Below are 57,671 nucleotides of genomic sequence, written 5' to 3'. Positions count from 1 at the left end.
GAAGACAGCATTAAAGCTGTTGCATCAGTTCGGTACCGTAGAGGATGTACTGAATGGCACAGCCGAGTTGAAAGGTAAAATGAAAGAAAAGATCGAAGCTCACGCTGAAGATGCTCGGATGAGTAAGCAGCTAGCTACGATCCATCGCGAGGTTCCATTGGAGCAGACGTGGGAAGATATGCAGTTTGCCGGCTTGCAGGAAGAAACAGCAGGGCCAGCACTGGCGAAGCTAGAATTCAAGTCATTGCTTGAACGTCTGAACTTCAGTGGCAAGATAGACGCAGTAGAAGCTGTGCCAGCGGCTGAGGTCAATTCTACGATCGCTACAGAGGAAACGATTGAAGACCTATTTGCCTCGCTCGAGACCATTGATGTTATACATGTGGAAACGCACGGTGACAATCCGCATCAGGCGGAATTGGTTGGGATCGCGTTAGGTTCAAGCGAAGAGTACATCTTCTTGTCTCCCGAACTGCTTCAATGGAAGGCAGCTTCTTCTGTAAGAGCATGGCTAGCGAATTCAGACGAGCCTAAGCGAGGATATGATCTACACCGCGTAGATCTTGCACTTCATGCCCACGGCATTGAATTTGCGGGAGCGGCTTTTGACGTGCAGTTGGCTGCATATCTGCTCGACCCTACAGAGTCCAACCAGACGATTAGTGGCTTAACTGCGAAGTACGGGTTACCGTCTTTGGTAGAGGATGATACGGTGATGGGCAAAGGTGCCAAGTATAAAGTGCCTGAGGTGGAAGTGTTGGGTGATTTCCTATGTCGTAAAGCGGCGGCAGTAGCAGCCATTATCCCACTGCAGGAGAAGGCGCTTGAGAGTGATGAGATGAATTCACTGTTCCATGAGCTGGAGATGCCGTTATCACGTATTTTGGCTGATATGGAGAAGCAGGGAATCAAGGCAAATACGGCTGATTTGCAGGCTCTGGGTCATGAATTCGAAGAACAAATTGGTCGATTGATGTCCGAAATTTATCGCCTCTCGGGTACGGAATTTAACCTTAATTCACCGAAACAGTTGGGTGAAATTTTGTTTGATAGACTAGGTCTGCCTGTGGTGAAGAAAACCAAAACGGGTTATTCCACCGATGCGGAAGTGTTGGAGAAACTTGCTCCGTATCATGAGGTAGTCCAGCATATTTTGCAATACCGTCAGTTGGCGAAGCTGCAATCCACTTATGTGGAAGGTTTACTGAAGGAGATTTCACCGCGAGATGGCAAGGTTCATACGTATTATCGTCAGACGATCGCGGCTACTGGGCGCCTGAGCAGTCAATTCCCGAACCTACAGAACATTCCGATCCGGATGGAGGAAGGTCGTAAGATCCGGAAGGTATTCGTACCTTCGGAGCCTGGTTGGACGATATTGGCTGCAGACTATTCTCAGATCGAATTGCGTGTACTCGCACATATCTCAGATGATGAGCGATTGAAGGAAGCTTTTGTAAATGATATGGATATCCATACGAAGACGGCCTCTGACGTATTTGGGGTGAAGGCTGAAGAAGTGGATAGTGATATGCGTCGATCAGCTAAGGCGGTAAATTTCGGAATCGTGTATGGCATAAGCGACTACGGCTTATCCCAGAACTTGAACATAACGCGTAAAGAGGCAGCGCAGTTTATTGATCAATACTTCGAAGTATTCCAAGGCGTACGTCGGTATATGGATGATATTGTGAAGGAAGCGCGTAAGGATGGATATGTCAAAACGTTGTTGGAGCGTCGTCGTTACCTCCCTGAAATTAACGCAAGCAACTTCAACATACGTTCCTTTGCCGAACGTACAGCGATGAATACACCAATTCAAGGAACAGCGGCAGACATTATTAAGCTTGCTATGGTGCAGATGGATGAGGCGCTGCGTGAGCGTAACTTGAACAGCCGTATGCTGCTTCAGGTACACGATGAGCTTGTATTCGAAGTGCCGGCAGATGAATTGGAAACGATGAAGGAGCTTGTGCCAGCTGTCATGGAAAAAGCGTTAGAGCTGTCTGTGCCGCTCAAAGCAGAAGTTAGCTACGGGGAGAACTGGTACGAAGCGAAATAATAGATAATGGTAGTATGGAAAGTAGTGGGGGCTACCGATATTTTACAATTGGTTTCTCCCATGCTTTTGACACAAGAAAGGGTCCCGCTGAGCCTTATCTTCCGTTATAATATAGGGGAGGTGAGAACATCATGCCGGAATTACCGGAAGTCGAAACAGTCAGAAGAACATTGAATCAACTTATCGTAGGTAAGACCATTGATCGAGTTACCGTTAGTTTGCCGCGTATTATTCAGCGGCCGGACGATATAGATGCTTTTGCATTAGAACTCGCGGGACATACAGTTATCGGTGTGGAGCGCAGAGGTAAGTTTTTACGTATTTTGCTGGACGGGCTGGTGCTTGTCTCTCATCTTCGGATGGAAGGGCGCTATGGTGTGTATCAGCAACACGAAGAGGTAGAGAAACATACTCATGTGATCTTTCACTTTACCGACGGAACTGAATTACGTTATAAGGATGTACGTCAGTTTGGCACGATGCATCTGTTCAATGCAGGAGAGGAGCTTGTCTCCAAACCTTTGTTGAAGTTAGGTTTAGAACCGCTTGATCCGGCGTTTACAGTTGCTGCCTTTCGCGATGCCGTCGGCAAACGGACAACCAAGATTAAGGCTGTATTATTGAATCAGGCATATGTCGTCGGGATTGGGAATATATATGTGGACGAGGCTCTGTTCCGCGCAGGTATTCATCCGGAGACGATCGCCAATACATTGTCTGAGGCTCAGCTGACGGTATTGCATGAAGCGATTGTGTCGACATTGCAGGATGCAGTCAATGCAGGTGGCTCGTCGATTAAGTCTTATGTGAATGGTCAAGGTGAGATGGGCATGTTCCAGCATCAATTGAAAATTTATGGACGCAAAGCCGAGCCTTGCCATACTTGTGGGACATTAATTGAGAAAAGTGTGGTGGGTGGCAGGGGCACACATTACTGCCCGAAATGCCAGCCGATACTGTAGTTGCGTCGCTATGCTGCGCCTGAAGTACACATTACTTTTTGAACGATCTTTTAAACTGAAGCACCCTTGGATTCCTCCCTCCATATACTGATATGGCAGAAATAAGCGGGCGTATACCCATACTGACATCTGTCGGTTGGAATGGATCCGCACAGGGGAGGAATCCGGGGTGCTGCATCATTTTGTTTCATTACTGGCGCTTGCTTTGGCGCTTAGTTTAGATGGTTTTGGAGTCGGGATTACATATGGGCTGCGCAAAACCAAGATTCCGTTGCTATCCATTGCTGTTATCTCTATTTGTTCGGGATTAGTAATCGCCTTGTCTATGCAGGTAGGGGTGCTGCTATCCCATGTAGTTTCGCCGAATGTAGCATCCGAAGTTGGGGCTGTGATATTGATTGCGATTGGTGGATGGTCACTATTCCAGCTTATACGCAAGCAGAGTAAGGAAAGAGCGGAAACGGATGAAGGTACAGTGGAAACTTCGGCAAGCGAGCATGTAGAGAGTAGAGCCAACGGAACAATAGCCTTAACGGAGCAAGAGGTAACTTCCAAAGGGAAAAACCAGGTTCTCGCATTGGAACTGGAGCAATCAGCTTCAGGTGGATCTGTGGAGCGGATGGTCTTCACCTTAGAACTTCGAAAATTAGGTGTCGTCATTCAAATACTCCGAAGTCCCTCCAAGGCAGACATGGACAATTCGGGAAGCATCTCGACTCAAGAAGCGATGTGGCTGGGTATTGCACTATCACTGGATGCATTCGGTGCAGGGCTTGGAGCTGCGCTACTCGGATTTCCAACGCTGTGGACAGCACTTGTCATTGCATTGTTCAGTGGAGCATTTCTGTCACTCGGGATGAAGGTTGGACTTCGTTTTGCTGCGCTGCAATGGATGCGTCGATTGTCCGTGTTGCCAGCACTGTTATTAATGTTTATGGGAATAATGAAGCTGTTGTGAGGTGAAATGATGAATATTGGCTTAACCGGCGGAATCGCCACAGGAAAGAGCAGTGTTTCCGCCCTTCTTGCCAGTAAAGGAGCACTGCTCATTGATGCAGACGTTATTGCCCGGGAGGTCATGATGCCCGGGCATCCTGTTTTGGCTGCCGCTGTACAGCGGTTCGGACAAGCCATTCTTCATGAAGACGGGACGTTGGATCGGAAGAAGCTAGGCAGTATTGTTTTCCAGCATCCAGAGGAGCGTAAAGCGCTTGAGGCTATTACCCATCCGGCGATTCGCCGAGAGATGAGAGAACGAGCGGCCGCATATGAGCAGGCGCACCCGGATAAGCTTGTGGTATCGGATATTCCTTTATTGTACGAGTCGGGTCTGGAAAAAGGGTTCGATGAAGTCGTCGTTGTATACGTACCTAGAGCGATACAGAGAGAACGATTGATGAGCCGGGATGGGTTGACTGGTGAGCAGGCTGACGCCCGGATTGCGGCTCAGATGGACATCGAGCAGAAAAAGCAGCTTGCTGATATCGTTATCGATAACAGTGGAGCATGGCACGATACAGAGCAGCAAGTCATCTCTTTCCTGCAAGGTAAGGGATTAATATGAAATGGCTACGTAAGAAACGGGTACTGCTGTTGATGTTTGTTTCCTTCGTTCTAGTGCTGTTTTTGAATACGAACTGGATGGCTTGGTTCTACCCGATTCATTATAAGGAAGAGATTCGGGCACAATCCTATAGCTATGAAGTAGACCCGTTTCTAATTGCTTCAATTATTAAGGTAGAGACTAACTTCAAAACAAGCTTGGAATCCAAGCGTGGCGCCATCGGACTTATGCAACTCATGCCGGATACGGCCAATTGGATTATGGAGCAGGCCAAAATCCCGGGTACGTCATTAGAAGAACTGAAGCATAAGCCTGAGAGGAACATTCAGCTTGGTACTTGGTACCTGAAGAACTTGTCCGATCAGTTTGATGGCAATGAGGCGGTCATGATTGCTGCGTACAATGCGGGACCAGGTAAGGTTAGTAGCTGGCTCCGAGATGGCGTGTGGGATGGGTCATTTGATACAGTCAAGGACATTCCTTTTGGAGAAACCCGGCACTATGTACAACGTGTCATTTATTATTATAATCAATATGTTAAAATCTATAATACGTTCTAGTTCGGATATATCGTGTGATGCTGTAGCTAGATGCAGATAAGTGTGAAAATGTATGGTTCTCATGCACGGTACAAGAGTCGGTTATAATAGTAGAAGCACAGAGCAGACCGGTTGTTCACCGGTCGCCCCATGCTCCTCTATAATACCGTATTACGATGCAGATATTATTGGTATTGACCTGCCAATTGCTGTTCTGCAATTGTTACCAGACGCTTCGTGATGTATCCACCGATCGAACCGTTCTCGTAAGAAGTCATGTTACCTTGGTATCCGTCTTGTGGGATGCTGATTCCGAGTTCTTGAGCAACTTCGTATTTCAGTTGTTCCAGGGCTGCGGAAGCTTTAGTTACCACCAAGTTGTTGGAGTTACCGTTGCTTTGTGCCATTGCTGTTCACCTCCTCGCGGTTGGTAAAAGTATTATGTGTCGTAGATACCATTTTCATTACAAAATGCTTACAGGGAACTTATGGAAAAAAGTCAAACATGGGAAGTGACCAAAAAATGAAATGTCCTTATTGTGCTTTTATGGGCACCAAGGTGCTTGATTCCCGTCCGGCCAATGAAGCAAAATCCATTCGTCGCCGTCGGGAATGCGAGCAATGTAGCCGCCGATTTACCACTTTTGAGATGGTGGAAGAAACACCGCTGATTGTTATTAAGAAAGATGGAAGCCGAGAAGAGTTCAGTCGGGATAAAATACTCCGCGGACTTATTCGCGCATGTGAGAAACGTCCAGTCTCGGTGGAGACACTTGAGATGATGGTTTCTGAAGTAGAGAAGTCTTTGCGTAATACCGCTGATGCGGAAGTGGAAAGTCGCCAGATTGGTGAGTTATTGATGGAACAGCTCTTTCCGGTGGATGAAGTGGCATATGTTCGCTTTGCTTCGGTGTACCGTCAATTCAAAGACATCAATATGTTCATGAAAGAATTGAAATCATTGCTGTCCAAGGAAGACCTGGAGGATTAGATTCCTGGGGCAAAGGGAGAAGAGCAAGCTGGGGTTACGATAAGTCATCATGATTGTGTTCCAGGTAGGAAGATTGTTCTTCTCCAGATCCTTTGGGTAGCTTTGTGGGAGCAGAAAAAGATATTGACAGTAAAACACGTATTGAATATGATAAAGGGGTCGCCTGCGGAATGTTGCAGTGGTGGACGAGTTATCATTGTATATCTTGGGGCCTTAGCTCAGCTGGGAGAGCGCATCGCTGGCAGCGATGAGGTCAGGGGTTCGATCCCCCTAGGCTCCATAACTAAAGAACCCGCTAAACACAAGGATTTTCGAGTGTTTGGCGGGTTTTTGCTATGTTAAATTGCAGTTTTTAGATGTAAGAAATTCAGTGCAGACGAAAAATTTAAAGGTGGTGCTTCTATAACTAAAGGAAGCCTCTATTTTCACACTCGTGTGCAGCTCCCAGCACTCGGTGCCGCACTTCATGGCAAGGTTGGTCACCTTGGTTAAATATAGTAGAACCTATATAAGGGTTCTGTTATGATGATGGAAGGTTTATATGCTTATATCACAGAAGTAACTAAATATGACAGTAAAGGAGTGAGCTTTTCTTTAGGAACATCTTGCTGGAGAGATACATAGTTAAAGCTAGAGGAACATTCATTTTTTAGATCAAAGACTTCTTGCAACAATAGCTACTAAGAGAATGGGGAATAACAGAGATGAAACGAAATGTATTGCGATGCGCTGCTGTGATGATGATGTGGGTTGTAATATTCATGCTCACGCCTAATCTGACATCAGCAGCGGGACTTCATTTTCCTGAACGGGATGAGGTCAAGCGAACATGGAATCAACTGCAGGACATGAACGTTGGATTAAAGACTTATGATATCGAACCTTCCTTTAAAGCACCATATGAGATCGGAAAAGTAAATCAGACGATGCTTGAACAAGCCTTGTTAGCTACGAATCTTGTTCGTGCGTTGGCGGGATTGCCAAGTGATGTGCAGTTGAATAACGAATTGAATGAGTTGGCACAGCATGGTGCGGTCTTACTGGCTGCTACCGATAAGCTGTCTCACTATCCTGAGAAGCCAGCAGATATGACAGATGAATTTTATAACAAAGGCTATGAATCCACTAAAAGTAGTAACCTGTCAAGCGGAAGAGATAACTTAAGTAGAAATGTATTAGACGGTTATATGCCAGACACAGGCAGGAATGCAGATCGAGTAGGACATCGCCGTTGGGTGCTCAATCCTTCTTTGCAGAAGGTGGGTTTTGGTATCGCTGGTGGATATGGTTCAATGCAGGTGTTTGACAAGTCCCGTGCAGAGGCAGTGAATTATGATTACATCGCATGGCCGGCAGCAGATTTCCCGCAGCAGTTATTTGGCGGTTCTCACCCATGGTCTGTGACGTTGAATCCCGACAAGTATGAGAAGCCTTCTTTGCAGAATGTAAAGGTACAAGTAACTGATCTACAAAGCCAGAAAAAATGGGCGTTAGATAGTACAAATAACGATCTAAACAAGGATCTATACTTGAATGTGCAGTTAAGTGGGTTCGGCGTGTCTAACGCTATTATTTTCCGTCTGGACGGAATAGAGGAGTACACAGGGAAATACCAAGTTGACATTAGTGGCTTGCGAACAGTGGGTGGACAGGCTACCGAGTTATCTTATACGGTAGACTTTTATGATTTGTCCCAGCACTTCTATCCGGGCGAGATGGAGAAATGGAACCTGCAGTTTTCTGTTGAGAAAGGTTGGTCATATGAGACACGTACGGGAACGAATTATTTTGATGAAGTGAATCGTCCTTATATTGAAAAAGGGAGCACGCTCGTTCCACTAAGGCTTGTAAGTGAGTCACTAGGACTCGACGTCGAGTGGGATCCAGCAGATCGAGTCATTCGGATCTCAGATGATAAGAAGGAAATTGTTTTGAAGACGGGTAGCCAGCAAGTCCGGGTCAATGGTGTAGAAACGACAGTTTCCGTAGCTCCAACAGTCGTTCGGGGTGTAACCTTTGTGCCACTGCGATTTGTTTCTGAACAGTTGGGTCTGTCCGTTGATTTTGAAGAGAGTAGCAAGTTAGTCCGAATTGAGCGGGAGTACGTGCACTAAGTCGCTCTTTTAATTGTGGCAGTTTTTTGATCAGACTGTACTAATTGTTATGAGAAGCGGGATTCCCAGCTATATGCTGAGATTCACCGCTTCTCATTTTTATAAAGAGAGATGACCAACCGCTTATAATAGCGTTATTCCGTATGTGCTACTGCTCTGATCTCGACTAATTGTTCGGGGTAAGCTAGGTAGGTAACACCAATAAGGCTACCCGCAGGACGATGGTGTTCCCCTAGGTACTCTTTAAACAGCTCAATAACTTGCCCTCCATGTTCCTGTGCGTTGGTTAGGTATACCTCAACATAAGCGAGATTGTTTTTCGTAATGCCGAACTGGGATAATACGTGATCTAGATTTTCTAGCGTTTGACGCGTCTGGGTTTCAATGTTACCAGCACCAACGAATTCACCTACTGCATTATGGGAAAATTGACCCGAAATGTAGAGGGTGCCGTTTACACGATATCCTTGTGATATACCGTGATCCCAGAGATTGTGATTATACGTTTGAACTGCATTCATATGATTCTCTCCTTTACTTCAAAGTAAGGCTAAGTATAAACTTGGGACATAGAATAGGATAGTACGCACTTTAAAGATAGGTACTATCTGAAAGGGTAGTGTGAAATTATGGGAATATCCGATCTGAACGGCGGAGATACAAATATTGCAGATACACCGTTTGGTTATACCATGTCCGTAATCGGAGGGAAGTGGAAAATGATTATCCTCTATCTCTTAGCGGAAAAACAAACGGTTCGCTTTAATGAAATGAAAAGGCAGCTTGGAGTAATTACGTTTAAGACCCTAAGCTCCCAGCTCAAGGAGTTGGAGGCCGATGGGATGGTTCAGCGGAAGGAGTACCCTCAAGTGCCGCCTAAAGTAGAGTATAGCCTCACGGACAAGGCTAAGACATTGTTGCCTGTGTTGGAACAGCTATGTGATTGGGGAGTTAAGAACCGCAGTTAGCACGAACGTGGAATTTTTGAGAGGTATAGGAGAAGCATCCCACAATGATAGAGCGCATCGCTGCCAGCATGAGATAGGAAGTTCTACCAAATTTAAATCAGAACTCATTCCTGAGCTCCGCCATAAGAGCACCGTCACATCATGTGATGGTGTTTTTTAAGTTTAATTATATCTCTGCCAAGAGAGGCTAAAAGCTAAAAGACTCCGTTTGAAGAGTTTACATTGAGCACCGTAACTTGTACGAAATATAATGATTATAACTTCGTTGTAAACGCTTTAATTTGGCGTAGACAAAGGTGAACGCGAATGATATATTGTTTCTACAAGAAACAATAATATTTGTAATGAATATGAAATTCGAAGGTCAAGTGCATCAGAAAAACACAATTATGGGTACACATATGCTAAGGATTTAATCAATTTATTTTCCATTTAGTGTTTGAGTGTAACCAGAAGGATGGGATGAATATGAGCACGATTGAGACAACGATTCAATCATTTGACGGAACACAGCTTTATTTTAGTAAAAATGTTGTCAGGGATGCGAAAGCAGCGGTCGTTATCGTTCATGGATTATGCGAGCATGCTGGGCGCTATGATTATGTGACAGAGCAACTGAATAAACGTGGTGTTAGTGTTTATCGGTTTGACCACCGGGGTCATGCCAGATCAGATGGACAGCGTACGTTTTATAGTGATTTTCATCATATTATTGATGATGTTAATGTCATTGTTGAAGAAGCATTACAAGGGAGCGGCGATACCCCGCTATTTGTGATTGGACATAGCATGGGCGGCTTTGCAACCTCTGCGTTTGGGACGAAATACCCTGGCAAGGTTCAAGGTATTGTACTTTCAGGAGCACTCACGCGTTACAATACGGAGGTTGCCGGAGAGCTGCCGCTGGATCTTCCACTTGGCACGTATTTTCCGAATGAGCTTGGAAGTGGCGTATGTAGTGATCCGGAGGTTGTATCCGCATACAATAATGACCCGCTTGTTGAGAAGCAGATTTCTGTGGATCTGTTCAATAGCCTAGGGTATGGAGTAGCGTGGCTGAAAGAACATGCGAAGCAATTTGTTGATCCGGTACTTGTTCTTCATGGAGCAAATGACGGACTGGTGAGTGAACAGGATTCACGTGATTTTTACGGAGATATTGCGTCGACCGACAAAACATTGAAAATTTACGCCAACCTCATGCATGAGATCTTTAATGAGCCTAGTCGTGATGAAGTTATTGAAAAAGTGATAACCTGGATTGAAAAACATATCTAATTTCAGTACATTTAGAGAGAGAATTTGAAAATGAAAGGGATTATCCATGAAATTGGAATGGATGGGCAACCATCGAGCACTCGTTGAGAAGATCATTAGATATGGCAATGCATATTCAAATACCTATAAGTTGCAGCGAAGTTATGGTACAGATGTCATGTTCTCTGCTTCGCAGATTCAAACCTTGGAATATATCCTTGAAGCGGAGGACAAAGAGGAGAAAATGTCTGAAATGGCGTTACGTCTTGGCGTTAGTCGCAGCACTTTCTCGAAGAATGTGAAGAACTTGAAGGAGAAAGGTTTGCTTGAAAAATATCATTTAAGCGGCAATCGCAAAGACATCTATGTTAAACCTTCGACTAAGGGTCGTGAAGTGTATGCTGAGTACACGGAGTTTGTGCGCAAGCTTTGTTTCGATGAGATTTTTCAATATGCCGATAATATTTCAGCGACGGATCAAGCTAATTTTATTCGCATCTTGGATAAATTAGCTGATGTCTTAGTCTGGTATGGTGAGAAGGAACAAGAGCCGCGCAAGCTCGTTAAGATTGATCCGGTCGACGAATAAACAATATACCTACCGAGGATAGTTAGTCATGAAATCTTATAAGGAATTTTCCTAGAGCTGCAATTAGCTCACAGGAAGATTCTTTTTTTATGTAAAGGGAAGAAAATAACGCTCTTATGCCCGTAATCATTGCATGTGCCCATTCCCTCCGCGAATGTCCTTCATACAGTATAGGGTGCTAACGTGGAGTGGCAATTAACAATAGGTCAATGGGGAGTGGCGTATATTGAAATCATCAACAAAGCTTACTGGACGGGTTATTTATAAAGGAGATCCAGGATATGAGGCGGCACGCAAAAATTGGGATCCTCATACGGACAGGAAACCTAAAGTATTCGTCTTTGCCCAACAAACGAAAGATGTATCCAATGCCATCAAATGGGCTCGTGAAAACAACGTACCGATCAGACCACGGAGTGGAAGGCATGCACTTGAAGTCAATCTATCACAGGTTAACGGTGGCATTGTCATCGATGTTAGTGAACTGAATACCATTAAGTTGGATTCCAAAAAGGGAACGGTCGTTGTAGGCACAGGAAACAGAGTAGGGAGAATCGCCCATACGCTGGCGAAAAAAGGCTTCATTGCTCCCTTTGGTGACAGTCCAACGGTCGGTATTGGGGGAATTACTTTAGGTGGGGGAATTGGACCACTCCAACGTACCATTGGATTAATTAGCGATAACTTGCTCGAACTCGAAATGGTAGACGCTAATGGAAAAGTAATTCGTGCAAGCCGAAATTGCAACGCAGATCTCTTTTGGGCATCTCAGGGAGGCGGCGGAGGGAACTTCGGCGTATACACCAAATATAAATTCAAAGTACGTCGAGCACCTGCAAAGGCTACAGTATATCGGATAACTTGGCCTTGGGCTCAATGGGAAAACGTGCTCAAAGCTTGGCAAAAGTGGGCTCCATCCGTGGATACGAGACTCGGCAGTGAGTTGTCCATTGGCCCTAAAAGGGGTGGGAATGTGAGTATGGAGGGGTTATTTCTCGGCTCCAAAACAGAAGCTCTTCGCCTATTAAGGCCTCTTACCAGTGTCGGTACACCGACTCAAACGATTATACGCTCGGTGCCTTATCCCGATGCAGTAACCTTCTTGTTGCCTCCAGATCCGGTACTTACTCAAAGGTATAGTAACCAGTTCTCTTCCGGTTTCGGCAAACGTGCATTTCCAGACCAAGCGATCAAGTCGATGCGTAGATTTTTGGAAAATGTAGAAGGGGAGTTTGCCGGGTTCTTTTTCCTCAACTGGGGTGGTGCAGTAAGTCGTAAATCACCTAAGTCTACAGCTTTTTTCTGGCGCAAAGCAAAATTCTATGTTGAATGGAACAGCTCGTGGACGAAACCATCCCAAGCCGCTAAAAATATTGCAATCGTGCGTAATACACGCCAAAAATTGCAGCCATACATTGTAGGTTCATATATTAACGTGCCAGACCAAGGTATTAAGCATTCTGGGCCAGTATATTACGGTGCTAACTACGCCAGATTACGCAGAGTCAAAGCCAAATATGATCCCAAAAATGTGTTCAACAATCCGCAAAGCATCACACCGGCTCGTCCGATCAGATAGGTATCAGGAACATAAAAAAGCCACATGAAATCATCTTACGATGAACTTCATGTGGCTTTAATGTTCTATACATATCGCATAGTCAGGTATGCTAATTGACGATATTAATTCGTTTTAACGGCTTCGCCAGCAAATACTTCAACGTTCATAGGTGCAGCCATGAATGCTGCAGCTTGTTGAACAAAAGCTTGGAAATGTGCACTTGCGTTATGAGAAGCAGTAGCTGCTTCATCTTTCCACAGTTCAACCATTGTATATTTTTGGTCTTGCTCAGTATGTTTCAACAATTCATAGCTGATGTTGCCTTCTTCTTGGCGTGTTGCAGCGACCAATTCTTTTGTTGCAGCAAGGAAAGCTTGTTCTTGATCCGGTTTAATTTGCAGATGAGCGTGAATGATAATCATAGTAGTTTACCTCCGGTATTTTGAATTATGAAGTGTAAGAATTAGAATCTGTGGTGACCAAGTGCTAATATTATGCCCAAGTTGTGATTGTATCAACAGGAAGACGATAAGAAGGGTGACCTTCTTTCGCGGATTTACCGATGGAGATCAGCATTACTGGTTGATAACGATCTTTGTCCATCCCGAATGTTTCTGCAATTTGATCTTTCTCATAACCACCAATAGGGTTGGTGTCATAACCATGTGCACGAGCAGCCAGCATCAATTGCATGGAAGCAAGACCCGCATCAATCAAGTTAACGTCACGCAGATCTGCTGCAGGCATGTTATCATAATAAGGTTTAACAAATTTAACTTGTTGATCTTTGACATCCTGTGGCATGAAACCATGCTCTACAGCTTTGCTGAAGATTTCTTCCAGGTATTCAACATTGTTCATGTCGATAAATATACCAATGACAGCCGCAGAAGTCAGTACTTGATTTTGGTTGAATTTAGCCAAAGGAGCAAGTTTTTCTTTGCCTTCTTGTGTGTCTACAACCAGAAAACGCCATGGCTGCATATTAACAGAAGAAGGTGCACGTGAAGCTTCTGCCAGAATCTCTGTCATTTCTTCACGACTGATTTTAACTTCAGGATCGTAAAGTTTAACGGAGCGACGGCCGTAAGTAATTTCGTTAAAATCATTTGTTTTTTGGAATTTGCTTTCAATTGTACTCATGGATAGTTCTCTCCTCTATATATAGGTTAAAAGTTGTTTTGCATACGTTCCAAGTAATCAGCGAGTGCCAGTACTTCTTCTTCGCTAAAATCTTGTAGGATCTGGTTAATAAAATTGGTTTTCTCTGTCTTATAGCCTTCAATCTGCTTACGACCATGATCTGTCAGACGAACAAACGTTACCCGGTTATCATCGGGGTTCTTACGTCTGGTCACCATCTGATCTGCCTCAAGTTGTTTTAAGTGACGTGTGATAGCAGCACTATCGATATTGATAATTTTCTGAAGCATGGACTGGTTGATCTCATCAACCTGATCTAGCTCATGCAAAATTTCAAAACGAGAGGAACTGATACCTGTACAGCGTTCGAACTTGGGACTAATTTTGTTGCCTAGTACATTCAGCAGATTGATGATCTGTTCTTCCTTGGAAACCATACGTGTCATGACTAGACCTCCCGGGTGAATCTGAATCATGAACAACGGCGTATGTTAACAAATAATTAAAGTTGCCAGTATACAATGCCATTGCCTAATGATTACTACATCGGCTGCTGTCGATCATTGATGGATCAATATTTGAGGCATCAATCATTGACGGCTCAACTAATATATCATGCCTTTTATGAATTTGCAACAGGTCTCAAAAAGATGGAAATTGTAATTTACGCAGCAGATACATCTAGGTGGATGTAGTTTATCCGTTTGAAGGCAAACATATTGGCTGTAATTCATTGAGAATTATTATCATTTAAACTATAATATAAGAAACTCTTCATACATGAATAAAACACATTAGACTGGTTTCCTTATCGTTAAGGTTTAATGTATAGAGCTGCTCCCGGACAGAGGAGGATAGTACAACAATGAATTTAAATGATCACATCCTTCTATGGAATCATGTTTTTATCAAAATATTAGATGTTCGCAAAAATGCTCTAGAACCTGGCGAGAAGTTAAGCCATTATCAATTGCCTGCGAGTGCTTACTTATATATGATTGACGGAACTGCACGGGTAAGAATGGATCAACATTGTTATATCATCGATGGTTTCCATGTCGTTCATGGGGGCAAGCTTGCCGATCTAGAGATAGAGACCGATTCCGGTGTTGCTTATTATATGATTTTGTACAAAGCAATTTTGACATTGCCCTGTCGGATGGAGATCCAACAACTGATGGAATATGAACGTCCATTCCAGAATCAGTTCGGCATGATTCCAGCCAACCCGCTGGATATGTATCAATGTATAGAAGCACTTTACTGGGAGTGGGAACAGCCTACCAAGCTGGCTAAACTGCATGCCAAAGTGTTGTTCCAGCAGTGGGTCTACTCTCTATTGGAGGATTTACACAACCAGTCTATACAGCCTTTCAAGCCGGATTTGGTTACAAGAGCTGTGGAATACATGAACACACATATGCAAGAACCCCTTGGATTGGACAAGATGGGGGAGGAATTGGACTGTAGTGTAGGGCACTTGTCTAGACTGTTTAAACAAAAGTTAAATGTCAGCCCAATTCAATATCTGGCACAGAGACGTGTGGAGAGAGCTGCATATCTAATGACGCATACCGATGCGACGTTGCAACTGATCGCAGAGCAGGTTGGTTATCCAGATGCCCATTCACTGAGCCGGAGCTTCAAGAAGATCGAAGGACTTTCACCTGTTCAATACAAAAAGAAACAGCGTATGAATGGAGCCAAGCAAGCAATCCCATTTCAAAAAAAGCATGATTTGCCCCATTTGATGCAAGAAAATGCCCTTCAACCTCTATATTCTCTCCTATATAATGATATTGATTATCAATATCAGAAGAATGTTGGAGGGGAATTATTTATGCAAGGAAAATTTAAAATGACGGCATTGTCGATGCTGCTATGTTTCACACTATTGCTCGCAGCTTGTTCTAGTCCTGTACCGTCGGCAAGCAATACACAACCAGCAACGACTACGCCTACAGCACAATCCAGTAATCAGGCAACGACGGACGGGAATTCAGCTACACCTGTAGAGACGCGGACAGTGTCTACGTTGCGGGGCGATGTTGTGATTCCAGCTAATCCACAGCGTGTAGCCTCAGATCAATATATGGGATACTTGCTGAAGCTCGGAATTATACCTGTCGGTGTGAGAACATTTATGCTGAACGAATCGTGGATTGAGAAGTCTGGTATCTCCGAGGATCTTATCGCAGGCATTGAAGATTTGGGCGGGGAATTCCCGATGAATCTAGAGAAGTTGGTTTCACTTGAGCCAGATCTTATTATTGGTTCTATTGACAAAAATATTGAGGATTACGAGAAAATTGCAACGACCGTCTTTTTACCTTATTGGGAAGGGGAGACAACTTCAGGGCCGCTGGAGAAGCTGCGCCGAATCGCTAGTGTGTTTGGAAAAGAGAAGGAAGCGGAGCAGTGGATTACAACGTATCAAGCAGAAGTGGAAGAAGCGAAGAAGCAAATCGACGGAATCATTAAAGAAGGTGAGACCGTATCCATTGTACAGGTGGGGAATAAAGCGCTATATGTTATGGCGGCCGAAGGTGGGAATTACGGTAGCTCTACCATCTATGATATGTTGAAGCTTCCCCCTACTCAGCAAGCGTTAGACATGAAGGAAGGATTCGTGAATATTTCTCTTGAGGTACTGCCCGAGTATATTGGAGATCATGTCTTTATATATGGTTCACAGGATGAAGGGGCTAACGAAGTGTTGAATAGTGAGGTGTGGAAACACCTTCCTGCTGTGCAGAAAGGCCAGGTCTATGCGTATGGTTCCTTCGGAGACAAAGGGGACGAATTCGTGATGGAAGATCCATTCTCACTGGAATTGCAGCTAGATACAATCAAGAATCTGTTACTGAATGCCAAAAAGTAGATTGTTATTTATGGATTAGTGGGTTTGATCCAAACAGGAAAGGAAGTCAGCATGAAAGAAATAGATTGGATAAAACGACTGGAGCAGCTGTATTTCTCTGCTGTGCATGTCCGTCAATACTCCAGCAATCCGGGAGAAATTCAGCGAAGAACCTGGAATAGATTTTCCATATGTAGAGTTATCGCTGGAAAGGGAACTCTTATGATCAATGACGTTGTACATACAGTGTCACAAGAGGAATGGTTCCTGTTAAAGCCTGGCATGCATGTGGAGCTCCAGACGTATACGGAGGCACCCATCCGATATCAGATCATTTTATTTTCGTGTGTGGCACTTACTCGCAGTCAGCATAATTGGCGTGCGTCGACGTTTGATTTTCCTGTTACTGGCAAGCTTCACATGTCTTCGAATACACGAGATATTCATGAGCTTATGAATGAACTGGTAAGTGGCAAACGTCCTACAGAGAGTCCAGTAAACTTACGTAGGAAGCATCTCGTGCACCAGTTATTGATACAACTAATGAATCAGGTGAAGCAAGCAGCTCCACCTGTAGCTGGTATGGATCTGGCTCTTGAATACATGAAAAATCATTATACAAAAGATGTTCGAATCGAGCAGATGGCTCAAATGGCGGGACTTAGCCTGAATCATTTTACAAGAACGTTCAAACGGCAACTCCATATGACGCCAATGGAATATATATTGAAACAACGCATGGCCAAAGCCAAACAATTGCTGTTCTCCTCCGATAAGATTAAAGCGATCGCAGAGCAGGTCGGCTATAAGGACGAGCATTATTTCAGCAGGATGTTCAAGAAGAAGGAAGGCATTGCTCCAACCCTGTATATGAAAAAGAAAGTAAATCGTATCGCTACCACGTATTACGGGTTGGATGATTACGTCATTACGCTTGGTCTGACGCCGGTATCCGCTCTATCCTATGATCAGAGAGTGGCACATCCAGTTGCTATTCCTATGCTCCAAGCACATCGTCATCAGGGGATTATGTTGAACAGCTTCGATGAGAGTTACGACAAGCTGCGAAGGTTGCAACCAGATTTAATCATTACGAGTGACCGACTAGAGCCTAATGAAGCACTGCATCACATTGCCCCTACGACTATGCTGGAACACAGTAATCATTTTGATGAAAGGCTTTTGTACATGGCGGACATTATGGGACGTACTGAACAGGCTGAACGGTGGATTGAAGAGCATGCAGGTCTAAGTCAGCTTCTACGAGGCCGCCTTCAATCGAGGTGGGGGAAGCAGCGTGTGATGTTTCTTCGGGTGACCTCGACGTTTTACCGAATGTATGGACGGAATAGCCAGACAGGGGCGTTACTGTACGATGATCTGGGGTTTCATTTGCCATACCAATTTCCGGAGAAGCAATGGGCTGTTGAAATGCAATTCAATGCTATACGCTTATATGAGGCAGATCATATTTTTGTCATGGTCGATCCGACAGCTGAGGCTAGGGCTCAACTGCGTCAGTTGCAGAGTTCGGCAGAATGGCTGGCATTGAAGGCGGTTCAAGAGGGTCATGTATACAATGCAGAGGATATTTTCTTCAAAACGCTAGGGCCTACAGGTCGCATATGGGCTATGAAATATGTAGCAGAGCAGCTCGGCATTACTGCATGGTGATATTGTCCAAGCGAAGAGAGTGAAATAATCCATGGTAAGCAAGAACTCTTTTCCCTACTATAGTGATAATGATTATTATTATTAAATAGTAGAGGGGTTTTACTAGAATGTTTAGACAGAGAGCATCATGGATCGTACTGATAACCCTGCTTGTGTTTGTTCTAGCGGCATGCGGGAAAACGTCGGAAGTAGCGGAGACTGCACCTCAGGATCAGAACACACCGGCAGAACAGAGTGGTACCCAGTCGATCGAACATCTTAAAGGAACAGCGGTTATACCACAGAAAATTGATCGTATGGTTGTCTTGTCTGCTGCTTATATTGATCACATGTTGACGATAGGTGAGAAGCCAGCGGGTGTTAATGTAGAAGTGCGTTATGGAGGAGATTACCCTCCTTATCTTGCAGATCAATTGGCTGGAGTTCCGACCGTAGGTTCTGCAGACAGCCCTAACTTAGAAGCTATTCTTCAGATTGATCCAGATGTTATCTTAATTGAGAGCCGAACGGCTGAGAATGCGTATGAGCAGTTGGAGAAAATTGCGCCGACCATCGTTATTGGCACCGAATGGCTCGATTATGCGGACGATACCACCTATTGGACACAGGACTTGTTAACTATTGCAGGGATGTATGACAAGGTCGATCTGGCCAAAACAAAAATCGCTGAAGTGGAACAACAAGCCAACCAGCTTAAAGCAAAAATTGAACAATTGGATGAGAAGAAACTAGCTTATCTACGTGTAAGAGAAAAAACATTACAGATCTATGCGGCAAAAGGACATCCAACCAATACGCTGTTGTATCATGATCTTGGATTTGAACCTACTGGGGTGACACCAGCCGAGCAACGTGAGGATCTGTCTATGGAGAAGATTGCAGATATTGATGCTGATTTTGTAGTACTGGAGGTTGACCCAAACGCTGAGGATTATCTAAATGGCATTAACGAAAGCTCCCTTTGGAAGAGTGTTCCTGCGGTCGTTGCAGATCAGGTCTATACAACAGATTCCTTCTGGTTGTTTAAGGGCTGGGGAGCTATTGGACGTAGCGAGATTATCAACGAAATTGAAGATATGATTCAATAGATGGGACGTTATCCAGGTTCAAATCAAGATTCAGATCCAAAACACTCCGAGCTAGTTGAGGCATTACAGCACTTTTTTGTGACGAAGATTAGAAATTCATGTGAGACTTCCGAGTATTCCGTTACGGTGAAAGATCTGCTTGATGAGGAGCGACGAAAATCGTTTCTACGTGAACAGGCTACACAGCAGGGGCTTGAACTTGGAGGCATGGGAAGTGTTGCTGTTGGCACACTTTTTGCGAAGCGTTATTCGGTATGGGTTATGGCTGTCGTCTCTGCATTCAGTCTGTATGACACCTTACTCCGAATTGAAAACGATGTTGTACGTGTGGAACTGACTGGATCAGGAAGAATGCGTTATGAGAGTCAGTTGGAGCAGTGCTTAGTTGCAAATGCAGATCTTACTAAGCGAAGATCTCAGCTCACCATGCTTAAAGGAAGACTGCAGCTACATCTGGAAACGATCTTTAAGGGTGTAGCTGCTGATACGGGAGCGAGTGAGAAGGTCATGTGGGCACTTATTGCACACAATGTGCAACAGCTGTATGCACAAATGATCCATGATGAAGGCATATGGAAAACGGCTGGACGATTAACACGAATACAAGAGGATCGCAGCGTATGGCTTGCTCCGCAAGGTGATACCGAATCTCCGTTTGCGAGTAAGCTAAAATGTTTCGAGCATCCCAAGTGGCAAGGACAGCCGCTTTTGATACGCCGATATTGTTGTTTGGCCTATCAGGTTGGAAGCGGTAGTCATGCACATGGATACTGCAACAGTTGCCCGAAGTTAGATGCAGAATCCCGATTGCGTAATCTTCTACAATCGTGAGCTAATACATTTGTACCGCATCGTGCGAATCTGTTTCAACTGCTCCATGTTCTCTTCAAAAGTAATACCGAAGGCTCCAGCCAGCCCGAGTTCAAAATCCTTTTTATACTTAAAAGGGGCTTCTGGATATAGCGCAATAATATGAAGATGGTTCCAACCAGGGTAGTCTGGATGATGCGTCCACACCTGTTCAGTCTCCAGTGCGTAGAAGCTGTGACACCATCTTCGTTCATTACAAATAAAGTGCATAGCTGGTCCATTTCGCTTCATCATGATCTCGCGGAATTGTTCCAATGTATAGAACTCCACATCAACATATTCTACAACCTGCAGCGGCTTCAGCCAGCGTCTGCGGGTTTGTTCATTTTGAATAGGGAAATGACTACGTGGCGTACTGGAGAGCAATTCCTGACGAACAACGGTAGCTTTGGACTGGAGGAGGTAAAGCGAATACTAGATACTAGTCATGCAGATGCACCTACGATTCCGGAGTTAGTCCGACCTGCGATAACTGTCTCAGCGTCATGAGCCTATAGACAAAACCGTAAAGATGTATTAACTTAGTTTGAAGATATTCGAAATATCTGTTTGAACATTGCAGTAACAAAAGTGAGGTGAATGTCATGATTCCTATTTTGGGACGCATCAACGAATTAAGTAGAAAACAACGCAGCAGTACCGGACTGACGCAAGCAGAACAACTAGAGCAGCAAGAGCTTAGAAAACAGTATTTGCAGGCCATTCGAGGTCAAGTACTTACAACCATGCTAGGCGTGTCCGTTGTGGATCCACTGGGCAATGACGTGACACCTGAGAAATTAATTATTGAAAAAGTGCAGCGCCGTAAACAGGCGGAGCAATAGATTCATTATGAAGACAGATCAAGGTAATTTCTTGGTCTGTCTTTTTTGTTGCTATATTTTACGTTTAAACAGGAAAAGTACATAAATCACCAAGCCACCTCAATAAGTGGAGTTTCGTGTAAATTAACAAGTATGCTTGTTGTTTTTAGATTGGATGACAAGAAATCTTCCATCAACTTCAAATGAAGCTTCACAACTCATATAATAACGCTAATCTATTTCCATAAGGACATGAGAAGTGACGAAATTATCAACAAAACGAACAATGAATGAACAATAAACTGACAATGAAAAAGTGAACTGACAGAAAACTAACAATGAAAAACGATCGGAAAATAGTTCATAAGGGTATCAGGAGAGGGTTGATGAGTTGTGAGCCTTGAAGCATTGAATGAGCGTGTTATGCATGATCTTGCTTATTTATCTTATGGTGGTGCGGACTGGACATGTGCAAAACAACATACAGAAGGCCATGTCTACGATGTTGTCATTGTGGGCGGGGGGCAGAGTGGACTTGGAGCTGCGTTTGGACTTCTTCGTGAACGAATCTCCAACATTGTTGTTATTGACGAGAATGTAGCTGGATTTGAAGGGCCTTGGGAGACTTATGCACGAATGGTTACGTTACGAACACCCAAACATCTGACCTCCATTGATCTGGGCATCCCGTCATTAACCTTTCGTTCCTGGTGGGAGGCGCAGACTGGGCGTGAGGGCTGGGAAGAGGTAGACAAAATTCCTCGAGGAGATTGGATGAACTATTTACGCTGGTACCGGGAAGTACTGAAACTGCCGGTGATGAATGAGGCGAAATTGACACTTATTGAGCCTATGGAGCATGGGATATATCGACTTCAGGTGAACAGAGCAGGAACGAAGGATTTCCTTTTTGCACGTAAGGTGGTGCTCGCGACTGGAATACAAGGTGGCGGTGAGTGGCATGTGCCGCCGATGATCGCGGATAAGCTACCTCGGGAGCTGTATGCACATACTTCTGAAACGATTGATTTTGAACGATTAAAGGGGAAAAAGATTGCTGTGCTTGGCGGTGGTGCCTCCGCTTTTGATAATGCAAGTTATGCGCTTGCTGCCGGTGTGGCAGAAGCTCATGTATTTGTACGACGAGAACAGCTTCCGCGCGTGAATCCGATTCGTCAGATGGAACAGTCGGGGATGATTGAACGCTTCCATGCCCTGTCTACGTCAGATAAATATGCAGTTATCTCCCATTTTTTTAAATTTAATCAGCCGCCAACGAATGATACGTTCAATCGAGCAGCGGTCTGGCCAGGATTCAGACTGCATCTGAACTCACCATGGCAGCAAGTCGAGGCTCAAGATGATAAAGCAATTGTTACAACGGAGCAAGGTACCTTTTCGTTTGATTTTCTTGTGGTTAGCACAGGCTTACTGAGTGATCCGGCTCTTCGTCCAGAGCTGCGATTAGTGGAAGGACATATTGCACGCTGGGCAGATCGTTACGAGGCACCTGTAGAACATCGGAATGCTTTACTTGATGCCCATCCTTATTTAACTGCAGGCTTTGCGTTGACAAGTCGAGATGAGGAGGGAGCTGCTCAGTTACACGGACTCTTTGTGTTTAATTATTCTGCACTGGCAAGCTGCGGCTTATCCGCGTCGGCTATCTCGGGAACCAGAAGTGCAATCCCCAAGTTAGTTTCCGCCATAGCGGATCAGCTCTTTTTGGACGATCGAGATATGATATTACAACGCTTTTTTGCTTATAATGAGCAGGAATTCACAACCACATGGGCAGAGAATGCTGCGCTGAAATGAGCACCTATTAACACTGTAGGCACATTCGCAGATTGGTTTAGGTCTGTTTGAGAACTTAGATTATTAAATAATTTCCAACAACTCCAGAATACTTTCGGTTGAGTTTACGAAACGTGTGCGCAGGCATGAGCATACGTTTTTTTGCTTTTTTTGTGCGAAAAGATTACACTTCCCGACGATTTGTTGTAAAATGTCGATTGGAACATGTTAGAAGGCAGGTGGTTGTAGTAGATATGGTTGAAGTTGAGATGAGTTATGAACAATTTAGAGCACATATAAAAAAAGCTTCACGGCAGCGTAATGTACCCTTGATTAAGATCGTTGCTTTTCAAGAAAGGTTCATGAAGATTGAAGAGGTTCAATTTTTTGATGTAGAGAAGAACTATATGAGTGTGCAGGCATGTAATACCGTATGGATGAATTTGGGAAATAAGTCGTTTCACAATCTGGTGTCTCAACACTTGAATGATTTCAAGAATATGGAGAACCTTGGGCGTAATTCGTTTGAGAATTTAATCAGAGAATTATATGACACGGCTGTGCCTATACTTATAAACTACGATCCGAATCAATATTACACTTCAGCCCAGTTGGCAGAGATTTTGGCAATAGATGAGGGTAAGCTGATCGAGCAACTAGAGATGGGGCGCTATAAAGGTGCGTTCATCAATGAAGAAGGGCAGTGGCTTAAGCCGAAACCACAGATGAATGGATAAAGGGAGATCCTGTAGTGCAGCAGAATGTTGCATTTCAGGATTTTTATCGTTTTAATATAGAATCTATATCCATTGAACTAGACATTTACACAAGAACGTAGAGGACAGAAATAACGTGAAGAAGCGAAGCGTTCGCCTGAAAGCTTTCTGCAAGAAAGCTACATCGGAAGCATAAGCTATCACCGGATTTTCCCCTTTGAAAAAGGGAATCAAAAAAATCTGGGGATAACAGCGATCGAAAGGTTGTTCTGTCATAGGAGTGGTCAGTGTAAATATTTATGGTTCAATCTCCAGAGTCCATGGTTTGAATGAATTTGAACGTTTCGGGTTAATGTGGTTCAATATTGAAAGGTTATAACGTCGAAAATTGCATGTTTTTGAAGGTTTATAAATTATTTTGAATGAAAATGATTGTTTTTTACTGGATTTATGATACTATAGAAGCAGTTGGAGGAATGAAGATGCTGACTGAAGAACGATATGCTGCAATTATAGAGCGCTTACATTTACAGGGAATTGTGAAATTACAGGAGCTTGTCGATGTGCTTGGAGCCTCTGAATCAACAATCAGGCGTGATCTTATCGATTTGGAAAGTCGTCAAATGCTCAAACGAATTCATGGCGGCGCTGCATTGGTCAATGAGAAGTCATTGGAACCTGGTATGGAAGAAAAAACGTTCAAAAACATCCAACAAAAGGTGACGATTGCTCGTTTGGCTGCACAGGAGATCCAAAATGGCGAATGTGTCTATCTCGATGCAGGGACAACGACCCTTGCAATGATTCCTTTTATTGAAGCAAAGGATGTCACCGTTGTGACAAATGGACTATCTCATGTGGAAGCCTTGGTAAGCAAGCGGATTCGTAGCTACCTGCTAGGCGGCATGATGAAAATCCATACAAAAGCTGTGATTGGTAGTATTGCGTTACAGAACATGGATAACTTCCGCTTCGATAAATGTTTCCTTGGAACGAACGGGGTAGATGCCGAAATGGGGTATACAACTCCTGATCCGGAGGAAGCCTTGATTAAAAGGCGTGCACATCAGTTGTCGGGGAAATCTTACGTACTGGCTGACTCCAGCAAAATCGGGGAAATTACTTTTGCCAAATTGTTTGATTTGGAAGAGGCAGATCTGATTACTGATCAGGTACCAGAACACTGGCGGCACTTAATCGCCCAGAAAACTAAAATAATCGAGGGATAACATGATATATACGTTAACACTTAATCCTTCCATCGATTATATCGTGGAAGTGCATGATCTGAAACTTGGTGGACTGAATCGAATGAACCGGGACTTGAAACTTCCGGGTGGTAAAGGCATTAACGTATCACGCATTCTTAATCAGCTTGGTGCCACGAACACAGCATTTGGATTCCTTGGTGGATTCACAGGACGTTTCATTAATGATCGATTGCAGGAAGAAGCAATCCGTACGGACTTTGTTACCATTGCAGATGATACACGCATCAATATTAAGTTGAAGCATGGTGAAGAGACAGAGATCAACGGACTTGGACCTGTGATTAGCTCTGAAGAGTCAGAACAATTGCTTCAGAAGATGTCAGGACTGCAGCAAGGAGATATCGTAATTCTGTCGGGAAGTGTTCCACCTGCGCTGGGGTCTGATTTTTATGATCGTTTGATCAAGGTATGTAAACAAGCTGGCGCTGAATTCGTTATTGATACGACAGGTAAGGCATTAATGGATGCTCTTGTCCATGAACCGTTGCTTGTGAAGCCGAATCATCATGAACTTGCAGAACTGTTCGGCGTAACGATTGAGACTCGAGAAGAACTCATAACCTATGGTCGCAGACTACTAGAAGCAGGCGCCAAGCATGTACTTATTTCCATGGCCGGCGAAGGAGCATTATTCATTACACAGGAAGAAGTTCATCATGCCAATGTTCCTAAAGGCGTTGTCAAAAACTCGGTAGGTGCCGGAGATTCCATGATTGGCGGATTTGTGGGTACTTACGTTTTGAACGGGGATCTGCTTGAAGCCTTTCGTACAGGTGTTGCATCTGGAAGTGCTACTGCGTTCTCTGATGATCTTGCGACGAGAGAGCTTATCGATGAACTACGCACGCAAGTCAGCATTACTAAACTGTAGTTGAACTACAGGAGGCTTACATTGTATACATGATCGGCCTGCGAATGCAGGTCGACTGAACCTAAGGGAGTGTACCAAAATGAAAATAACAGATCTGATGATCCAAGAAACGATGATCATGGATTTACAAGCTACAACAAAGGATGAAGCAATTGATGAATTGATTGCCAGTCTGAACAAAAGTGGACGAATCAACGATCCTGTTTTGTTCAAAGAGATGATCTATAAACGTGAAGCTGAATCTAGCACCGGAATTGGTGGCGGTATTGCTATGCCACATGCCAAAACATCCGCAGTCAATGAACCAACGGTTGTATTTGCAAAAAGCCGTAAAGGTCTTGACTTTACTGCTCTTGATGACGAGCCAGCTCATGTATTTTTCATGATTGCTGCACCAGAAGGTGCGGGTAATACTCATCTGCGTACACTTGCTGCACTTTCCAGGTTGTTGATTGATAGCGATTTCATCTCGCAGTTGATGAGCACGGATACACCGGCAGAAGTTAGCGCGTTGTTCGATGCTAAGCAAGCTGAAGAGGCGAAGAAAGAGGAAGCTAAAGAGAAAGCAAAAGCAGAGAAGGCGGCAGCAACGGCAGCTACTGCATCAGCTAACAAAGAGCAAACCTCTGGTGTGATCGTTGGAAATGCTAACTCCGAAGACTTTGTCGTTGCGGTTACGGCGTGTCCAACGGGGATCGCCCACACGTTTATGGCAGAAGACGCACTTAAGAAAAAAGCGCAAGAGATGGGCATTAACATTCGAGTAGAGACGAATGGTTCTGAAGGTGCTCAGAACGTTCTGACAGCTGATGAAATTGCGCGTGCCAAAGGCGTTATCGTGGCAGCAGACAAAAATGTAGAGATGGCTCGTTTTGATGGGAAGCCAGTTCTGCAAAGACCTGTAAGTGACGGTATCCGCAAATCCGAAGAACTGATCCGTAAGGCCGTTAACGGCGATGCACCGATCTATCGTAGTCAGGGTGCAGCAGGTAAGAATGACGAAGCCACAGCAGGTAAAATGAGTGTAGGTAGCAAAATCTACAAAGACCTGATGAACGGGATCTCTCACATGCTTCCATTCGTCGTGGGTGGCGGTATCCTGCTGGCAATTTCCTTCCTGATTGAGCAAATTGCAAGCCCGGAAAACCCGCTTGTACAATTGTTGCAAACAATCGGTGGGGGCACAGGTGCATTCCACTTCTTAATTCCTGTTCTAGCTGGTTTTATCGCGATGAGTATCGGTGATCGTCCAGCGTTAATGCCAGGTATGGTCGGTGGTTTGATGGCCGTGAACTCTAATGCTGGATTCCTTGGCGGACTTGCTGCCGGTTTCCTTGCAGGTTATGTTATCATTGGGCTGCGCAAAGCACTCAAAGGATTGCCAAAAGCTATTGATGGTTTGAAACCAATTCTGTTGTACCCTGTGCTTGGTCTGTTGATCGTTGGTGCAGTGAGTTACTATATCTTTGATCCAATCTTCGGTTCTTTGAACACATGGCTTGTCGATGCACTTGGTAATATTGGTACAGGTAATGCGGTATTGCTTGGCTTGCTGCTCGGTGGCATGATGTCCATTGATATGGGTGGACCATTCAATAAAGCAGCATATACCTTTGCAATTGGTGTCTTCACATCCAGTGGTAACACAGATGGTGCTTGGATGGCTGCTGTTATGGCAGGCGGGATGGTACCGCCACTGGCAATCGCTCTGGCAACAACATTCTTCAAATCTAAGTTTACAGATCAAGAACGTAAATCTGGTTTGACGAACTATGTACTGGGCTTCTCGTTCATTACAGAAGGTGCGATTCCTTTCGCAGCTGCAGATCCGCTTCGTGTACTGACATCCTGTATCCTTGGTTCAGCTGTTGCAGGTGGACTGACACAATTATGGAGTATTAACGTGCCGGCTCCACACGGAGGAATCTTCGTTGCATTTTTGGCAAACCACGCCCTGTTGTTCCTACTTGCAGTAGCGATTGGTGCAGTGATCTCGGGTCTCATTCTGGGATTGTGGAAGTCGAAATTGCCTAAGGTCGTATAATAAATAAAATTCAATCATAAGTTATGAATCAAGATAAGAGCATTTTCTGAGTAACGTTTACTCGGAAGATGTTCTTTTTTGATTGTTACTTCATTCAGGGGTATGTTATGATGTAATGGCGATTTAATGAAACTCAGTTTCGTATAGTGAAACTAACGAAATGATAAAACAAAAGAAAATGCATTAAAGTTTAAATCAGATGAATTTAGAGCAAGCGGAACGGAGGAGAAGATTTTATGTCTAATGAGATTAAAGGACAGGTTCAAAAGCAATTTGCTAGTAATGCGTACAAATATGTCACAAGTGCTCGACATGCCAAAGGTGAGGATCTAGCATGGTTGGTTGCATCCTCCGAAGTGAACTCTTCGATGAACGTACTCGATATTGCTACAGGTGGAGGACACGTTGCAAATGCGTTGGCACCGCTTGTGAACCAAGTGACTGCATTAGATCTAACCGAGGAAATGTTGCAGGTAGCACAGCAATTTATCCACGGGAACGGACACACCAATGTTAATTTTGTAGCAGGCGATGCGGAGCAACTTCCCTTCTCAGACAATACCTTTGATCGCGTAACCTCCCGGATTGCTGCACATCACTTTCCAGACGTTGTTGCTTTCGTTAATGAATCATTACGGGTCTTGAAGCCAGGCGGCAAGTTGTTGCTCATTGATAACGTTGCACCTGAAAGCGATGTGTATGACCGTTTTTATAATGATATTGAGAAATGGCGTGATCCAAGTCATGGTCGTGCTTGGCGTAAATCAGAATGGATCTCGATGCTGGACAAGGCAGGCTTCCGGATCGACGCTATGGTGACCTTTGAGAAGCCTTTCCAGTTTACGGATTGGTGTGAGCGTGCAGCATTGCCAGCACAGGCGATGAGAGAGCTGGAAGTGAGCATGTTACATGCTGAAGATCAGATTCATAAGTACTTTAAGCTTGAGAAGTCAGAGGATGGGAGCCTGTTGAGCTTTGAGGGAGAAAGTGTGTATATTCAGGCTCATAAACCTCAGTAGTCGTAGAAGGAGTCTATTCACGGGTACACACAGTCATTGTAGTTTGAGGGTATTCATAGATACTTAATTATTTTAATTCTCCCAAACAAATAGGTAGACGTGCCCATCAAACTGTTTGGGGCGCCTACCTATTTGGGGATGGAGTTCATATCAAATGAACTATCATAAGATACAGCTGGGTTACGGTTTTAAGATAACTTTGGTGCATTCGTCTTCATGATCGTTGAAGATTTTGTAGGCTTCGCTGGCATTTTCTAGCGCAATGCGGTGGGAGATGATTTCCGTTGGATCGAATTCCCCAGCAGTAATTTTGCGGAACAATTCTGGCATATAGTGAATAACGGGAGCTTGTCCCATTTTAATATTAATGTTTCGTTCGAACAGATTCCCGAGAGGGAACATGTTGTAGGAGGAACCGTAGACGCCGGTAAGATGAAGTGTACCGAATTTCCGCACGGCCTTCATGCCAATCTCAATGGCTCCGAGGGAACCGCCATGAAGTTTGAGCTTTTGCCCAATTTCCTCAAGTGTCGATTTTTTGCCGTCCATACCCACACAGTCAATAACAACGTCAGTACCTCCCTGCGTGATTTCACGGATGTACTCGCCCATATCATCGTACTCCTCGAAATTGTACACTTCTGCATCATTCATGCGTTTGGCCTTGTCCAGTCGGTAGGGAAGACGATCCACAGCGATCACTCGCTTAGCACCCTTCATCCAAGCAAATTTCTGTGTCATGAGCCCGATGGGGCCACTTCCTAGCACTGTAACGGTATCCCCGGGTTTGACGCCAGCGTTCTCTACACTCCAGTATGCCGTAGGGAGCACATCAGATAAGAACAGTAGTGCCTCATCCTCCAGTTCACATGATTCAGGAATGACAAATGGCATGAAATTCCCATAAGGTACACGCAGGAGTTCTGCCTGCCCTCCGGGATAGTTCCCATAACGATCGGTAAAACCGAGATAACCACCGGTATGAATTTCCGGATTTCCATTGGAATTATCGCATTGACTCTCCATGTCGTGGTTACAGTAGAAGCACTCTCCGCAAGAGACGTTAAAAGGCAAAACGACGCGATCTCCTTTTTTTACCTTCGTTACTTCGGGACCAACCTCTTCCACGATCCCCATCGGTTCATGACCAATAACGTAATCTTTCTGAGCAGGAAGGGCTCCCTGATAGATATGAAGATCAGACCCACATATGGCGGTGGAAGTGATGCGAACGATAATGTCATCCTTTTGTTCCAAACGTGGATCTTCAACCTGCTTCACCTGAATATCCTTAATACCTTGAAACGTAACAGCTCTCATTGCAAAATTCCTCCTTAAAATTGATTTCTCTCTTCTTTACCCAATAATTTCTAATCTAAAAATAATATCAATCGTTTAGACGACAGGCCATTTCTGTTTACGTAAAGCATTGAGCAATTCAACAGAAGCGTTCAGATTATCCCGAACCAGCTCCCGTGGGGTTAATGCCATCCATTGATTAAGTGAAATATCTTCGAAACGATCGCTTCTGAAAATCTCCAAAAACCATAGTGTGTCCTTACCCGTATTCTGGATATAATGCCCCATGGCTACAGGAACATACCCTACATCCCCAGCCCGATAGTCAAATGTACGCGCAATACCATTGCCTCCAAAAACAGTCATTCGCCCTTGCCCAGTCAAATAATATTGCCATTCATCTGCATTGGGGTGCCAATGAAGTTCACGCATGCCTCCAGGCTTAATCTCAACCAATGCGGCTGCTACCGTTGTGGAGATGGGGAAGTTGCTCGAATCTACAATCCGCACACTTCCTCCAGGAGTGATGATCGGTGTCTGAGCTAACAAACGATGCTTGAAGGACAGAGGAACGGTTCCGTAGGGTGACTGTACTTCCTGACTTGCGAGAGAACCGGGAACCTGATCTTGAAAAATATACACCTGCTCTGCCGGCATGCCTTCAAATGCGGCTTCAGATACACCGAAATTAAGAGACAATACGTCCTTCGGTGTGTGTGCAAACCAATCGGAAATGGATAGTGTGTTGAGATCTGAGAAGGCTCCATCATCAAATACGAGTAAAAATTCACAGCCTTCGTCTAGTCCTTGAATGGAATGAGGTACACCCTTGGGGAAAAACCATAGATCCCCTGGACCAACATCAGCGATAAAGTTGCGACCGTTCTGATCAACGGATGTAATTCGTGCGGTACCTAGAATCATATAAGCCCACTCCGATTGTTGATGCCAGTGCAGCTCCCTTACGCCTCCAGGGGTGAGGCTCATATTAACGCCTGCAAGCGTCGTTGCAATAGGAAGATCCCGAACCGTGATCTCGCGTGACCATCCGCCATGATTCAATTGCATATGTGTATCAGAGAAAGACATTCTCAGATTGGGTAACAATCCGTTATCTGTGGATGGAGGTACGAGCATATCCGGATTTTGCAGATCTCTCATCACATCACGCGGCCCACGATCCGGTCCGCCTGCACCATCTTTGCGTATCGGCTGGGGTACAATGAATGGTTTACCATGCTTTTGTGTTCCTTTGCTCATAATCTACAATACCTCCTTGAAGTGTGCGCATGGAGACGAACCCTATGAAGCTCATATTCATCTACTCACGATGTCTTTCTTACACCTATGAAGAAGAGCTCGTCGATTATGTTCATTCCGAATATGATATATTAAGGAAGGATTATAGCGAGTTTAGCGCTAGTATGTAGAAAGCAAACTATGGATTGATAAGAATTCTAGAATAGAAGGGAACAACATCATGGACTACTGGGGCATACTCGGTATTGAACCTACCGAAGATTTGAGCGCAATTAGGAAGGCGTACACGTCACAATTGAAACATAATCATCCCGAAGACAATCCAGAAGGCTTTAAGAAGCTTCGAGCAGCCTATGAGCGAGCTAGAAAGATGGCATCAACGGGCATGATTGCTTCAACCACAGATACTCAATTAGAGAATGACCGTACAGATTATGCAGATCACATCACAGAAGTTGGAGCAGATCCATCACAAGATATACATATTGAAGACTTGCCAATAGGCACTCTGAAGCAGGAAGATCCAGTCGTAGAAGCTGTGAAGCATTTTATAGATAGAATGATTAAGCTTTACGATAATTTTGATTCTCGTATTCGATATGACCTATGGTTGCAGCTTGTGGAAGACGAACGATTTTGGAGTATACAGGTTCGGGAGATTTTGCATACGGAATTGTTAATGGTTCTGAGTGAACGTAACTGGCTGCCAATCTCGGTATGGAGGTTGCTGGATGAGACATTTGAATGGACAGAAAATGAATTTCAGTTAAACGAGCGATTCTCTTCATCGTTCCTTAGTCATGTTCATTACCAGTGTCATAGCCCGTACGATCTGCAGCTTGAACACTTGCAACAGGCTGTTGCAGAGGGGCTGCCGATAGATGAATATGTATATCTCCGTGAATATGCAAGGCGGGCACTTATCCACCAAGACTTGAATATTGCGCATGAGATGCTGGGCAGAGCATACGAACTGTACGAACAAGATCCGGTATTGTTACGTTTAATTGGAAGATATTCGATCAACGTGGAGGACTGGGAGACCGCACTCCATATGTATTCAAGATTGGCCGTTATATCTCCCGATGACCCTCAAATTCTGCGTCACTTGGCAGACATGTTACTGAAGACTGGGCACACGGAAGAAGCATTATCTATAAACATGCAATTATCGGAAGCTGCGGAGCCGGTGATCTACAGTCCAGCACTATCGTCTGCAGCACAATGTCTGGCTCTGTTGGGACGCAATCGTGAGGTTATTGATTTATATCAAGCAGCGTTAGAGCGCTTCCCAGCGGATCTTGAACTACGTACTCGACTATGGCAAGTTCGAAATGAATATGAGCTAGTACGCATTGCAAGTTTGGAAGCTGAGCTGCAAGGTACTCGATTCCCTGTAACGGAGCAGATTGAGGAGCTGATCGAGCTTTATCTTTTAAGGAAACGATCAGACAAGGTGTTGTCCATGTTTGCAGGATTTGATCCCAAGGTGCAGCTAAGCAGTAACGCTTGGTTTTCGGTTGCCCAGATCGCATATGAAGTGGATCTCAATCTTGCTCTAACGTACCTCAATCAGGCTATAGAAATTGCCAACGCGCAAGCTGTTGTCCATACAGAAGCTTTGTATTTACGCACAAAAGTCAATTATGATCTCGACCACTATGAGGATATGATACCAGATGGTTTCATTCTGAAAGAACATATGCCAGAAGTGCCGGAAGTCTATTATTATCTTGGTGAAGCCTATCGAATGTTAGACCAGAATGAACAGTCTGTAGATCATTATTTGCAGGCAAGATCATTAAACGGTCATACAGGATACAATTATGGATTGGCGTTCAGTTATTACAGCTTAGAACAATATGAAGAGGCTGTAACATGCTTTGAGACGTATATGCAAGAAGGTAATAAAAGTGCTAGTCTCCATTACTATTTAGGCATCTCGTATATGAATATTGACAGATTAGAAGAAGCTATTGCGTGTTTCCAAGCATGTTTGAAGATGGAGGATATGCCATCTGCGTTGTATTACCTGTTCAAAACCTATCAAAGACAGAGCAAAATTGACCTTACGTTGTCTACAATTGAACTCTATTTGAATTCGGGTGACACATCGTACAAAGAAGAGGCTCTTGGTTTGGCGGCAGATTTAACTTTTGCTCGAAAAAACTGGAGCGTTGCTCATGATTTCTACTTGGCTCTTCATCATGAATTATTGGATGCCTCCATGTTACCTAAAATGATTGCCATCTGTCTGCTTGCAGAACGCAAATTTGAGGAAGCAGCAGTATGGATTCGGAAGATCCAAAATAAAGAGCCTCAGAATCCATGGGCACTTCTGCAGATGGTTCGGATCTTGGCGGAACAGAAACGGTGGGAAGAGCTAGACACTGCAATCGTGCATTATTATAAAACGGTAGAACCTACTAAGATTGACGGTTACAGCTACTTTTATGGTGGATTACACTTATATGAAGCACGTAAATACGATGTCGCTCGCAAAATGCTCACTCGTGCATACGAATTTGGTTTACGAGGGGATACCTGTAGTTTGCTGAGCCTGACCTATATGCATCTTGGACAAGGAGAGCAAGCACTTGCTTATGCAAGAGAGGCGGTGGCAGATCGACCGCATCATGCCGATTATATTGCACGTCTTCAGGATATCGAAGAACGTCTGAGTCAGCGTGGAGCCTGGTTCAATAAGTTGAAGTTTAATCTATTCCAGGGGGGATTGAAACAAACGGAACCTCTGCAATTCCCGGATCTTTTGAATGATGAAGAGCTTAGACCGTATTATAACGTGGAGGTATTCAACGATGCATTCTTTGCTTGATGCAAGACAACAGTGGACATTGGCAGCAGGAGCCATTTTACTTGAGGCGAATGGTTTGGATTTCAACTCAGGGTATGATCTTGATTTATTGGAAGGGAAACGGGAAGGTGTTACAGAGATGTTCGAAAGAGGCTGGAATATTCGAGATCACGAATCGTTCCGCCAGCAAATGGAAAGTTTTCGTGAAGGGAGTGGACATCATGATAAATTTGATCAACGTAGGGCACTATTGTCTGTCATGACTCATCAAGAGCAGGAGAACTATATTCTTAGTTTGGAAGACGAGAAGGAAAGAATTCAACTTCAAATTATTCAGTTTTATGATAGTCGTCTGAGTGCAGCAACGATAAATGCTTGGGATTGGGGAAGGGCAATATCGATCACTCGAATGGCGATGCAGATTGGTTATGTCGATGATGAGACAGCATGGGCGTTTATGTATGAGATGGCGCAACGAATTCAACAGGAGTATTCAAGCTGGACAGACTTCGCGATTGCTTACCTTATAGGACGTCAGTATGGCTATGAAGAGTTGGATGAAGGCGAGGCGTTGGAGCACTTCTCGCTGATCGAACCTTTGCTGGAACGAACAGACAGTCCTTGGAATTTGGTGCGTTGGGAAGAGGAGAGTGTTGCTCTACCAGTTATTTTAGAAAGAGAGGGGTGAAACGTTGACACTACAACAATTAAAATATGTAATTGAGGTTGCCACACGTGGCTCTATGAATGAAGCGGCCAAACGTTTGTTTATTTCCCAGCCGAGTCTGTCGAATGCGATCCGTGACTTGGAACAGGAACTGCGAATTACGATCTTTGAACGAACGAATAAGGGCATTTCTCTATCTAAAGAAGGCGTCGAATTTCTAAGTTATGCTCGCCAAGTTGTGGAGCAAGCAGAACTGCTGGAGAATCGTTACCTCAATGCGAAGCCCTCTCCGCAGCATTTTTCTGTATCCACTCAGCATTATGCATTCGCAGTGAACGCTTTCGTTCATCTGGTTCAGCAGTATGGTCAGGAAGAGTATGAACTTGCGCTACGAGAAACGAAAACGTATGAGATCATTCAGGACGTCAAAAGTCTTCGCAGTGAAATTGGCATTCTCTATTTGAATGAGTTCAATTCGAAGGTCATTAATAAACTGTTGAAGGATGCAGGTCTCGTATTTACAAGCCTGTTTACGGCGAAACCTCATATCTTCATCAGTGTGCAGAACCCACTTGCGAAGCAAGCTTCTGTTGCGATTGAACAGCTTCAGGATTATCCTTATCTGTCATTCGACCAGGGTGAGTACAATTCGTTTCATTTTTCTGAAGAAATTCTAAGCACGTTATCTCATCCAAAAAGCATACAAGTCAATGACCGTGCGACGTTGTTCAATCTGTTGATTGGCTTGAATGGATATACAATCTCAACGGGTGTGCTTAGTGCGGACTTAAACGGCAATGAGATTATTCCAGTTCCGTTAGAATGCGAAGAAACGATCAATGTAGGTTGGATTAGTCACAAAAGCACATCCTTGTCTAATCTAGGCGTTGCTTATGTACAAGCTTTACACGAAGCCATTGGATCATAAATAAACAGACTAGGGTTTATGTATACGTTAAAACACCGTTTCGGGGGGCTTATCCGAGCGGTGTTTTTTTAGTTTTGTTCACTAGATTAGTGCCTTATAGGGATTTGATCTATAATAAGTATTTTATAGATGATGGAAGGGTGGATATGGGTGAGAGTTTTGTATCGCAACAAAAGTGAACAGCATGAGCTGAAGGTCTATGACACAAAGCGTTTATATGAAGAGCAAGGACATTTTCGCGTGTTGGAGTTTTCTAATGAAGCTGTTCAGGGGGCAATGGATCTGAGCCGCCCTGAACGAATCGTATTGGAATATCCGAGAGCCATGGTACATCTGATGGAACGGAATGCGTCTAACTATGAATCTGTATATATTATTGGACATGGGATTGGTACGTTACCTACATATTTGTCGGAGAAGCAGGTGAAGGTAGCAGAGCTTGATGAAGAGGTGTTAGAGATCAGTCGGACATTCTTTAATTATGGGGGAGACGATGTAAGTGTAGGTGATGGACGTGAATTATTGCAGCAGGAACCTTCTAGCGCATATGATTATATCGTTGTTGATGCATTTACAGCTGAGGGAACTCCCAAACAGCTCATCTCAATCCCTTTTTTCAAGATTGTGAAGGAGAAGTTAAGAACAGATGGTATGGTCATGCTGAATGTATTTGGCCGGGCAGGCAATGATCAGCTTGTGAATGCAATCCATACGACGTTATGTGAGTTATTTGTCTATACGCGCTCATTTGCATTGCCTGTGGAGACGGAGGACGAGCAGCAGAACAGAATTCTTGTAGCTAGTGATCAGCCGATCGCCTTTCAGACCAGACATATGGCGGGATTTGTTGAACAGGAGCTAGGGGAAGGATATGTGATTCAGGATTAGATCTGATCTGCGTAATCCATTCAATGAATGAATTGGGTTCATTAAATCGTCACTCAATCATAAGTTATTGTAAATTCTTCACAAACTTTTTATTTCTTCTTAACATCATTCGTATAGAATGGTAGACATATGTCTTTTCAAGAAAAACCGGGGGAAGTAATAATGACCGCACAGAACAAAGCAGCAACATTAAAAAGCAAAATAAGAAACGTGAAGAAAATTAGTCTTACCGTCTTATTGGGCGGTCTTGTTACCATCGCTGTTTTAATGACTTTGACCATCATCTTTATATCTTTTTATACATCTCAGAAGCAGTCATTAATCGATAATACACTGACTAGCAATTATTCAAGTGCTACACAGATGAGTCAGACGCTTGATTCATTGTTTCAATCCATGCAGAGTAGCTTAGATTATGCAGCACATTCGTTCTCGGACATAGACTACACAGACACTGCTGAAATTGGGGGAGCGCTTGATCTGATTCGGGGTAGCAGTAACTACTTTAACTCTTTGACGCTTGTGGATAAAACGGGACTTGTTCGAGGTGTCTCGCCAATGGGAGGCAGACTGGGTCTTCATATCAGCTCTACGGCAGCTAAGAATGCACTCCACTCCAGAACGCCTTATATATCGGAGCCTTATGTTACGCCAATTAGTCAGCGCAGAATTTTATTTTTGAGTCAACCGATTTTTGGTCCGAATCAAACCTTTGAGGGGTATGTCAGTGGGAGTATTTATTTGCAAGAGGGTAATATTCTAAGTCATTCTTTTGGAAGTCAGTTGAAATCCAGTAACGGTTCCTATTTCTTTATCGTAGACGCGAAAGGTACACTGTTATTTCACCCTGACACGGAGCGGATTGGTGAGAATATCAGCAACAATACGGTCGTACATAAATTGTTAGATAATCAACAAGGGAAAGAAAGATACAAGAATCTGTCGGGTCTTGATTCACTTGCAGGTTATACTAAAGTTCCAACTACCGGCTGGGGAGTCGTGGTAGTTTCACCAACCAAGATTGTGTTCGACCAGCTTAGCCATCATATTCGCATGTTGCTGATCTATACATCAGTCCCTTTTGTGATTTTGACTCTAATTGTCATTCGTGTTGCTCGTAAACTAGCCAGTCCTTTCGTCATTCTTGCAGATTTGGTTAACCGGGTGGATCAAGGCAAGGTAGACTTACCTGTGATGAAGCCACACTGGAATCGTGAGGCAGACCTTCTTACACAAGCCGTACTCGGTGCGCTTGCAAGCTTTCGCAAGCAGACGGATCAGCTAACGTATGATGCTAGAACGGATGTACTGACAGGCATGACGAATCGCAGAACGTTTGAAGAAGTCATACAGCATTGGATCGATGAGGAGATTCCTTTTTCTCTTATCGTTATCGATATAGATCGATTCAAGTCAATTAACGATACGTATGGACATCATACAGGAGACATCGTGTTAAAACATATTGCTGAACTGATTCGACAGGCCGTACGACCTCAGGATGTATGTTCCCGCTTTGGAGGAGAGGAGTTCGTCGTGCTGCTGCGTCAGACCAAATCAAGTACTGCCTACCAAGTGGCCGAATATATTCGTTCTAGTGTAGAGAATAGTGCAATGCCTATCGATCGAACGGTTACAATATCGGCAGGAATAGCGGAATATCCTATTCATTCAGCGGCAGCGATGGAGTTATTTCATTTAGCAGATACGGCTCTGTATCAGGCCAAAGAAGAAGGGCGTAATCGGACAATCACGATTCAATCGGTAGAGAAATAAAACAAAAAAGAAGCTGCTTCGTATACACGGAGCAGCTTCTTTCCTTATTCCGCTTGCTGTGATTTGGCGATAACTTCGTTCGTGTATTGTTCTCCCCAGTCTCGCATGCTATAAATAATCGGCCTTAACGTTTCACCAAAGGGAGTTAACGAGTATTCCACTTTAGGTGGAACCTGAGGATACACCTCTCGGTGTACGATACCGCTATTTTCAAGCTCTCTTAACTGCAAAGTGAGCATCCGCTGTGTGATATCAGGGAATAACTTACGTAACTCATTGAATCGCAAAGAACCTGAGAACAGGTGATATAAAATAGCGCCTTTCCACTTTCCCCCAATGACACTAAGTGTGACTTCTACAGAACAACCATATGGCTTGGGACAAAGGTTAGCGGAATTCTGTTTCATGGATTGCACCTCCAATATAAGGGTGGATATGCAGTACCTAGATTGATACTACAACCTTATATAGACTGTATACTTCTAATGACAGCATATCATGGTTAAGGTACATTATAAACCCTGCAATGAGATATATGAGAGGGATACGTATCCCAAGAAGACCTCCAAAAAAACGGAAAAACCCCGAAATTCGCAATGCGAAACATCGAGGTTTAAAGATATATAATTTCTGAGTAGGTGTGGGTATGTTCAACGGATTGTTGTTAATGAATAGCGTATAAACGTCATACGAGTGCTGAAAGGATCGCGTCACATAATGCCATGGTTTTAATATTATCTTGACCACTAGAATGTGGCAAAGAATGATCGCGGCAACATTCCGTAAAGTGTACCATCTCCCCGACGAACCCTCTTAGATAAAGGTCTCGATGAGTTCCGGACATGGGGGAAGCAGAAGGTGTGTACACGATATCCTGCTCCGCTAGAGATTTCCAAGGTAGATTATCAAAGGTCTGAGAGGAATGAATCGTAAGTTTAGTTATCTCATCTGCTGACGCAAATCCGTTGTCGAATGTCACTAGTACGTGTTCACTCTCACGAGACCAAGCACTCATACCTGCGAAATACGCGCTGCCTATGATGCCTTGCTCAAACACGAAGGAAATACTCTGATTGATGTGCTCGCCATCCCTAACTGTCGTACCCGTAACCTTCACCATATCGCCGAAGAGGAAGCGCATCAGATCCACCATATGAATGGCGGCGAGCTTGATGAACTGTTCTTCATCTCTGCAGAAGGGAGTGCTATCGACAGCGAACCTCACCTGAAATGACCGGACTTTCCCCAGTGTCCCGCCATCGATCAACTCTTTTAATTTCAGATACACGGGAGCATAACGTTTCATAAACCCAACCATGAGCACCACTCCAGCTTGCTCGGCTGCGTCAGATACCATCTTGGCTTCTGCTGCATTCCATCCCAGTGGTTTGTCCACATAGACGTTTTTGCCTGCGCGGATACATTCCATCGCCAGAGTAACTTGATCCTGGGGCTGTGCCACGACAACGACCCCGTCACAGTCCTCATGCTCAAGCATAAGGTGTACATTGTCATAAGCCTGTCCTATGCTGCCGAAGCGAAGAAGAGCGGCTTGGGAGCGCTCCAGACTACGGGTAGCAATACCTTGGATGATGGCTCCAGATTCAATAGCGGAAGGATAGATATTGGTAGATGCATGAAATCCTGCACCGATAAAACAAAGCTTTATTGGATTCAATGTGACTCGCTCCTTCGTTGTGATTACCACCGTCCACATCATTGACGGAACGGATTGGATGATACAAGCTAATTCTGTCCTAACGATAGGAGATTCTATGATATTTAAAAAGGACATATGTCCCATCTGTTTTATACAAATGAAAACGTATTGCATTCTTCTTCCATTACATGTATACTCTACATTACCGCACAACGATTCTTTGTTGTCTGAATGCTTTTCATCATAGTGAAAAGTTACATATTATGCGGTCGTGGCGGAATTGGCAGACGCGCACGGTTCAGGTCCGTGTGGGCTAACCCCCCGTGGAGGTTCGAGTCCTCTCGACCGCATCTACGTTCATAGAAAGACCCGTTCATTGCGATAAAGCAAAGGAAGGGTCTTTTTATATTACGCCTGCATTCAGGCTTCAACGATTCATACGGAGCCCATACTTGGCGATGAATAATCCAGCTAAGGCTCCGATCATTCCGAAGACTGCGACACTACCCATGACACCATAGCTTTGCAGACGAAAGAGAAATGCGACCCCACTTCCAAATGTCGTTCCTGCTAGAAATCCGAGAGAAATGCCGATATTCTTATCTAATTTCATATGATCACCTGTCTTTGAGTGTTGTACTGAATGGAGTGAACCAACACAACTAGCGCGAACTGAAGTTGGATTATTTTTGTTCAGGTTAGTACATTCTGGTGGTGTTCTGGCTTAATTGTATTGTGTGGATTTTCCAGTGAGAATATACAATAGATCTATCAAGATCAGGAAGGGGAAAGAACGCTTATAATTCCTGTAGAGAAGTTATACCATTATGTCATGTTAAAAAGGCTCTGTATTCCTTAAGGAATAACAGAGCCTTTTGGTTGCTCGCTAATTTTAGTTATTGTGACGATCTTTCAAGATGACATCTGCGAACAAAATGGTCTTCGGAATGCGGAAAAATTGCTCCGCTTGTTCTTGAAACGCGGCAGAAGGCAGCGTTCCCTGATGCAGCCATTTGCGGAAGGTGCCGGGGTGAACCCCGATCCAGTGGCTGACATCTGTCACCGACAAATCATGGACCATGCACAAGCCTGTCAAGATACGGTTACTTACCGGAGAACGGGTCACCGTACGCTTCATGAAACGGGAAGGCTCGGGTTGACAAATGACTGGACTTTGACGCACAACCTCTTCATTAAAAAGAATGTGCCGTGGATATCCAAGTAATTGACAAGCCTTGTCCAAATTGGTACTGCCGGGTATCCGCCCTTCATACACCCACGCGCTTACACTGCGTGAAGAGATGGACAAGTCTTCGGCGAGCTGGGACAACTTAATATCATTGGCCATCAGCACGGCTAGAAGAACACGGTTGCGAATTTGACAGCGTGTCGGTTTACGGAACCGTTTGACACGGACGCCTTTTCCCAAATATTTACGGTTGATCAGAGACCACGCCTGGATGGAATGTTGTTCTGGTTGATTAGGCATATTTCCTCCGATTTTTTTAACCAAATACTACAATAAGAGTTGGGGTACTTTCAAGTGCCTGTTGAACTGAATCGAATTATATGAGCTGTGGAGTCGGTTAGGAAGGAGGAGTTATGAACTAGTGGGTGTGCAAATTGCATCCTAGTATATTCCTAGATTACAATGATTCACTAAATTTGCGAGGACAAATAGAGCGTATTGAATAATAAAGTAATTCTTAAGAACTATTTATAGGACTATTTTACTTTTTCCTGAATTTTGTTGATGCAATGCGGTTTATTTACCTTATTTCCCCAAGAATATTGAAATTTCGTTATTGTCTTGTTTCAGCAATGTGCACAAATCTGAAATGTGAAATCCGCAAGTTTAACTAGGTGGTTGGCTTGTCAAAATCTCTTATTCTTACATATCTTGTAGGATGACTAAAGGGGAGAGAGGTGGGAAACGTGTATCCAGCCGTAAATACACTTGCTGCAATTTCAGGGGCGTTCGTGACGTTTGCTTTTGGAGGGTGGGATCAGTTGCTTAGTCTGCTTGCCATTGCGATGGCTGTCGATTATATAACGGGTCTTGCAGCCGCCGTGAGGACAGGAACAGGGTTAAACAGCAATATTGGATTCTGGGGGCTTGCGCGCAAGGGCTTGATGCTGACCGTTATTCTGCTGGCACATCGGATCGATTTATTGATGGGAACGGATATTATCAAAGGCGGGGCGATATATTTTTATCTGGTGAATGAATTGATATCGATTACTGAAAACTATGCCAAGATCGGTCTTCCATTGCCGAACAAGCTTAGGCAGGCCATTGCTGTACTTAAGAAACAGGAAGAGTTGTCCGATAAGGAGTGGGCGAAGCCGACGATTACAGAACATCAGAAGCCCAAATCCGAACAAGAGAAGCAGGATAAATCTGTGGACAGCGCCGATGAGCCTAAAGAAGAACAACCCACAAAGTAGCCTTTTTGGATGGTGTATTTCTTTATTTTGCTTGTTCGTCTAGAGAACGTTTTCAAGTATCCTTTCGTAATAGATAACGTTATGATATATTTTGAATACATGAAAAAACATTCATTCCACTATTAATTCACAAACGAGGTGTTTGTTCGATGATTAAACATATTGTCCTGTTCAAAATGAAAGATCGTTCACCAGAACGCATTGAAGAAGCTGCCAATGTGCTTCGCAACTTGCAAGGTAAAATTGATGTTCTTGTATCGCTGGATGTAGGTATAGACGTGCTTCGCTCAGACAGATCCTTTGACATTTCTCTGACAGCCGAGTTTGCATCTCTTGATGATCTGCAAGCTTATCAGGTACATCCGCTTCATCAAGAAGTAATTAAGTATATGAACGAAGTTAGAGAACAATCGATCGCCGTTGACTACGAATTCTAATTTGCGTATCTCATTAAGAAGCGACTAAAGGAGAGCGGGTATGAGCGATTTAAGAGACGTTATGGAATTTTTATATATTTTTATCGTGTTCCTGATCGCTTGTCCTGTGATGATATTTTGGTTGAAACGAAGAGGCAAACGGAACCGATAATTCACTGAACAGGAAGTGAAATGTATTGTACTACGTAAATAAAGAGCAGATTGCCCATAGGCTTGCTGCGGTACCGGAGGTAGCCGAGGGGCTACGCCTTTCAACACAAGCCTGGGATGGCGGTCTTATGATGGGGCTGGTGCAGGAGCGATGTCTGCATCTGGCGATTGAGATCGTCACGGACGTCGGAAGCTATCTCATCGATGGTTTTATTATGAGGGATGCAAGCAGCTATGACGATATTATCGAGATTAATCATGAAGAGAAGGTATTTGACGCTTCGATATACGAAGTGCTGCGTCAGCTTGTTACTTTGCGGAAGCCACTCGTACAAGATTATTTCAGTTGGAATCGAGGAGAACTGCATCCACTGAGTTCAGACCTACCCGAAATACTTGAACGCTTTGCAGACCAAGTGAGCGCTTATGTAGATCGAGAACTCGATCCTTTTACGAATCAGGGAGATCGAGGGACAGAGTAAGGAATGAGGGGAAGCAGCATGACAGATATACAGAATGAAGAATTAAAAGGAAACGACAAGCAGGATGCGCCATCCGGATTTCATCCGGTTTACATGGTTGAGCTGTTGTTTGACAAGTGCCCTGAAATCAATCACGTTCGTTTACAGGAAGCACTAAGTCGTTATACGGGACAAGTTCGACTTACTGTGAAGCAACAAACTGCAGTCACGAACAGTGACCAACAACCGCAAGAAACGAATTCGCAGGATGAGACACATACTGCACCAGAGGCGAACGCAGAGATGTTGGTTTTCTACCATCTGGATCACAAGGTTTCATTCCAGGAAGGGGATATCCCAGCACAAACCTGTATGCTTGCTGCGACTGAGATGAAGGATATCTCACGCTTTGCAGGTGCGCTTCAGCAAGCTTGGCATTGGACAGAGGCAGAACAGGCAGTCCGGGGAGCTACGTATTCGATTCGGATTCACGATATGTTTACTGCAGCGATGCCGCGCAAGCAGCGTTTAGGGCTGTTCCAGAAGACGTTGCAGGCTGTGCTTGAAATCTTGCCGTGTGAGGCAATGTATTGGTACGGCAGTGATAAACTTGTTGAACCAGCAGCGTATAAGCAATCACAGGAACGAGAAGAGCATCTCTATGCAGCGATGAACGTCAGAATGTATCAGGCTGGTGGAACAGAAGAGCAACGCGAACTTGTGATGGATACGGTTGGACTGTCCGCGCTCGGGGTTCCTGATGTTCAGTGTCACTTCACTGGTCTTGATCCAGATACAGTGGCTCAAACCTTGCTTGGAGCAGCATACTACATATTCGATCAAGGTGATGTGCTACAGGATGGACAAACGCTGGGTTCCTCGGGCGGGCGACGCTGGCGGTGTGAACACCAAGCCGCACTGATTGCCCCGGGACGTTATGTTATTGATCTTGATCCTGGGAATACAAATGAAGATTCTTCGTTGGAACCAGCTCAGCATAACCGTAAACGTAACGGTGAGAGTATGACCATGAAAGTTTTTTGATATTTGGAGTGTCAGGTCAAGCCCTTACTGACTATACTGCATCAACAGAGTAGGCATTCGCCCGGGTTAGTAAGTCACAACACCAGTGCTTGTAATCCGGTACTTAACTCGAAGAAGAGGAGAGATGTTGCGTGAAGGAATCAAACAAAAGTTTATTGTGGGGCGCATTAATCGGATCAGTTGTTGGTTCGGTAACCGCGTTATTGCTGGCACCAAAGTCAGGACGTGAGCTTCGTCAGGATATTTCCGAAGGTGCGCGTCATGTGACGGAGAAAGGTCAAGAGTTGGCTGTTAAGGTTGGCGAACAGGGCAATCAGATCGTGTCCAAAGTGAAAGAAACGGCTGACGTTGTTATCCAGGACATTCAATCATGGCGCAATTGTGCCGAAGGTAAAGAACTGCGGGTCTCCGCAGTAATTACAGATTCGAATGCTCCAGTTCAGTCTGACAACGACATCTTGGCAAATGAATCGGACAGTGTCGTCGCAGCTAAATTGCCTTCCGATGATTCAAAAGACGATAACTAAGCCACGCTTGACATAAGCAGCAGGCTTTCCTCATGAAGTTGGAGGAGAGCCTGCTTTGTTGTGTGCGCTAATCGCGAGAGAGGTGCACTGTGGGTATTTTTAATTGAACCCTATGATAAAATCGGGTAAGATGGTGGTACCTTTTTGCCTGAAATGTCATACGGTAGGAAGAAAACAATTTGAGCTTTATACTAGATATGAGAACCAATTCAATGAAGAAGGAAGCGGTGTGTTCGTGCAGCAAGCAATCGCTATATTAGACTCGGGTGTAGGGGGATTGACGGTCGCAAAGGAAGTGATGCGCCAGCTCCCACGGGAAAAGGTCATTTATTTTGGAGATACTGCCCGGACACCGTACGGACCCCGTTCGTCCGAACAAGTTAAACAATTCACGGAACAAATCGTAGATTTCTTGATCCAATTTGATCCCAAGGTCATCGTTATCGCCTGTAACACGGCTACAGCAGCGGCGCTCGACTATATTCGGGCTAAGGTGAATGTTCCAGTGATCGGCGTAATTCATCCAGGAGCGCGTGCCGCTATTACAGCTACACGTACAGGACGCATCGGTGTCATTGGCACCGTGGGAACGATCGGCAGCGGCGCATACACCTCCGCACTCAAACAATTGTCACCCTATATTGATGTAGTCAGCCAGGCTTGCCCGGCACTTGTGCCGTTAGTCGAGCAAGGTGAATTCCGATCCGAACAAACAACGATGACGGTAGAGCAGTCCTTAAGCCAGATTAAGCAACAGCCGATTGATTGTCTGATTCTAGGTTGTACCCATTATCCATTCTTGATGGAAACGATTCAGGAAGTGATGGGGCAGGAAGTGAAACTCATTAGTTCAGCAGATGAGACAGCGAGAGAAATCAGTACGATTTTGTATGATAAACGAAAATTGGCCAGTGGAAACGATACGCCAGTGCATCAATTTTTCTGTACAGGGGATCCTCGTATGTTCCAAAATATTACAAGGCAGTGGCTCGGTGAGCAAATCTCAAAAACGCCTGTTGTATGGCAGGTCACGCAATTGTCCTAATCATTTCGTTTCATTCGTATTCATATGATCCAATATTGTTTTTCTTCATCCCAGAAGCCGAAGGCTCTGGGATTTTTGTTATCTATAGTGAGGGAAGAAGTCTGCGAAACATGTCACATGACGGACGAGCGGGTGAGCATACATATATAACATGATCAGGATATAGAGGAGAACAGACAGTAGTAAGATTAGATCGTATAAGAGTATATCTCGCTCAGAGAAAGGAGATTGCACATGGAATTACAGTGGATCATTGTTCAGCCAGGTGACACGGTGGCTCGTATTGCGTCAGCGTATCACATGACGAGCGAACTGCTCGTTGCGCTAAATCCAGAAGCGACATCCCAACCTTATTTGCTGGCAGGACAGATGTTGCGGATCTTACCTGGAACAGGGCGGAGATATGCTGTTCAGCCAGGTGAGCATGTCGGTACAATAGCTGCTCGTTTTGGTCTGAGCGAAGATGAATTACGGAAAGGCAATCCTGAAATCACCAATGTGAGCGACTGGTGTGGTCGGTGCATTCATATTCCTGAATCCGGAGGAAAAGCTATAGTCAGGTTAAAGGGAGAGTATGGCTTCCGTGAATTACATCGGGATATTGCATTACTGAGCAGCCATTTTCCCTTTGTGGAGACAGGTTCGATCGGCACAAGTGTGATGGGTAAACCTTTACACTATTTACGGATTGGTCAAGGTTCGAGACATATCCATGTCAATGCTTCCGTCCATGCTAATGAATGGCTAACCACAGCCGTTGTGATGAGGTTTATTGAACAGTATGCTAGAGCCTATAGTACCCATGAACCGTGGTATCGGTTTGATCCTCAGCGCTGGATGAAGGAAACGACACTATGGGTAGTTCCGATGGTTAATCCGGATGGAGTCGAGTTGGTGCAGGAAGGTATTGTGAATCAGCATCCACATGCTGAACAACTGCTGGCTTGGAATACAGGGCGGACTCACTTTACTCATTGGAAAGCAAACATAAGGGGAGTGGATCTGAATGATCAATTTCCAGCTCACTGGGAGGAAGAGGCGGCTAGAAGGGGCATGACGTCACCTGGTCCTCGTGATTATGCGGGAACAGCTCCGTTATCTGAGCCGGAGGCGCTGGCTCTAGCCGAGTGGACGCAGCAGCATGAGTTCGATGTGGTCGTATCCTTGCATAGTCAAGGGCAAGAGATCTACTGGAATTACAGGGATTTGGAGCCTAGAGAAAGTGCGCCGTTATCCCGAAGATTAGCGAAGGTATCCGGATACAAAGCTGTAAAATTAGGCGGCAGTGATGCAGGGTATAAGGACTGGTTCATCCAGGAGTATCGCAAGCCTGGTTTTACCGTAGAAGTCGGTCTCGGGATTAACCCATTACCCATAGATCAGTTCGATGATATCTGTGTGGAGGTAGGCATGTTGTTGGCAGAGCTATTATCCTATGAATCTAGTGATTAAACGGTAGAGAATGAAACGATAAGAATGTATTGTTCGTATAACAGACACAGGTGTCGTTATATGCCCTGTGTGCAATAGAGGTTTTCTAAAAAAAAGTCCGCTTTTGGGCATTCGTTGTTCCTTCGGTCAGCTGCTTCGGATCGGAGGAATAGCCAATGTGTAAGTCATTCACTTACTATAGATAGTCAGCATGAGGAGGAATCATATGAAGTGGAGAAGATTGTTGTCATTTAAACGGTGGTCGGAAGTGTTCAGAAGGCTCCCGCGTCTATTGCGGGCAACGGAGATCCCATTACGCGAAAAATTGTTATTTATTATCCCGGCATTGTTATACTGGGTTCTACCTGATGTGATGCCGTTCATGCCAATTGATGATATTGGGGTCACACTTATTTTGATGAACTGGTTTGTAAGCCGTGCTGAGCGTAAATATCCAGTCCTTCCTTCCGGTACAGCATCATAAATATATGCAAAATGCATCATTCTAACACCTGTCTAGAATCATTGTTATTGCGAAGAGCCAAAACTTTCTTTACAATAGATGCTGGAGTTTAAGAATGCTGAAATTGTTGTAACCAGCAATTACGATATAGGAGATGAAGCACATGAACTGCAAAATCACTCGCAATGCGGCTAAAGTATTAAAACTTGAATTGGACAAGCCTGAGAACGAAGGTAAAAAATTGCGTGTTGTTATTACACATGCACACGGGGATCATGCTCACTACGGACTTGATCTGGATACACCAAAAGAGAATGACACGGTAGTATCTACGGATAAAGACATCGATGTCATTATTGAGAATGATCAACCATTGCTGGATGGCGTGAAAATTGATTATCTGTATCTTCCTCAAGAAGGCTTCGTTATTACGAATCCCTCCAAAGGCAATCACGGCGATCACTAGGAGCTTGAAGAAGGGGAAATCATGGCTAACGATATCCGCGTATGCGAAAAATGTAATCACATTCGGTTGAAGTCAATCGTGCCTAAGCTGGAGAAAATGGCTCCAGACACAGAGATCAAGATTGGATGTAAATCCTATTGTGGTCCTTGTGCGAAACGTGCCTTCGTTTTTATTAACGGTCGGTACATTAGTGCTCCTTCGGAAGAAGAAGTGCTGGCAAAAGTAGCGAAATTCGTCAAATAAACGTTTCATAGATGATACGAGCATAATATGCTTGTTATCCAGCAGAGAGAGGCCTATGGCCTCTCTTATTTTTGTTTGAATTTGAAATCCGGCTTCATTTCGTGTATTTGGAAGGTATCCTCACGGATTTCAAGGGCGATGATACGGTCTTCTTTTTGCAAAAAGTGCACATGACCTAAACGTTCGTTCTCGATTTCTATCCAGCCTTCTTCGGCTAGTTTTTGAAAATAATCAGATGGAGGATAGAGACCCAGTTCTCCGCCTATATTTTTCAATTCATAGGTAACAGCTACCTTAATATTGGGATTCCCCGAATTCGTTGTTAAGTTAATTTGCTTGGCATTGGTTGGAACCGGAAACTGGGTATTTATCGATGAAGCGGTATATCCGGTAATCTCATACCCTGCCCGATTGCAGGCGGTGATTAGACCCCCAAGACATACGAAGATGAGCAACATAAGCCATTTACGCAAAAATGATTCCTCCTTTTAAAACAACTTACTCTAATTAACGAAATGGATAAGTATAAAGTTACGACATTTTACGTTCGAAAAGGTTGTTTGTCTTAAGGTAAAAGAAAAAGGTATCCCTTTTTGTAATGTGTCTGAGAAAAAGAGAATAAGGGAGCTTTGGGTTAACCATCCTATAGAGGTAACAGGAACATGATCCCAAGGAGGAATAACTATGCCGAAGCGTTATGATTCCAGTTTGCAGGCGGGTACAACCGTATCTCAGGCACAGAATGCGGTGAACAAACTTCACTATGCTGTTTCTCAAGCGATGTCTCATCCAACAGAACAAACCATTGAGCAGGCAAGTCGTCGTTTGGCTCACACCGAACAGGCGATGCGGCAAGCGGAGCGTTCACTTGGTGGTCAAGGCGTAGAGTTGGCGGAGGAAATGTTCGCCGAGGAGAAGAGAAGATTGAACTCGATCCGGAATCAAAAGCAACCAAAGGATTTCTAAACGTTCCTGTCACCAAACGAAACTCGCAGAGGTAACTTCTTTGCGAGTTTTTTTGCATGGGATCTCCGATGATTCCGCTTGAAATTTTGTCAGAAGGTTAATAAGTCATGAGCAGGCAAATTCCAAACGGGAGGTAGACGATGACAAAACATATTACAGACTGCACGATACTGAACAACGGAGTAACCATGCCATGGCTGGGATTCGGAACATATAAAGCGAAGGGAAAAGAAGTGCACCAGGCCGTTGAAACGGCTTTGGAGGTAGGATACCGGAGTATAGACACTGCTTCCATCTACGGAAATGAAGAGGAAGTAGGACAAGCCATTGCCAGCAGTGGTATTGCTCGGAATGAATTGTTTGTCACAACAAAACTTTGGAATGAGGATCAAGGTTTTGACTCCACCCTTCGCGCATTTGAAGCGAGCCAGAAGGCTTTAGGGCTTAATGTCATTGACCTATACTTAATCCATTGGCCTGGACGAGATCAATATAAGGAAACGTGGAGAGCGTTTGAACGGTTATATAGTGAGGGAAGTGTACGTGCCATTGGTGTAAGTAATTTTCAGGTACATCATTTGCGCGATATTATAGATGAAGGCGGCACAGTACCTGCTGTGAATCAGGTGGAATTACATCCGGGCTTGATCCAGCAGGAATTACAGGACTTCTGTGGGGAGCAAGGCATTCAGCTTGAGGCGTGGAGCCCGATTATGAAAGGCAAGCTTAATAATGAATCTACGTTAAAAGCAATTGCCCAAAAGTATGGCAAAACACCTGCACAAGTGATTTTGCGTTGGGACATTCAGAATCAGATTGTGACCATTCCGAAGTCCGTAACACCAGAGCGTATCCGTGAAAATGCGGATATCTTTGACTTTGAATTAACACCGGATGAACTTAGACAGATTGATGCTATGGATGCGGACAAACGGACAGGTCCACATCCGGATCAACTTTTCTGGGATTAAGGAGTAGGCTCAGTTGTAATACGAGTGTTTAATCATTAGTTAGTGAGGATATGGAACGGATCGTTCTTCCGATCGCTGTTGTCTCCTAAGTTTCCTGATTATAGGTTCAGAATCGATTCCGTTTCCTTTGCTCTAACTGTTTACTAAATAAAAAAACTTATTACAATGAGCTGTGTGTATGTTATATATAAAAAGCAGCAGGATCGGGGAGGGTTCCCTTGCTCCTGCTGCTTTTGTGTTTGTTTATTATTTTGAATCGCGCTTTGGAACTTCACAGCCTTCTTCTGTACACACTCCGCTACCTTCATTGTCTGCTGCACTTGACTCAACCATCGTGAACGGGGAACGCTCGTCCCATGCTTTCTGGATGGCATCAAGGAACACCTCATCAGGCTGCGCACCGGATATAGCGAATTTACGATCCAGTACGAAGAATGGTACGCCGCGAATGCCGAGCTGCTCGCCTTCAGCTTGATCTGCGCGAACTTGTTCAGCAAATTGATTGCTTTCCAAGATGACAGCCGCTGCGCTACGATCTAATCCCACTTCTTCAGCCAGTTGGAGTAATACCTCATGATCTCCGACATGCTTGCCCTCGATGAACACAGCTTGGAATAACCGCTCACTTAGCTCAAGCGCTTTGTCTTGAGACTTCGCCCAATGTGTCAAGCGATGAGCAGCGAAAGAGTTGGTGGGTACCATTGCATCAATATTGTACTCCAGACCTGCTGTCCGAGCATTGGCATTCATCTGTGCATTCATGCCTTGTGCTTGTTCTTTACTAATATTGTACTTAGAAACTAAGTAATCTGTGTTGGTTTTGCCTGTGTGTACTTCAGCATTAGGGTCAAGTTCGAAGCTCTTGAACTCAAATTTCACGTCATTCCGGTGAGGGAATTGCTCCAATACATTCTCTAAACGACGTTTACCAATATAGCAGAAAGGGCACATAAAATCAGACCATATCTCAATATTCATTCGAATAACCTCCGTTTTCTGTACATCAACTGTAAATGAAACTATTGTAGTTACAATTATAAAGCGACTTTATATTTTTCGCAAGGGTGCAATTTGCATTGGATAAAAGAAAGAAGTGCTGAAGACATAAATAGTCTTGCATCAGCACTTCCGATTTGCTTATAGCCCCTCACGCAAGCGCGTGATTAAATCATAGGTAATGATTGTGTCGGATACACGAAGTCGTTTCGAAGCTTCATCATATCCTGCCCGGCAGGCGTTAATATCCGTTTTATCACGGGAAGATAAGTCATAGCAGGAACCGTGCTCATAGATGTAATCATCGGACGGAATATAGAACACAGAGCCATCTGTAAACGCACCATTTCGCAACACCACAGTCCGACTAGAGCCATCGTAAACATCATTGCCCATGTGGTAGTAGGATTGATCGGAAACGCCCAATAGATGGAGCACAGACGGCGTGATATCAAGCTGCCCTGCGGGCTCATCGAAGGTTCCAGCCTCACCTCCATCTGGTAGATGTACAAGTAGTGGTACCTCATTCATAATCTGCTCCATATCAAGCTGATTTAACGATCTACCCAGAAATTTTTCGTATTGCGCCTGTTCCTTAATGGAATTATCATGATCGCCATAGAACATAAATATCGTGCTATCCCACAATCCCCGATTTTTCAAATCCTCGACCAGACCACCCAGCGCTGAATCTACATAATGAACCGATTGCAGGTAATTACCAAACATCGTACCTTGGAATTCCCCCACATCAAGCTGCTGTTTATCAACAGGTAGGGCATACGGATGATGACTGGAAAGTGTTATAAGGAAAGAATAGAAGGGCTCGGAGACCTCGCTATCCATTTTCTCAACAGACTGTCTGAAAAAAGAGAAGTCGGATAAAGACCAGCCAAGTGGATCATCCTGTACAAAATCATTTTTGCTATAAAACTTATCGTATTTCATATTTTGATACATCGTATAGCGATTCCAGAATCCACTCTCATATGCATGAAAGACATTTGTGCTGTATCCATTGTCCTTCAGGATGGAAGGCAAGGAATCATAGGCATGGTCTGCGTAACGTACAAATGCTGAGCCGATAGGCAAGGGGTGTAACGAAATGTTAGCTCCAAAATCAGCATCCGATGTCCGGCCCTGCCCGGTCTGGTGATAGAAATGACTGTGATATTGGCTTTCTTTCATCAATTCGTTGAAATGAGGCGTAATCTCCTGACCACCGATACTCTGGCCAATCATGAAATTCATAAATGCTTCGCCTTGAACAACGATAACGTTACTGTCTTTATATTTACCGAACAGTGCGCTGTCAGTCTGTGAGGATCGATCCTGTCTTTCGGCAAAAAAGGATTTGACCAGTTCCACATCAGCAGGATCAACTTCAGATCCAGATCCGATCTGATCCTTGGCGTAGTTGTACAGATCATAACCGTGGAAAGCCAACAGCCCAGTAACGTTATACATGGAGACATTCCACCAATTGTTATCAAACAGCCCTTTTGCCCAAGTTTTGCTGTAGTAATAAATCGGCCCAACTGCAAGGGATAGCCCTAACACTAAAGCGATGCTGCCGGCCGTAAACCGACGTGTACGTGTCTTGCTGCGATTGTGTCCGTAAGGTAGATCATTGTATCCATACCCACTCGAGCGGTTAGCGCGTGAACGTCTCGTTAGGATACGTGCAACACCATAGATCACGAATGCAATCCAGTCTGCAAAGAACAGCAGGTCACTAGGTTGAAGAAGGGTTGCGATACTATCTCCAAGTGCATCGACCTGTTTAGCTTGCAGAAGGACGGGAATGGTAAGGAAATCCTGGAAATAGCGATAATAAACCATATCTGCGTAGATAAGTGATGTAAGAATTAAGTTTAGTGCGATTAGCGAAACCTTATAGCCTTTACGAGGCAGCCACCATGTCCAAAAGGAGATGAGGAGTAGGGAGCCGATGGCGATAATATTGTCCAACAGTCCCATCGTAATGTTGTAAGCGTGCAAATTGTGGTGTAGCCACATTAATTTGAGCAGCATGAGCGCAATGAATAACAGATACAACGCTAAAGGATGATGTAGAAGTCTACGTAGCGTGCTGCTACGTGAAGACGAAGTGAAAACCATGAATGTTGTCTCCCTTTGTAAAAGTTTTGTTATCGGAATGTAAATGGAGCTTCATTCATTATAGCGTGGCTTGGTTGCTTTTCAACCAGCAGATGGTGTTTAACCTCTAGTATTACGCTGTGTAGTATGGAAATTTCTAAGAGATAGCATACAAGTGCGCACAAAAAAAGAGCGTCCTCTCCTGAAAGGAGTGAACACTCAGATCATCGCGTTTACGTTTAAGCTTGAGTAGATTTATTACGTGGAGGGAGTGGTCCCAAATACTGATAATATTGGGTCTCAATCCGTCCATTAAACAGTTTGCGGCGCTTGTCCGCTTTGTGCCCAAAGTACTCTTCAAATGCTTTGGTGGAGGTGATTGCAAAAAACGACCATGTTGGCATCTCCAGATAAGAACGTCCAAGGGAACGGAGCAACTTCTGCACTTCTTTTTCTTCACTCAAACGTTCACCGTAAGGTGGGTTGGTAATGATTACGCCATATTCCCCTTGTGGTTTTGCGCGGTGAGCAGGAAGAACGCTTACCTCAATATCCTTGGCAAAGCCTGCGCTTTTGATTGCCGCTTGTGCAACTTCAATTGCCTCAGGATCAATATCACTACCCGAAATCTGTAATGGGACATCATCACGAACAGCGTCAAAAGCCTCTTCCCGTGCTTGTTCCCATAGTTCAGCAGGAATCACATCCCAATTTTCGGAATTAAATGTGCGGCGAAGCCCTGGTGCGATATTCCAGCCGATCATAGCAGCTTCGATCAGCATAGTGCCTGAACCGCAGCATGGATCGTAGAACGGGCGGGAAACATTCCAGCGGCTAAGCTGGATCAGAGCAGCTGCCAGTGTTTCTTTGAGCGGTGCTTCCGTAACAAGTTTACGATATCCGCGCTTGTGTAGACCTGGCCCTGTCGTATCGAGCGTAAGCAAAGCACGGTCATTAAGCAGAATAACCTCAATCACATAGCGTGCTCCATCCTCAGGAAACCATTCCGTGTGATGAGTGAGTTTTAATTTCTCAACAATCGCCTTTTTGACGATACCTTGGGATGCAGGTACGCTACTCAGCTGGGATTTCTGGGAGCGCCCTTCCACCGGGAATTCACCATTTGCGGGAATCCATTCTTCCCATGGTAATGCTTTGGTGCCCTCGAACAATTCATCAAATGTGGTTGCGGGGAATTCCCCCATGTTAACCAGCACGCGATCCGAACTTCTCAGCCACAGGTTACAGCGACAAATATCAATATAATCTCCTGTGAAAAATACTCGGCCATTATCGACCCTGGCATCCTCATACCCCAGCTGTTTCAGTTCCCGGGCAACAACGGCCTCAAGTCCCATTGCAGAGGTTGCAATCAATTGCAATCGAGCCATATGAATTCATTCAACTCCATTTCGAGCCGCAGGGGCTTTCCCTCTGGCGGCGATATAGTAACGGTGCGGCCTTGCCGCTTTCCGTGAAAAAACTTACAATGAGTAATGCGGCTTACCCGCATAGACTTCAATGCAGGTCATTCGTGTGTAGTGCGTGCGTTGCACTGTGTTGAATAACAAACATTCATTATAAAACATTGGCATCCATATGGAAAGCTATCCAAGGGCATTTATACGGAAAGCTGTCCAAGGGCATCTATATGGAAAGGAATCCAAGTTTGCAAGGAGGAACTTCGTGGTGAATCTGACCCCTGACGAATATGTAAATCAATTATTTCAAGAGGATGAGCTCTTGTTAAAAGTGAAAGAGGCCATTCGTGCGAATGGTATGCCGGAGGTTTCAGTGGCTGCAGCGTATGGACGCCTGCTGACCTTTCTGGCGAAAACCTCGAAAGCGGAAGCTGTGCTCGAAATTGGTGTGTTGGGCGGGTACAGCGGCATCTGCCTGGCTCGTGGTTTAAGCGAAGGGGGAAGCTTGACTTCGCTTGAACTGAAAGAAGAGTATGCAGCGATGGCTCGCGGGCATCTGGAGGAAGGTGGATTTAGCAGCCAAGTGCAGTACCGGATCGGACCTGCGGCAGACAGTCTGGAGCAATTGGTACAGGAAGGGCGTACCTTCGACTTCTTCTTTATTGACGCAGATAAGGAAAATTATCCGGTTTATCTCGATTATGCGATTCGTTTAGCGCGTCCAGGTGCAGTCATTGTAGGGGATAACTGTTTCCTGCGCGGTCGTACGCTTAATCCGGACAAGCAAGGCCCGGCTGTGCTTGCTGTGCGTCGTTTCAACGAGCAGATGGCAAGTGATCCACGTCTTGTCACAACCATGCTGCCTGACTATGACGGCTTGGCGCTGGCTTGGGTGAAATAAGCGCAGGAAAAAAAGGTCGAAGCAGGATGAACCCCAGCTTCGGCCTTTTTCACGTACATCTGCAATTTCTTTACTGACTTATACCTCTGGTGTGCCGTATGTTTCAAACCATGTTTTGATCTTTTCAAAATCATCACTGAAGGATAGTCCAAGCATCAAAAGAATTCGTGCTTGTTGTGGACTGAGATTATCCCCAGCAATAATGCCATTACTGCCGCCATAGACGCTACCTGAACCTGTGCGTGTCGTCGTTACAAAAATAACCCCTTCTTCGATCGCTTTTGTTCGAGCTTGCCCCATCGCTCTGGAGATGCCGCCCGCCCCTGTACCGGAGGTGACAATGCCCTTTACGCCGTTTTTCACGAAACCTTCTATAGCTCCGCCGCCTGCTTCCTGATAGGAGATCACAATCTCCACTTTGGCGAGATCGGCCTTGTTGATTTTACTAAGATCAAATGCAGGTTTTGCAGTGCCTTCCGGTTTCATCGCGCGAGCAGGAGCACGGTAAATTCGGATGTTCTCTTCGTCAATATAACCAACAGCACCTAGCATTGGCGTTTCAAAGGTGTCTGTTCGGTAGTCATTGGACTTCGTTACACCGCGGGCGAGCTGAATGGTATCATTCAGCATTAACACAGTGCCGAACGACTGGGTTCGGCCGCTGCCGGCCAGTTTGATGGCATTGTAAAGGTTCGCTTGAGCATCAGAGCCGATTACCGTCCATGGTCGCATAGAGCCTGTGATGACAACGGGTTTATCACTTTGAACCGTCATATCGAGGAAGTAGGCTATTTCCTCCATCGTATCCGTGCCCGTAGTCACCACCACGCTATCATATTGAGCCAGTGCTTTATCTACCGTTTGAGACAAGTCGTACAGATCGGCCATTGTATAGGAGCCTGAACCGGAATTGCCGAACTGCAGTGTGTTCACATCTGCGATCTTCTGCTTATCCGGCAAATCTTTGACCATGTCTGCGATGAGCAGTGTGCCAGCCTTGTAATTTTGGAAGCTGGTTGCGTCCTCTGATTGTCCGGCAATTGTTCCGCCTGTACCAATCACAAGTACATTAGGGAGTGGGGATTGTTTGGAGGATTCCGACACAGCTGGGATGGTGGTGTTGCGTGCTGGCGTGGCTGGGGCGCTCTGAACTGTGCTTGTTGTGCCGTTTACCTCTACCGTAGCGGCCTGAACAGCAGAAGTTCCCATAGGGGACAGGGTAAGGGTCAGTGCAGTTAGTGCGGCAGTGCTCCAAACGGCCCAAGGGCGAAGGTGAGATGTTTTTTTCATGCTGACACGCTCCTTTAAGTGAGTTTTGTGTAAGGTAATCTTTTGTTTTTATGTATGTTGATTGAGATGATTTTATTTTATGTTAGATAATATAACAAACTTAGTTTTTAATAGAGATAACGTTTACATTCGTAGATTTTGAGAGAAATATAGGTATTTATTATGAAAAATAGTGTAATTAGAAGTCTATGAATTCCTAGACCATAAATGATAATAAATAGATTTATATATTTAATATGATATTTATGTGTTATT

The 57,671-nt window shown here is 44.5% G+C and carries 57 protein-coding genes, 2 tRNA genes and 1 pseudogene (1 of these 60 running past the window's edge); 43 read left to right on the top strand and 17 right to left on the bottom strand.

What is annotated here, in order from left to right; genetic code table 11:
* From polA to ASD24_RS10975, 5 genes are all read left to right on the top strand, one after another.
* Positions 1-2,062, top strand: the 3' portion of a protein-coding gene (polA, locus tag ASD24_RS10995) for a DNA polymerase I (protein ID WP_056695439.1). The gene continues 590 nt to the left of window position 1, outside the view; only the last 2,062 of its 2,652 coding nucleotides appear in the window; the start codon falls outside the window, past its left edge; it ends in the stop codon at positions 2,060-2,062.
* 131 nt (positions 2,063-2,193) lie between these two features.
* Positions 2,194-3,024 (top strand): DNA-formamidopyrimidine glycosylase, encoded by an 831-nt coding sequence (gene mutM / locus ASD24_RS10990; protein ID WP_056695437.1) that lies wholly within the window; start codon positions 2,194-2,196, stop codon positions 3,022-3,024.
* A 169-nt stretch (positions 3,025-3,193) separates the two neighbouring features.
* Positions 3,194-3,982: an MntP/YtaF family protein gene (locus ASD24_RS10985; RefSeq protein ID WP_056695436.1), complete on the top strand. Its 789-nt coding sequence runs from the start codon at positions 3,194-3,196 to the stop codon at positions 3,980-3,982.
* 9 nt (positions 3,983-3,991) lie between these two features.
* Positions 3,992-4,588 carry a dephospho-CoA kinase gene (gene coaE / locus ASD24_RS10980; protein WP_056695434.1) on the top strand — a complete coding sequence of 199 codons (597 nt, stop codon included), beginning with the start codon at positions 3,992-3,994 and terminating at the stop codon, positions 4,586-4,588.
* On the top strand, positions 4,585-5,148 hold the full coding sequence (locus tag ASD24_RS10975; protein ID WP_056695432.1) for a lytic transglycosylase domain-containing protein: 564 nt from the start codon (positions 4,585-4,587) through the stop codon (positions 5,146-5,148). Before coaE ends, ASD24_RS10975 begins: the two co-directional genes overlap by 4 nt.
* Positions 5,149-5,312: 164 nt before the next feature.
* Here ASD24_RS10975 and ASD24_RS10970 read toward each other — a convergent pair whose 3' ends face one another.
* Entirely contained in the window at positions 5,313-5,534 is a 222-nt protein-coding gene (locus tag ASD24_RS10970) for an alpha/beta-type small acid-soluble spore protein (RefSeq protein ID WP_053783555.1), read from the bottom strand.
* Between the two features lie 116 nt (positions 5,535-5,650).
* Between ASD24_RS10970 and nrdR the strand changes: the two genes are divergently transcribed.
* From nrdR to ASD24_RS10955, 3 genes are all read left to right on the top strand, one after another.
* Positions 5,651-6,118 (top strand): transcriptional regulator NrdR, encoded by a 468-nt coding sequence (nrdR, locus tag ASD24_RS10965; RefSeq protein ID WP_056695429.1) that lies wholly within the window; start codon positions 5,651-5,653, stop codon positions 6,116-6,118.
* Between the two features lie 207 nt (positions 6,119-6,325).
* A tRNA-Ala gene (locus ASD24_RS10960) sits at positions 6,326-6,398 on the top strand.
* A 424-nt stretch (positions 6,399-6,822) separates the two neighbouring features.
* Positions 6,823-8,232: a stalk domain-containing protein gene (locus ASD24_RS10955; protein WP_056695427.1), complete on the top strand. Its 1,410-nt coding sequence runs from the start codon at positions 6,823-6,825 to the stop codon at positions 8,230-8,232.
* 134 nt (positions 8,233-8,366) lie between these two features.
* Here the strand turns inward: ASD24_RS10955 and ASD24_RS10950 are convergent, their stop codons facing one another.
* Positions 8,367-8,753 carry a RidA family protein gene (locus ASD24_RS10950; protein ID WP_056695426.1) on the bottom strand — a complete coding sequence of 129 codons (387 nt, stop codon included), beginning with the start codon at positions 8,751-8,753 and terminating at the stop codon, positions 8,367-8,369.
* 108 nt (positions 8,754-8,861) lie between these two features.
* Here ASD24_RS10950 and ASD24_RS10945 point away from each other — a divergent pair, with 108 nt between their 5' ends.
* The 4 genes from ASD24_RS10945 (at position 8,862) to ASD24_RS10930 (ending at position 12,625) form a co-directional block, all read left to right on the top strand.
* Positions 8,862-9,200: a winged helix-turn-helix transcriptional regulator gene (locus ASD24_RS10945; protein WP_056695424.1), complete on the top strand. Its 339-nt coding sequence runs from the start codon at positions 8,862-8,864 to the stop codon at positions 9,198-9,200.
* Between the two features lie 468 nt (positions 9,201-9,668).
* Positions 9,669-10,478 (top strand): alpha/beta hydrolase, encoded by an 810-nt coding sequence (locus ASD24_RS10940; protein WP_056695422.1) that lies wholly within the window; start codon positions 9,669-9,671, stop codon positions 10,476-10,478.
* A gap of 46 nt (positions 10,479-10,524) precedes the next feature.
* Positions 10,525-11,046, top strand: a complete 522-nt coding sequence (locus ASD24_RS10935) for a MarR family winged helix-turn-helix transcriptional regulator (RefSeq protein WP_056695420.1) — start codon at positions 10,525-10,527, stop codon at positions 11,044-11,046.
* A 226-nt stretch (positions 11,047-11,272) separates the two neighbouring features.
* The gene (locus ASD24_RS10930; protein WP_056695418.1) at positions 11,273-12,625 is read left to right on the top strand and encodes an FAD-binding oxidoreductase; all 1,353 of its coding nucleotides are present in this window, start codon (positions 11,273-11,275) and stop codon (positions 12,623-12,625) included.
* Between the two features lie 104 nt (positions 12,626-12,729).
* On the opposite strand, the gene ASD24_RS10925 is transcribed toward ASD24_RS10930, so the two are convergent.
* The 3 genes from ASD24_RS10925 to ASD24_RS10915 form a co-directional block, all read right to left on the bottom strand.
* On the bottom strand, positions 12,730-13,029 hold the full coding sequence (locus ASD24_RS10925; protein WP_056695417.1) for a putative quinol monooxygenase: 300 nt from the start codon (positions 13,027-13,029) through the stop codon (positions 12,730-12,732).
* 70 nt (positions 13,030-13,099) lie between these two features.
* Positions 13,100-13,750 carry a nitroreductase family protein gene (locus tag ASD24_RS10920; protein ID WP_056695412.1) on the bottom strand — a complete coding sequence of 217 codons (651 nt, stop codon included), beginning with the start codon at positions 13,748-13,750 and terminating at the stop codon, positions 13,100-13,102.
* A 26-nt stretch (positions 13,751-13,776) separates the two neighbouring features.
* A complete protein-coding gene (locus ASD24_RS10915) occupies positions 13,777-14,196 on the bottom strand; it encodes a MarR family winged helix-turn-helix transcriptional regulator (protein ID WP_056695410.1) in 420 nt (139 codons plus the stop codon).
* Between the two features lie 419 nt (positions 14,197-14,615).
* Here ASD24_RS10915 and ASD24_RS10910 point away from each other — a divergent pair, with 419 nt between their 5' ends.
* The 4 genes from ASD24_RS10910 to ASD24_RS10895 all read left to right on the top strand — a co-directional run bounded on the left by ASD24_RS10910 (position 14,616) and on the right by ASD24_RS10895 (position 20,203).
* Complete coding sequence (locus ASD24_RS10910; RefSeq protein ID WP_056695408.1) at positions 14,616-16,631, top strand: AraC family transcriptional regulator; 2,016 nt, start codon at positions 14,616-14,618, stop codon at positions 16,629-16,631.
* A gap of 51 nt (positions 16,632-16,682) precedes the next feature.
* Positions 16,683-18,284, top strand: a complete 1,602-nt coding sequence (locus ASD24_RS10905) for a helix-turn-helix domain-containing protein (RefSeq protein WP_056695406.1) — start codon at positions 16,683-16,685, stop codon at positions 18,282-18,284.
* A gap of 107 nt (positions 18,285-18,391) precedes the next feature.
* Complete coding sequence (locus ASD24_RS10900) at positions 18,392-19,372, top strand: ABC transporter substrate-binding protein (protein WP_056695404.1); 981 nt, start codon at positions 18,392-18,394, stop codon at positions 19,370-19,372.
* Entirely contained in the window at positions 19,373-20,203 is an 831-nt protein-coding gene (locus ASD24_RS10895) for a (2Fe-2S)-binding protein (protein WP_056695402.1), read from the top strand.
* Here ASD24_RS10895 and ASD24_RS10890 read toward each other — a convergent pair.
* Positions 20,192-20,476: a hypothetical protein gene (locus ASD24_RS10890; protein ID WP_235540520.1), complete on the bottom strand. Its 285-nt coding sequence runs from the start codon at positions 20,474-20,476 to the stop codon at positions 20,192-20,194. The two genes, ASD24_RS10895 and ASD24_RS10890, sit on opposite strands and share 12 nt — an antisense overlap.
* A 105-nt stretch (positions 20,477-20,581) precedes the next feature.
* Here ASD24_RS10890 and ASD24_RS30985 point away from each other — a divergent pair, with 105 nt between their 5' ends.
* The 8 genes from ASD24_RS30985 (at position 20,582) to ASD24_RS10855 (ending at position 28,763) form a co-directional block, all read left to right on the top strand.
* Positions 20,582-20,731 (top strand): hypothetical protein, encoded by a 150-nt coding sequence (locus ASD24_RS30985; protein ID WP_156395423.1) that lies wholly within the window; start codon positions 20,582-20,584, stop codon positions 20,729-20,731.
* 95 nt (positions 20,732-20,826) lie between these two features.
* Positions 20,827-21,066, top strand: a complete 240-nt coding sequence (locus tag ASD24_RS10885) for a DUF896 domain-containing protein (protein ID WP_056695399.1) — start codon at positions 20,827-20,829, stop codon at positions 21,064-21,066.
* Positions 21,067-21,438: 372 nt separating this feature from the next.
* Positions 21,439-22,863, top strand: a complete 1,425-nt coding sequence (locus tag ASD24_RS10880) for a flavin-containing monooxygenase (RefSeq protein WP_056695396.1) — start codon at positions 21,439-21,441, stop codon at positions 22,861-22,863.
* A 341-nt stretch (positions 22,864-23,204) separates the two neighbouring features.
* Positions 23,205-23,579, top strand: a complete 375-nt coding sequence (locus tag ASD24_RS10875) for a hypothetical protein (protein ID WP_235540518.1) — start codon at positions 23,205-23,207, stop codon at positions 23,577-23,579.
* 461 nt (positions 23,580-24,040) lie between these two features.
* Complete coding sequence (locus ASD24_RS10870) at positions 24,041-24,787, top strand: DeoR/GlpR family DNA-binding transcription regulator (RefSeq protein ID WP_056695393.1); 747 nt, start codon at positions 24,041-24,043, stop codon at positions 24,785-24,787.
* A 1-nt stretch (position 24,788) separates the two neighbouring features.
* Positions 24,789-25,700: a 1-phosphofructokinase gene (gene pfkB, locus ASD24_RS10865; protein WP_056695391.1), complete on the top strand. Its 912-nt coding sequence runs from the start codon at positions 24,789-24,791 to the stop codon at positions 25,698-25,700.
* A 79-nt stretch (positions 25,701-25,779) separates the two neighbouring features.
* Positions 25,780-27,744: a PTS fructose transporter subunit IIABC gene (locus ASD24_RS10860; protein ID WP_056695389.1), complete on the top strand. Its 1,965-nt coding sequence runs from the start codon at positions 25,780-25,782 to the stop codon at positions 27,742-27,744.
* Positions 27,745-27,980: 236 nt separating this feature from the next.
* Positions 27,981-28,763 (top strand): class I SAM-dependent methyltransferase, encoded by a 783-nt coding sequence (locus ASD24_RS10855; protein WP_056695387.1) that lies wholly within the window; start codon positions 27,981-27,983, stop codon positions 28,761-28,763.
* Positions 28,764-28,943: 180 nt separating this feature from the next.
* Here ASD24_RS10855 and ASD24_RS10850 read toward each other — a convergent pair whose 3' ends face one another.
* Both ASD24_RS10850 and ASD24_RS10845 read right to left on the bottom strand, forming a co-directional pair.
* Complete coding sequence (locus ASD24_RS10850) at positions 28,944-30,083, bottom strand: zinc-dependent alcohol dehydrogenase (RefSeq protein WP_056695385.1); 1,140 nt, start codon at positions 30,081-30,083, stop codon at positions 28,944-28,946.
* A gap of 75 nt (positions 30,084-30,158) precedes the next feature.
* A complete protein-coding gene (locus ASD24_RS10845) occupies positions 30,159-31,322 on the bottom strand; it encodes an oxalate decarboxylase family bicupin (RefSeq protein WP_056695384.1) in 1,164 nt (387 codons plus the stop codon).
* Positions 31,323-31,542: 220 nt separating this feature from the next.
* Between ASD24_RS10845 and ASD24_RS10840 the strand changes: the two genes are divergently transcribed.
* The 5 genes from ASD24_RS10840 to ASD24_RS10820 all read left to right on the top strand — a co-directional run bounded on the left by ASD24_RS10840 (position 31,543) and on the right by ASD24_RS10820 (position 38,396).
* Complete coding sequence (locus tag ASD24_RS10840; protein ID WP_056695382.1) at positions 31,543-34,158, top strand: J domain-containing protein; 2,616 nt, start codon at positions 31,543-31,545, stop codon at positions 34,156-34,158.
* Positions 34,142-34,825, top strand: a complete 684-nt coding sequence (locus tag ASD24_RS10835; RefSeq protein ID WP_056695380.1) for a DUF1266 domain-containing protein — start codon at positions 34,142-34,144, stop codon at positions 34,823-34,825. Before ASD24_RS10840 ends, ASD24_RS10835 begins: the two co-directional genes overlap by 17 nt.
* A gap of 4 nt (positions 34,826-34,829) precedes the next feature.
* Positions 34,830-35,732 (top strand): LysR family transcriptional regulator, encoded by a 903-nt coding sequence (locus ASD24_RS10830; protein ID WP_056695376.1) that lies wholly within the window; start codon positions 34,830-34,832, stop codon positions 35,730-35,732.
* A 150-nt stretch (positions 35,733-35,882) separates the two neighbouring features.
* On the top strand, positions 35,883-36,620 hold the full coding sequence (locus ASD24_RS10825; protein ID WP_235540517.1) for a spermidine synthase: 738 nt from the start codon (positions 35,883-35,885) through the stop codon (positions 36,618-36,620).
* Positions 36,621-36,782: 162 nt separating this feature from the next.
* A complete protein-coding gene (locus tag ASD24_RS10820; RefSeq protein ID WP_056695374.1) occupies positions 36,783-38,396 on the top strand; it encodes a sensor domain-containing diguanylate cyclase in 1,614 nt (537 codons plus the stop codon).
* 44 nt (positions 38,397-38,440) lie between these two features.
* Here ASD24_RS10820 and ASD24_RS10815 read toward each other — a convergent pair whose 3' ends face one another.
* A complete protein-coding gene (locus ASD24_RS10815; RefSeq protein ID WP_056695373.1) occupies positions 38,441-38,803 on the bottom strand; it encodes a winged helix-turn-helix transcriptional regulator in 363 nt (120 codons plus the stop codon).
* A 278-nt stretch (positions 38,804-39,081) separates the two neighbouring features.
* A complete protein-coding gene (locus tag ASD24_RS10810) occupies positions 39,082-40,074 on the bottom strand; it encodes a Gfo/Idh/MocA family protein (protein ID WP_156395422.1) in 993 nt (330 codons plus the stop codon).
* Between the two features lie 247 nt (positions 40,075-40,321).
* Here ASD24_RS10810 and ASD24_RS10805 point away from each other — a divergent pair.
* Positions 40,322-40,406 (top strand) — tRNA-Leu (locus ASD24_RS10805).
* A gap of 77 nt (positions 40,407-40,483) precedes the next feature.
* On the opposite strand, the gene ASD24_RS10800 is transcribed toward ASD24_RS10805, so the two are convergent.
* On the bottom strand, positions 40,484-40,669 hold the full coding sequence (locus ASD24_RS10800) for a hypothetical protein (protein WP_056695371.1): 186 nt from the start codon (positions 40,667-40,669) through the stop codon (positions 40,484-40,486).
* A 279-nt stretch (positions 40,670-40,948) separates the two neighbouring features.
* Positions 40,949-41,545 (bottom strand): helix-turn-helix domain-containing protein, encoded by a 597-nt coding sequence (locus ASD24_RS10795; protein WP_056695369.1) that lies wholly within the window; start codon positions 41,543-41,545, stop codon positions 40,949-40,951.
* Between the two features lie 446 nt (positions 41,546-41,991).
* Between ASD24_RS10795 and ASD24_RS10790 the strand changes: the two are divergent.
* The 10 genes and pseudogenes from ASD24_RS10790 to ASD24_RS10745 form a co-directional block, all read left to right on the top strand.
* Positions 41,992-42,387: pseudogene (locus tag ASD24_RS10790) on the top strand (phage holin family protein); the annotation flags it as partial.
* 266 nt (positions 42,388-42,653) lie between these two features.
* Positions 42,654-42,941, top strand: a complete 288-nt coding sequence (locus ASD24_RS10785; RefSeq protein ID WP_056695367.1) for a Dabb family protein — start codon at positions 42,654-42,656, stop codon at positions 42,939-42,941.
* Positions 42,942-43,117: 176 nt separating this feature from the next.
* Positions 43,118-43,573: a DUF86 domain-containing protein gene (locus ASD24_RS10780; RefSeq protein ID WP_056695365.1), complete on the top strand. Its 456-nt coding sequence runs from the start codon at positions 43,118-43,120 to the stop codon at positions 43,571-43,573.
* Between the two features lie 18 nt (positions 43,574-43,591).
* Positions 43,592-44,596 (top strand): DUF4261 domain-containing protein, encoded by a 1,005-nt coding sequence (locus tag ASD24_RS10775; protein ID WP_056695363.1) that lies wholly within the window; start codon positions 43,592-43,594, stop codon positions 44,594-44,596.
* 131 nt (positions 44,597-44,727) lie between these two features.
* Positions 44,728-45,123 carry a YtxH domain-containing protein gene (locus ASD24_RS10770; protein ID WP_082560371.1) on the top strand — a complete coding sequence of 132 codons (396 nt, stop codon included), beginning with the start codon at positions 44,728-44,730 and terminating at the stop codon, positions 45,121-45,123.
* Between the two features lie 235 nt (positions 45,124-45,358).
* A complete protein-coding gene (gene racE / locus ASD24_RS10765; RefSeq protein ID WP_056695483.1) occupies positions 45,359-46,168 on the top strand; it encodes a glutamate racemase in 810 nt (269 codons plus the stop codon).
* Between the two features lie 234 nt (positions 46,169-46,402).
* Positions 46,403-47,620: a M14 family metallopeptidase gene (locus ASD24_RS10760; protein WP_056695361.1), complete on the top strand. Its 1,218-nt coding sequence runs from the start codon at positions 46,403-46,405 to the stop codon at positions 47,618-47,620.
* A gap of 205 nt (positions 47,621-47,825) precedes the next feature.
* A complete protein-coding gene (locus ASD24_RS10755) occupies positions 47,826-48,083 on the top strand; it encodes a hypothetical protein (protein ID WP_056695359.1) in 258 nt (85 codons plus the stop codon).
* Positions 48,084-48,225: 142 nt separating this feature from the next.
* Positions 48,226-48,528: a hypothetical protein gene (locus ASD24_RS10750; protein ID WP_056695357.1), complete on the top strand. Its 303-nt coding sequence runs from the start codon at positions 48,226-48,228 to the stop codon at positions 48,526-48,528.
* 21 nt (positions 48,529-48,549) lie between these two features.
* Positions 48,550-48,771, top strand: a complete 222-nt coding sequence (locus ASD24_RS10745) for a DUF1450 domain-containing protein (RefSeq protein WP_056695355.1) — start codon at positions 48,550-48,552, stop codon at positions 48,769-48,771.
* A gap of 65 nt (positions 48,772-48,836) precedes the next feature.
* Here ASD24_RS10745 and ASD24_RS10740 read toward each other — a convergent pair whose 3' ends face one another.
* A complete protein-coding gene (locus ASD24_RS10740; RefSeq protein WP_056695353.1) occupies positions 48,837-49,244 on the bottom strand; it encodes a hypothetical protein in 408 nt (135 codons plus the stop codon).
* Positions 49,245-49,455: 211 nt separating this feature from the next.
* Between ASD24_RS10740 and ASD24_RS10735 the strand changes: the two genes are divergently transcribed.
* The gene (locus ASD24_RS10735; RefSeq protein WP_056695352.1) at positions 49,456-49,737 is read left to right on the top strand and encodes a hypothetical protein; all 282 of its coding nucleotides are present in this window, start codon (positions 49,456-49,458) and stop codon (positions 49,735-49,737) included.
* Between the two features lie 140 nt (positions 49,738-49,877).
* Positions 49,878-50,708 (top strand): aldo/keto reductase, encoded by an 831-nt coding sequence (locus ASD24_RS10730; RefSeq protein WP_056695349.1) that lies wholly within the window; start codon positions 49,878-49,880, stop codon positions 50,706-50,708.
* Positions 50,709-50,954: 246 nt separating this feature from the next.
* On the opposite strand, the gene ASD24_RS10725 is transcribed toward ASD24_RS10730, so the two are convergent.
* From ASD24_RS10725 to ASD24_RS10715, 3 genes are all read right to left on the bottom strand, one after another.
* The gene (locus tag ASD24_RS10725; RefSeq protein ID WP_056695347.1) at positions 50,955-51,686 is read right to left on the bottom strand and encodes a DsbA family oxidoreductase; all 732 of its coding nucleotides are present in this window, start codon (positions 51,684-51,686) and stop codon (positions 50,955-50,957) included.
* A gap of 159 nt (positions 51,687-51,845) precedes the next feature.
* Positions 51,846-53,825 (bottom strand): LTA synthase family protein, encoded by a 1,980-nt coding sequence (locus ASD24_RS10720; RefSeq protein ID WP_056695345.1) that lies wholly within the window; start codon positions 53,823-53,825, stop codon positions 51,846-51,848.
* Positions 53,826-54,043: 218 nt separating this feature from the next.
* On the bottom strand, positions 54,044-55,195 hold the full coding sequence (locus tag ASD24_RS10715) for a THUMP domain-containing class I SAM-dependent RNA methyltransferase (protein ID WP_056695343.1): 1,152 nt from the start codon (positions 55,193-55,195) through the stop codon (positions 54,044-54,046).
* Positions 55,196-55,493: 298 nt separating this feature from the next.
* Between ASD24_RS10715 and ASD24_RS10710 the strand changes: the two genes are divergently transcribed.
* Positions 55,494-56,126 carry an O-methyltransferase gene (locus tag ASD24_RS10710; protein ID WP_056695481.1) on the top strand — a complete coding sequence of 211 codons (633 nt, stop codon included), beginning with the start codon at positions 55,494-55,496 and terminating at the stop codon, positions 56,124-56,126.
* A 78-nt stretch (positions 56,127-56,204) separates the two neighbouring features.
* Here ASD24_RS10710 and ASD24_RS10705 read toward each other — a convergent pair whose 3' ends face one another.
* Entirely contained in the window at positions 56,205-57,416 is a 1,212-nt protein-coding gene (locus ASD24_RS10705) for an asparaginase (protein WP_056695340.1), read from the bottom strand.
* Positions 57,417-57,671: the final 255 nt, after the last annotated feature.

It is taken from the genome of Paenibacillus sp. Root52, from assembly GCF_001426865.1.
Taxonomy (GTDB): domain Bacteria; phylum Bacillota; class Bacilli; order Paenibacillales; family Paenibacillaceae; genus Paenibacillus.
Note: the sequence above shows the minus strand (reverse complement) of the source record. Positions and strands in the feature narration are given on the sequence as shown.

Excerpts from the sequence above, each read along its gene's own strand:
- mutM (WP_056695437.1), top strand. The coding sequence starts at position 2,194 with ATGCCGGAATTACCGGAAGTCGAAACAGTCAGAAGAACATTGAATCAA.
- coaE (WP_056695434.1), top strand. The coding sequence starts at position 3,992 with ATGAATATTGGCTTAACCGGCGGAATCGCCACAGGAAAGAGCAGTGTT.
- ASD24_RS10975 (WP_056695432.1), top strand. The coding sequence starts at position 4,585 with ATGAAATGGCTACGTAAGAAACGGGTACTGCTGTTGATGTTTGTTTCC.
- ASD24_RS10970 (WP_053783555.1), bottom strand. The coding sequence starts at position 5,534 with ATGGCACAAAGCAACGGTAACTCCAACAACTTGGTGGTAACTAAAGCT.
- nrdR (WP_056695429.1), top strand. The coding sequence starts at position 5,651 with ATGAAATGTCCTTATTGTGCTTTTATGGGCACCAAGGTGCTTGATTCC.
- ASD24_RS10955 (WP_056695427.1), top strand. The coding sequence starts at position 6,823 with ATGAAACGAAATGTATTGCGATGCGCTGCTGTGATGATGATGTGGGTT.
- ASD24_RS10950 (WP_056695426.1), bottom strand. The coding sequence starts at position 8,753 with ATGAATGCAGTTCAAACGTATAATCACAATCTCTGGGATCACGGTATA.
- ASD24_RS10945 (WP_056695424.1), top strand. The coding sequence starts at position 8,862 with ATGGGAATATCCGATCTGAACGGCGGAGATACAAATATTGCAGATACA.
- ASD24_RS10940 (WP_056695422.1), top strand. The coding sequence starts at position 9,669 with ATGAGCACGATTGAGACAACGATTCAATCATTTGACGGAACACAGCTT.
- ASD24_RS10935 (WP_056695420.1), top strand. The coding sequence starts at position 10,525 with ATGAAATTGGAATGGATGGGCAACCATCGAGCACTCGTTGAGAAGATC.
- ASD24_RS10925 (WP_056695417.1), bottom strand. The coding sequence starts at position 13,029 with ATGATTATCATTCACGCTCATCTGCAAATTAAACCGGATCAAGAACAA.
- ASD24_RS10920 (WP_056695412.1), bottom strand. The coding sequence starts at position 13,750 with ATGAGTACAATTGAAAGCAAATTCCAAAAAACAAATGATTTTAACGAA.
- ASD24_RS10915 (WP_056695410.1), bottom strand. The coding sequence starts at position 14,196 with ATGACACGTATGGTTTCCAAGGAAGAACAGATCATCAATCTGCTGAAT.
- ASD24_RS10910 (WP_056695408.1), top strand. The coding sequence starts at position 14,616 with ATGAATTTAAATGATCACATCCTTCTATGGAATCATGTTTTTATCAAA.
- ASD24_RS10905 (WP_056695406.1), top strand. The coding sequence starts at position 16,683 with ATGAAAGAAATAGATTGGATAAAACGACTGGAGCAGCTGTATTTCTCT.
- ASD24_RS10900 (WP_056695404.1), top strand. The coding sequence starts at position 18,392 with ATGTTTAGACAGAGAGCATCATGGATCGTACTGATAACCCTGCTTGTG.
- ASD24_RS10895 (WP_056695402.1), top strand. The coding sequence starts at position 19,373 with ATGGGACGTTATCCAGGTTCAAATCAAGATTCAGATCCAAAACACTCC.
- ASD24_RS10890 (WP_235540520.1), bottom strand. The coding sequence starts at position 20,476 with ATGATGAAGCGAAATGGACCAGCTATGCACTTTATTTGTAATGAACGA.
- ASD24_RS30985 (WP_156395423.1), top strand. The coding sequence starts at position 20,582 with ATGACTACGTGGCGTACTGGAGAGCAATTCCTGACGAACAACGGTAGC.
- ASD24_RS10885 (WP_056695399.1), top strand. The coding sequence starts at position 20,827 with ATGATTCCTATTTTGGGACGCATCAACGAATTAAGTAGAAAACAACGC.
- ASD24_RS10875 (WP_235540518.1), top strand. The coding sequence starts at position 23,205 with ATGAAGATTGAAGAGGTTCAATTTTTTGATGTAGAGAAGAACTATATG.
- ASD24_RS10870 (WP_056695393.1), top strand. The coding sequence starts at position 24,041 with ATGCTGACTGAAGAACGATATGCTGCAATTATAGAGCGCTTACATTTA.
- pfkB (WP_056695391.1), top strand. The coding sequence starts at position 24,789 with ATGATATATACGTTAACACTTAATCCTTCCATCGATTATATCGTGGAA.
- ASD24_RS10860 (WP_056695389.1), top strand. The coding sequence starts at position 25,780 with ATGAAAATAACAGATCTGATGATCCAAGAAACGATGATCATGGATTTA.
- ASD24_RS10855 (WP_056695387.1), top strand. The coding sequence starts at position 27,981 with ATGTCTAATGAGATTAAAGGACAGGTTCAAAAGCAATTTGCTAGTAAT.
- ASD24_RS10850 (WP_056695385.1), bottom strand. The coding sequence starts at position 30,083 with ATGAGAGCTGTTACGTTTCAAGGTATTAAGGATATTCAGGTGAAGCAG.
- ASD24_RS10845 (WP_056695384.1), bottom strand. The coding sequence starts at position 31,322 with ATGAGCAAAGGAACACAAAAGCATGGTAAACCATTCATTGTACCCCAG.
- ASD24_RS10840 (WP_056695382.1), top strand. The coding sequence starts at position 31,543 with ATGGACTACTGGGGCATACTCGGTATTGAACCTACCGAAGATTTGAGC.
- ASD24_RS10835 (WP_056695380.1), top strand. The coding sequence starts at position 34,142 with ATGCATTCTTTGCTTGATGCAAGACAACAGTGGACATTGGCAGCAGGA.
- ASD24_RS10820 (WP_056695374.1), top strand. The coding sequence starts at position 36,783 with ATGACCGCACAGAACAAAGCAGCAACATTAAAAAGCAAAATAAGAAAC.
- ASD24_RS10815 (WP_056695373.1), bottom strand. The coding sequence starts at position 38,803 with ATGAAACAGAATTCCGCTAACCTTTGTCCCAAGCCATATGGTTGTTCT.
- ASD24_RS10800 (WP_056695371.1), bottom strand. The coding sequence starts at position 40,669 with ATGAAATTAGATAAGAATATCGGCATTTCTCTCGGATTTCTAGCAGGA.
- ASD24_RS10795 (WP_056695369.1), bottom strand. The coding sequence starts at position 41,545 with ATGCCTAATCAACCAGAACAACATTCCATCCAGGCGTGGTCTCTGATC.
- ASD24_RS10785 (WP_056695367.1), top strand. The coding sequence starts at position 42,654 with ATGATTAAACATATTGTCCTGTTCAAAATGAAAGATCGTTCACCAGAA.
- ASD24_RS10775 (WP_056695363.1), top strand. The coding sequence starts at position 43,592 with ATGACAGATATACAGAATGAAGAATTAAAAGGAAACGACAAGCAGGAT.
- ASD24_RS10760 (WP_056695361.1), top strand. The coding sequence starts at position 46,403 with ATGGAATTACAGTGGATCATTGTTCAGCCAGGTGACACGGTGGCTCGT.
- ASD24_RS10755 (WP_056695359.1), top strand. The coding sequence starts at position 47,826 with ATGAAGTGGAGAAGATTGTTGTCATTTAAACGGTGGTCGGAAGTGTTC.
- ASD24_RS10750 (WP_056695357.1), top strand. The coding sequence starts at position 48,226 with ATGAACTGCAAAATCACTCGCAATGCGGCTAAAGTATTAAAACTTGAA.
- ASD24_RS10745 (WP_056695355.1), top strand. The coding sequence starts at position 48,550 with ATGGCTAACGATATCCGCGTATGCGAAAAATGTAATCACATTCGGTTG.
- ASD24_RS10735 (WP_056695352.1), top strand. The coding sequence starts at position 49,456 with ATGCCGAAGCGTTATGATTCCAGTTTGCAGGCGGGTACAACCGTATCT.
- ASD24_RS10730 (WP_056695349.1), top strand. The coding sequence starts at position 49,878 with ATGACAAAACATATTACAGACTGCACGATACTGAACAACGGAGTAACC.
- ASD24_RS10725 (WP_056695347.1), bottom strand. The coding sequence starts at position 51,686 with ATGAATATTGAGATATGGTCTGATTTTATGTGCCCTTTCTGCTATATT.
- ASD24_RS10720 (WP_056695345.1), bottom strand. The coding sequence starts at position 53,825 with ATGGTTTTCACTTCGTCTTCACGTAGCAGCACGCTACGTAGACTTCTA.
- ASD24_RS10715 (WP_056695343.1), bottom strand. The coding sequence starts at position 55,195 with ATGGCTCGATTGCAATTGATTGCAACCTCTGCAATGGGACTTGAGGCC.
- ASD24_RS10705 (WP_056695340.1), bottom strand. The coding sequence starts at position 57,416 with ATGAAAAAAACATCTCACCTTCGCCCTTGGGCCGTTTGGAGCACTGCC.